The sequence below is a fragment of the Paenibacillus sp. BK720 genome, from assembly GCF_011761545.1.
Taxonomy (GTDB): Bacteria; Bacillota; Bacilli; order Paenibacillales; family Paenibacillaceae; genus Pristimantibacillus.
The window spans coordinates 200483-258153 of the sequence record NZ_JAASRQ010000003.1 but is presented as its reverse complement, the minus strand read 5'-3'; the positions used below and the strand labels follow the sequence as shown (position 1 = coordinate 258153).

The window sequence follows — 57671 nt, the reverse complement described above, 5'->3', positions numbered from 1 at the left end:
TCCGACCCGCCCATTATCTATCTCTGGTCTGTTATTGTAGCAGATTCATGAAGGAAATGGAAATCTATCGCCTTCCCCACGAAAAACAAGACTAAGGTAATGTAAATTTGAGTAAAAAGTCCTATAAACTATTGTTTTCAGTATCCATTCTTTGGTATTATAAATCTAGCGAATGTTAGATTTCTGTTAAGCTCATGCTTACGAAGCATGAACCATCACGAGTGTCCTTGAATAAGGCCATTTGTGTAATCATTCATTTTAGGAGGTTAGAGAATGGCTGGCTATTTGATGTTCTCCGAGATTTGGACACCCTTCAAGGTGGTAGGCATACGAGTATTTAAAGACGAGAACGGCGACTACTGGTACAAATACCGAAACAACAAACGCTCTCGGCTGTTTCGATAATCTCTTACTGCCATACATAAGATCATAGACAATAGAAAAACTCCCCCGATGGCTTCAGTGAAGCCATCGGGGGAGTTTTTGGATTAACCTAACATACCGCCAGCAAGTTTCTTAATGGTGTCCATATCCTCATTAAAACGCTTCGTAATTGCCGCAATCAGTTCATCCGAGCTATAGCCATACTTTGTTAATTCGGCTTTCGTGTTCGTAACGAGAGTATTGAAGTCAGCCTTGCACTGATCAATTGTTTGTCTACCGGTAGCCTCCAGGCTAGCCTTCACCGAGTCATCTGTCGCTGCTTGGTGCTGGAAGTATAAACTGCTCAATGCAGCAGTGCATTTCGATTCGAGCGCTGTAAATTTAGCTTCGGCACTTGCTGCCAACTCGTCATAAGTAGGTTTCACTTCTCCAACCGGATCTGTGCCGCCACCAGTACCTGTTCCAGGATTAGTACCTTCTCCAGCACCATTATTTCCGCCAGCTTGTGCCGCTTTGTATGCCGCGGATTCGCCTGTGATGCTGTTGGTCTTCTGATCCCACTTAATATCCGTTCCTACAGCTTCGGACATGAAGCGAAGCGGAACATAAATGCTGTTATTGATCGAATAGAGAGATTGACCTGCAGGAAGAGCTTTTTCCTGTCCATCGAATACAAGCGTAGCTTGAACCGGCTTAATCGTAATGCTCTTACCGGCAGCAGGCTGTGCAGCGCCAGCAGCTGCACCCGCAAGCAGCTTCGCAAGGGCTTCCTTCTCAGCAGCTGTTGGTTCGGATACCGTCACTTTAGAAGTCTTTTGATCCCACTTTACCGATTTCTGCAGAGCGTAAGAGATGAAGCGAACCGGAATGTAAGTGCGGTCTTGATAGATGAAGGCATATTGTCCGTCCGGCAAAGCAAGCGCTTGTCCATCGAACTTCAGGTTAACCGCTTGCGTCTTAACGGTAACCGAACTGGATGCAGCACCGGCTGTCAATGGCAGAACAGTACATAGAGCTACAATTAACAGCATGAGTGTGTAATGGCGTAAATTTTTCATCATTTGGATTCTCCTCATATTTATTATGATTTAATAGCTTTGGCAATAGCGCTAATCGCGGATGCTCGTACGCTTTGCTTGCTTGCTTCATACTTCGCATTCCAATCCGGCATTGCACCGCTATCAATTCCTGCGTCAGCATAACTAGAGGCCGCTTGACTCACGATGCCCTGGAATTGCGCATCACAAGAGCCCTCGGCCTCCATGACTTTACCTAGATATTTATTTTGCAGATCCTCTACCGTAACTCCGTCCGCACTGCCAACGATCTGCTGCAGAATGGCGTTGCTTTTAGCCTTACAGGTTCCAGACAACGACGCTAACTGCGACTCTGTCTTGGAATCGATGGATTGCTTAACCTGCTTCAAGTCAGTGGTAAGCTCTGGCGTTGGTGTTTTCTCAGGTTCTGTTGGCTTGCTGGTTTCGGTAGGTTTATTATCTGATTGAGCCCCAGTGCCAGCAGTTTTAGTTGAGCCACTGGAATGTTGTTGCATCTTTTTCCAAGCCTCATTATTTTCTTTCATCTTCTGTGGATCTCTCTCGCCCACCCACTCAATTGGATAATCGGGGTTAAGAATATTAAGCCCAATTCCATATTGTTTAGTGATTGATTTCAATAAGGCAATCTCTTCATCGGAGAGTTTGGTTAATAACAAATCTCGGATTTTCTGCTTCTCTTCAACCGGTAAATCCGTTGTAGCATTACCCTGCAGATAAGAAATCTGCTTCAAGCTAAGACCCGAATTCAAGAGAATGGCTGCTACATCAAGGGCATCTGCACTGTCGATCTTTTCACCGCCAATAAGCTTGCTAGCTTTCTCGACTGGTTTCTCGATAATAGCTGGCAGCTTCTTAGGCTCTGACATCACCTCACCAGTACTATCCGCTACATCACTGCTATGACGAGATGCAATATCCTTAATATCGATGGATTTGATGTAATAGTAAGCGACTCCTATAAAGATCAATCCGACAACAACAAAAAATGAAGCGGTACCGATTACCCACTTCATCCAAGGCTTAATTGTTCTTTTCTTATTTTGATTTTTATTTAACATATTCACTGATAGACTCCTGACTTTCCTTGATATTTAGAAGCGCTATCCTTTCCATATTTATCATATTTATTTGCTATTATTACCATCATTGAGTAAATTATCCAACTCAGAATTACGATTCTCATTAATTTTAAGTACAAAAAGTAGTAAAAAGGCTATGCCGTATCCTTTATCTTCTATGGGAACAGATATTACCATACATAATATTACAATAGATATATAACCTATTATAGTAAGTGAGTTCAGGGTATACACCCTACCTTCTGAGGATCTTCGTAAGTAAACATATATATTCCATAACCACACCACGAGAATCAAGTAACCAAGCATACCGTATTTAGCCATTATAGAATATTTTGAATCAAGTGATACATAATTATATTCTACTCCATTGTACTTTTTTACCTTAAATATATAGCCTGGTCCCATACCAACAATAGGTGATTCTTTAAAGGCCAGCAATGTTGCCTCCGTTTGATTAGTACGTTCGATATAGCTATAGTCATTCAATCTGCTTTTTTTATCAAATACACTCCCGATCATACTTATTCTTTCGTAAAATTTTTCCTTTTCAATATTGGTGACACTTAATAGTAATGATACACCAACAAAAAACGATAAAATAAATATTAAACTTACATAGACCCCACGCTGAAACCTTTTAAAATATGAAAGCCCTTTACCGCTTAATAATATCACCAGAGGACCTATGAGAGCCAAAAACGTTGAACGAGTTCCTGTGATTAATAATGCAGCTATAGTAAATGCACTGAGAATGGTCCAGATAAATACTTTGTGCTTCCCTCTTAGAGCAAGTGCACAACAGTAAATAAAGAAAGCAAATGATAACATAAAGCTCGGGAACCCTATACTGGTCATCCCACTATCTGCATCTGTTATTCCTCGCCTAACTATCCAACCATAAGAACAAGAAATCGTAGCATAAATTCCTACCAAAATAAATAATTTAGTTACCACTGATCGTTTAATATGTTTAGAAAAGTCAAAGGCTAATAATGGAGTAATTGAAAATATTAAATATGGTGCTGCATCCCTTATAACAGTTAACTCATTAGCACCTCTTAGAATAGACAGAACGATACAAACAATAACATAGAATCCAAAAACATAACTTGTGAAAAGTACTGGTACAAGAGTCTTATACTGTCTTTCTTTTAATAACGGCCTGGTTTGGTGAAATGAGATTAATGTTACTACTATTATCCCAATAAGAAACGCTACTTTTTGTAGCCCAAAGTTTGATGAACTTTGAAATACTAACAAACTCCCTATTACAATATAAATAAATCTAAGTACTGCGCTTCTAGTAAGTAACCAAATTATTAACGCACCTATGGGTGCTGCCATATATAAGGGATTAATCGCGATTATTACTCCCATAACAGCACTAAAAACCAAAGTTATTGCAGTATGCTTTAAACTAAGATTAAGCATAATTCCTCCTAAACTAGCCAGTTACTCTTTTAGTTGTCCCCAAAAAGAACTTTCTTAAAGGGTAGAACCTTGTAAGTAATAATTGAGCAATTAACCATGGGACAAGAATACCTAGAATAATTGCTAATATTTCAGTATAAATCGATTGATTCTCCATTACTCCTTCGATTAATAATTTTATTGCAATATGGAGATACATTATTACTAATGAATCCCTACCTAGAGATAAAATAAACCCAATTACTTTAGCTCTTATATGAGAGATGAAATTACTCAATGTATATATAAATAAGATAAATATAACTGGTACTACTATATCAAGAATCAAGTTGTTGTAATTTTTCTTATACATATCTAATGAATAGTCAATCATTCCATTTAACTTTAATGTGATTAATAGAATTACAAAAGTACAACTCAGAATTGTTATTAATCTCATGAAGTCTTTATTAATTCTGATAAGTAAATGACTAAAAACAAAACCACAGTAAAAATACGTAACCGCTAATAAGGAAACATCAATATTACCTGGAATGTGCAGGTCCCTCATAAATCGGGACTCAGCGTGTGCTAATAAATATAATATTATTACTATAACAAAAAGATATATCTTATTTTTTACTATTGATTGCATAAATCCGAATAGTAATTGAGTAAAAATCAAGCATGTTATAAACCATATTGTTACATATACAGCATCTGGTATAGATTGACCACCAGCTAATATATGTAAGACATCGCTAAAATACCACTTAATTGTTTTGGGACCAATTATTAAGTAACGAACAAAAGTAATGATTAACACAAAAGAAATATATGGAACTATTAGTTGTTTAACTCGATTTACAGCCCATTTTTTATATTCCGCTAAATTTTGCAATGGCCTAAAAAGAAAACCACTTATAAAAAAGAATAATGGCATATGAAACCAATATAATATAGATTGAAACATCGTTCCGCCTGTAGAATGTCCCACTACAACCGCAATAATCCCTATACCCTTAACAATATCTAACCCTATATTTCGTTCCTTCTCACTCATAATTCTCCCCTTATATTTCAGGTTAGGGCAACTGCTACTACAATATGATTAACCTCACATTAAAAGGTCAATATTGGTTTACCTTCCCTAACACCATTATTCATTTTTGGCCGACCAACAGAGTAGTAAGCAAATGGTGTATTTTCTAGGTCCTCTTCACTATAAATATTTCTTCCATCAATAAGGTTTGGTGTTTTTAGCCACAGCTGAATATCTGAGAGTGGAATATCAATAAACTCTTTCCATTCAGTTAGGATACAAAGCGCATCAGCATTGAGTGCAGCTTCTTCAGCAGAATCACAATATAAAATTTCTTTTCCATGGAAGCTTTTATTAAAGTTATCCGAAGCAATAGGATCATAAGCCTTAACATGAGCTCCTCGCTCTATTAAAGCTTCAATTATTTCAAATGCTGGTGCATCTCTAACATCATCTGTCTCCGGTTTAAAAGCCAATCCCCAAATTCCAATTGTTTTGCCATTAATGTCACCCAGCAAATCTTCGAGCTTGCGGATAACATTAAACCGTTGATCACGATTAACTTCGACTACAGATTTCAAGAGTTTAAAATCGTAATCCATTTGTCCTGCAATTTGGATTAATGCTTGAGTATCTTTTGGGAAACAGGAGCCACCATAACCGATTCCAGCTTTTAAGAATGAGGATCCAATTCGTTTATCCATCCCCATACCTTTAGCAACTTCCTCAACATCCGCCCCTACTTTTTCGCAAATGTTGGCGATTTCATTGATGAATGATATTTTTGTTGCGAGAAAAGCATTAGACGCATACTTTATCATTTCAGAGCTTCGAACGTCTGTAATCGTTATTTGATCAGTTAGAGGTCGATGAAGCTCCGTCAGCATATCGGCTGCTTTATCACTTAAAGTACCAATAATTATTCTATCTGGATTCATAGTATCCCTTACTGCCGTACCTTCTCGCAGGAACTCTGGTACAGAAGCAAAATCAAAAGAGGCAGAAGCATGCTTACTAATAAGTTCAGCAACCCTCTCATTGGTACCGACAGGTACTGTACTTTTTACAACAATTACTTTATAGTCATGAACGGCATGCCCTATTTCTTCTGCGGCCAGCTCAATATAGCTCAAATTCGCTTTACCATTCGGCAAGGAAGGTGTACCTACTGCAATAATAATAATCTCAGAATTATTCACGGCCTCATAAAGGTCTGTTGTAAAAGAGAGTCTCCCTGCTTGGGTATTCTTTGCAATTAGTTCTCTAAGTCCAGGTTCATGAATCGGAACCTCTCCATTGTTCAGTAAGTTAACCTTTTCCTGTACATTATCTACGCATATGACCTGATTCCCTAATTCTGAAAAGCATACTCCGGATACTAATCCTACATATCCTGTTCCGATAACCGCCAGTCTCATTCTCTCTCACTCCTAACGATTTCTTCTATATAAGCAGCAATGTTTACTGCCTCATTAATTCTGTCATGGCCTCGGGTTTCTCCTAAATGTATTCCCTTCATTAATGATTTACTACTGCGGGTTTGCATCTCTTCCCATTTGATAATTCGGTGGTGGTGTACATTACTTAAGGCCTGAATTGTATTTAAATCCTCATTTATAAAATCACGTTGTAGTAAAATGAGAGGTTTATTAAATACATACGCCTCTGCCACTGTACTCCATCCAGGCTTAGTAATAACCAAATCAGCCGCCGCTACGTAATGTTGCGACTCAGTATAGGATTCAGAAATTACTTCAATGTTATCTCCTGTGACCTGCATGTTACTGGAAACAATAAATATTGTTGAGGAGTCATTCCATAGTGGCATCTTCTGGAGTTCTTCTAAATTTATACTCATTCCAATACCAAAATAGACGACTGTCCTTTGTTTGTTGGGATTAAGTCTTTGTTGTATATCCAATACTAATTCCTTATCTATACTTCGACAAAAGAATCCGGAATTATAAGATCCGTCCCTTCCCCAATTTGGCTCTTTTGCACCTGCGAGTTCAACATAATAATTCATAGCAGAGTAAGCCCTATATAAAGGCTGTAATTCCTCTTCACTAAGCATTGCAGAATATGCCGTATACCAAGTGAAATTAGAAACACCGATGGATTTTATATTCGCCCTTACCGCTGCTTTAAAAGCAATTGGAGATATATCCGAAATCACCAGTCCTACCTGGTGTGTGACCAAAAAGTCCACTTCTCTCGTAAGATAACGATCTATGGAATCTATGTAATCATTATATTCTTTTCGAAACTCCAGAATGTCAGCTTCAATACTACCTTTTTGTAAAATGTAACCTAGATCAGGCAAACATTCACGATACTCAATATTATCGTTGAAGAACTTTAGTGAAGCCTTTAAAAAAGTTAATAGATTATTAGAGGAACAAATAATAATCTTGTAGCCCTTACTGTGATCACTTAACATTTCCCTTAAAACTGCAACACTTCGTGTTGCATGTCCATAACCATAACTTGAGATATAGTAAGCAATTGTTATCATCTTAGGAGATACCTATACAATGTTCAGTCATCTCGGACCAACTTGAATATAACTCCATGATGTTATCCTCCTCAGAATAACCACTATGAACAATAATAATTTCCATATCAGAAAGGGCTCTAATACTATGAAGTGTCTTAACCGGTATATGGAGAACATTACCTGCCTTTACCTTCATCGAGATTCCATTTTGAACAAAGTCGCCTTCTCCTTTGACAATTGTCCAAACCTCTTCACGATGTAGATGCATCAAATAACTCAGGTTTCTTCCTTTTTTAATCGCTGTTCGTTTCGTTATAACTCGTCGTCCATCTTCATAATGTTCATCATCTAGAATACGAACCCAACCCCACTCTCTCTCTTCGAACATAGGGCCCTGATTATAATTAATATAATCTTTAATACGAGGACTCGCACTTTTATCCGTAACCAGAATACCATCCGGGCTTACTGCAACAACTACATTAGAGACACCTAAGATAGTGACAGGAATCTCTAATTCGTTTACTAAGTGTGTATTAATACAGTCATCACTAACTGTTCCAAAACCAATCTGATTCTGCTTCATTTCTTCGGTTAGAGTGTTCCAAGTACCCAGGTCTTTCCAATATCCCTGATACGGTACCACAGCAATGTTACTCGTCTTTTCTACAACTTCGTAATCAAAGCTAATTTTAGGTAGTTTATAGTAGTACTGGACAAGCTGTTCATATTGATAAGGGTAATTCTTCTCTTTGAGGATGTTAATTAGATATCCTAATTTAAACGAAAAGACCCCGCAATTCCAAAGCGCATTAAGTTTAATTAATTCAGCAGCTGCTTCCTCAGTAGGCTTTTCTTGAAAATGGCTTACTTTAAAACAATCTTCAATCAACTGTTCTTGCTCAGGGATTATATATCCATATTTCGCAGATGGATATGTCGGTTTAACTCCTATTAATGCAAGGTCCGCACCTGTCGCATGAATGGTATGTTCTAATTGCTTAACGACATTAAAAAAGTGACTTTCTACATAAGGGTCCACTGGCAATATAGCCACGACCTCGTTTAAGTCTACTTTTTCAATGGAATATAAGTATGAGGCAGCTAGTGCAATAGCCGGAAAGGTATCTCTTCGGTCAGGTTCAATTATTAGAGGTACAGATTCGCCTATCTGATTATGCATCATTTCTACCTGTGATTTACCTGTGGCAATATAACTCGATTCACTAAGTCCACAAAGACAAATCTGATCCCATACACGCTGAACCATGGAGACGAGTTCTTCATTTTCATTTTCAAGTACTTTTAAAAATTGTTTTGAACGAGCATCGTTGGATAACGGCCACAATCGCTTACCTGATCCACCGGAAAGTAATACGAGCTTCATACTTACCCCTCCAATATAAGGCTAAAAAAAGCAGCTATTGATTTTTTTCAATAGCTGCCGTTATCTTAATATACTTACTTAAACAGATAACTCTTTACCTGCTCCATTACGTTTCCTCATTAGTATAAGTATCCTTCTAACATGCATAGAACAAACTGTTGCCGGAATTAACAAACAAATTATCTTAGCAATAACAACACCATCTATTCCTAAGTTCTGAATCTTAACCAAATAAAATGTTAAGGGAATATTTATTGATCCTGCAATAACATAAGATATTATTTGCGGCTTTATCAATCCAGTCCCATTTTCAATATTTACCGCTATGCCATTAAACATTTGAATAATAACGCATGCGCTTATCAGATATATCGTGAGATGATTAATATCAATTGATTGTTGTAACCAGATTTTCGTTATTGTATTAAAGAAAATAGATGTAATGATAATGAATATAGAAAACGCAAAAAAAATAGCATGTAATTTCCTCATTATATTACCAATCCAAACGTGATCCTGCCTGTTGTATGCATCACCGGCAGCATTCCAGAGTTGTATAAGTAGTATGGAGAAGAAAGTATTAAAGAGCATAATTAGTTTAGTTGCTATCGAATAAGCTGCAACTTCTTTAACACCTAATAATGTTGAAACAAGAAAGTTATCTATAGAAAACACAAAGATGGTTGCAAGTTGTAGAACAAAAAAGTTAATTCCAACTTTAAACAAACCCTTACCGTAATCCTTATTAACGTTTTTATATTTAGGTCGTTCTACAAACTTTCTAAACACTACCACTGAAATAAGCACATTGATTATTGAAGTAGCAGCTAAAAAGATTAAAGCAACAACGCTTATATGAACATTATTCAAGCCTGTAAGACGAATAGTAACTAACGTCAGAAAGACTAATAATGTAATTAGAAATTGACCAATACTTACAAACGAACTCTTATGTAAACCATATAGAATCGAGTTAACCAATCCTAGTATGAAGTTGATTGTAAAATTTAATACTACGACAACTATAGCTACTTTTATTTCATTTGAAGCAATATCACTATTCTTAAAAACTACACTAGTATCTATAGTTAGAGTAAAAACAATTGCAATGACAGATAAAATAACCGCAACAGTCAATAAAACATAATATGCAGAAGAGATATAAAATTTCAAATCGTGCTGTTTATTATTTGACAGTAGTTCTGTTACTTTATTTCTCAATCCATTGCCGACTCCAAAATTAGCAAGGCTGGCCCAGCCAATAATAGTCAGCATTGTTTGCCATATCCCGAATCTTTCTGTCCCCATAATAGAAAGAAGTAACGGGATACTAAAAAAGTTGACTGCCATATTCCCTAGATTGGCACCATAATTAATAATAGTATTACTTGTGAACTGTTTAGATCTATTCACAGATTAAATCTCCTTGTCCCCTAATAAACGGGCATTATAAGACAAAACGATATATATAAATAATTCAACATCCATTATAAGGGTGCTTTCTCATGTTATTTCAAAAATACTTTCGCAACTTTCAATGGAAGAACTCCACATAAAAGTTGCTTAAAACAAGTATAGAATTTCACATCAGCTGTTCGATGGTGAATTAATATTGTAGGATATAATTGCTTATGCTTTTCAACAACATGCAATCTACCCTCGGCATAATATTTTTCTGGAAGCCTACCATACTGCGAAGGATCAAGATGTCTTTGTATTCTGTACTTTTTAAGCAATAAACTTAGTACAGATTGATCCTCCCTGTGCTGAATAAACAACTCACTATCAGTACCCAAAGAACTTTTTTGCGGGCCCAATATCCTAATATCGCAGCAATAATTTAACCACTGATTAACAAACTCCATAGATTTTTTGCTCTTTCGCAACATTATGAATGTACCCGAAGCTTGATTCGAATTCATATATTCTTCATTCATGCAATCCATGAGAACAAAAGTATCTAATTTTGTATATTGCTTTTCTATGAGTGGTAGCCCGGAAACCCAAATATCAGAATTGTCTAGGCATTTTTCTATATGATTAATATTCCGGATAAAAAATGAACCTGAATCACAATAAAATAAAACATCGCCATCATTTAATTCTAGCAGTGTTTTCTTAATAAGGTATGGCTTCCATAACCACAATCCATTACCACGCTTTATATCAAATATTTGTTGGTTTGTCTTTTTAAAATCTTCATCAATATCGAATGGTGTGTATTCTATAACTTTATCAAACTTGGCGATTAATCTACCCGTAAATGAATTAAAGCGCTGTGTTCGTCTATATTTTTGATCAGCATAGTTTATTAACACCCTCACTTGATCACCTCTCATACATAAACAGAGTATTTCAGTTACTTGCTAAAATACACTTCTTCATAAGACTTTAGAAAATTATCAGGATCAAGACTCATTCGATAATTTTCCGACTTATCATTCCAATTTATTTTATCTTGCAGTATAGATATGATCTTGTTTCGTAGATCCTCAGTATCTTCAGAAATAAAAGTAAGACCTAATTGATTACTTTCAATAATGTCCCCTAGACTTCCGTGATTGGATCCCAGTATAATTTTTCGATTCCACACACCATCGGCTAATGGGCCACTAGCGCCGTCAAATATTTTCCTATATGGCAGTACCACTACATCACAAGCTGACAATGCAAGATTCATCTCTTCTTCAGAAAGAAATTTCAAGACCACAGATACCTTATCTCTGTAAGCAGAGATCTTTTCTTCAATGAATGTCTTAGTAAATGTTTCTTCCTTTCCAGCAATTAATAAATGAAACGGCAGTTTTATATTAGAGAATGCCTCTAACATCAAATCCAAGCCTTTATCAAAACGAGTCCCACCTAATGCTAAAAACATATTTATATCTTGTGGGATAGAGAAGTATTCTCTTGCTCTCATTTTAGAAATTTCAATTAACGCATTAAACTTTGGATATTCAATTTTTGTTACATTTCTAATACCATCTTGTAAATGGAGCGATTGTAACTTATCGGTATGTACCACTCCACAGCTTATTTGTTTAAATATCATCTTTCTACTTAAATCTCTTAAGAAACTTCTTCGAACTTGATGAAAAGTTGCTACTACTGTATATTTTTTTAAGTTATGCAAACCTATCCCAAACCCTTTATACAAGGCGTCTGCATATAAAAAATGAACGAGATCAACTTTATACTCTGCTGCAACTTCAGCTACTTCTCTAATCCATTTTAGATATCCTTTTAAACTGTTTGGATCACTCTTCATGATTTTTTGAGGGCCGGTTAAACCAATAATCTCTTCAGGAAGAAAATAAAAAGCCGTGATCTCTTGGCTTTCACTCAATTTCTTCATATAGGACACATGATGTCCTGTTAACTTATTATCTACAAATAATACCCTCATATATTCCACTCCTGAATTACATCTCAATAGCACGTTTAGCAATTCCCTTATAAAGGAATACCTCTTTACCTTTATCCTCTGCAGCCACTTTCATTTTTTTATATTTTTTTTCATCGCACACAATTTCAATAATTTTATTGGTAATCTCCTCAACTGAATCATTAGAAAGAAACTCAACATTCCCACCTAAATCAACATGGTTTGTTCCTTCCCAATACTTGCATATCATTGGTATACCTTGACCTGCAACTTGCTCCCAAAAAACCGAATGTCTACCTGGGAAGACAACCAAGTCTGCTGCTGCAAAATACTTATACGATTCTTCGGAGTTTATCCAGCCAACGTATTGAACTTTCTTATTATCACAAAGTGTAAATAGCTCTTCTTTAAGACTATCAGCAACTGAACCGAATACAATCAGTTTAATCTTTGCATTCTTTATATTTAAAATTGACTCCATTAATAATAAAGTCTGTCTTTTAAACTCATCTATCTTGCCGCCAGTAACAATTAAAAAATCATTCTCTGTAATATCGTACTTTTCACGAATAAGCTTTATACTCTCTGAACCGGAGGCTTCAACAACTATATCATCATCTGCTCCCATCTCAAGGAGCTCAACTTTTTCTGGACTAATACGGTAAACCTCTTTAATAAACTGAACCCTTGAGGGAAGAACACCATAAAACTTTTTTGTATAGGGTTCGATCCTTTTGGCAAAATAGCTCCACACAGTTTTATAGAATACTTTCGCCATAAACGATCTAGCACTATTGGAGAAATCAGCATGGTTATCTACATAAACTATTACTGAATTCTTCTTTGCATACTTAACAACTTTAAGAATATCTCTAAATTGAACATTATGTACAAAGATAATATCTGGTACTGCTTTTTTAATAGATTCATAAAATCCTGTATATTTTTTATAGCGATAATTAATATCCTTATTACCTTGAATTGGTAAGCGAATCATTCTTACACCATCATTGTTTATATATTCCGTTTTTTTACACTCTACAATTTTCCCGTTATTTCCCCAGGCCCACTGAGGGGCAAGCATCGTAACATCATTACCTAATTTAACGTGATATTTAGTAAGCATATTCTCTTGATAGTTCCAACCGTCTGATACAGGACCACACATACAAATATGCAATACTTTCATTTATTTCCCTCATTCTATCTTGATTATTATCGTTCAGAAGATCCTGATAACTTTCCTATTGCATATTAAACAGATATTTTATTTTTTCAACATACTGCTTCTCTCTAAACCCGGATTTAACTTTTTCTCTATTTGTTAACATCATCTTTTGAAGGCTTGGTTTATCCTGTTTATTAACTAGATCATATATGTCTTGCGTGGTCATTTCTTTGCTACAAACGATTCCATTTAATTGATTCTCAACGATATCCGGAATGCCGGCATGGTCAGTTGTAATAACCATCATTCCATTCCCCATAGCTTCTAAAATAGATATTGGCTGCCCTTCATTGGGATATCGTGTAAGCAAGATAAATATATCATTACTACTTAATAGATTAATTTTCTCCTCACCGCTGACAACACCATGATATGTAATAAACTCTTCAAGACCATGCTTGTTAATAGTCTCGAAAAAATGCTCTTTCTCGCTATCTTCAAAAAACTTTCCTGCGAAATTGAAATGGAGTCTTTGTTCTCCACCATTATGGCATCTAGTTTTCTCTAAGTGGGCTAATTCCAACACTTCAGCATATCCTTTACTTCTAATGAAATTACTTAAATAGAGCATATGAAGAACTTTCTTATGAGTGACTTGCTGAATTTTTTCATCAAATTTTTCGTCAGGCATTAGGTATTCGTCTTCTACACAGTTAGGAACAACATGAATTTTATTTTCATGCATCATTCCCTTGAAAATACACTTTAGTGATTCACTCAGGACAATTGCACCCTGAACATTCCCAATTTCGTTGAAATTTAATTTCTTCTGCAATGACCCCATATCGTTATCTACTAGTTGTCTATAGTACCCCCCGTGTAGATGAACAATACACTTCTTCTTGAAGATTCGGAGAAGCTTTAAAAGAATTAAGTCACGTATATTCCCTGGTTTTGTTTGACTAATTGTAAAATAAAATAGATCTGCTTTACTTCTAATCAACGCTACTATACTTTGTAAAATCCTTTTATTATTGGTGATATCTATCTTTTCTAAATCAAATTCATTCATTAGATCGGAATGATATAGTGTATCAACTGCTTTTGATAAACCATGAAGGGGTGGCGGGAACTGCGCTATAAAACAAACTTTTTTCTTCTTCATAGCGTTACCTTCACTTCATTCATCTCTAAATGACGAATCACTCTAACAGGGTTACCAGCAGCTACACAGTTAGCTGGGATCTCTCCGCTAACTACACTTCCTGCACCAATTACAGCGTTATCGCCTATTTTTGTACCTTTTAGGATTAGGCAGTTGCAGCCAATAAATACGTTCTCTCCGATTTCGATCGGCCGAACACCCATATGATCATTAGGAGTAATCCTTCTCACAATCGGGTCAATCGGATGAAAGTCATTGTCGATAATCTTTGTATTACCACCAATTAATGTGTTATCACCTATTTGAATACTTTTACGTGCGTATATCGTAGCCCCGGAAATTCCAACATTATTACCTATTCTTATCTTTGCATCTGCTGTGCGTGTTACAATTATCGTTCGCTGATACAAGCCAACCAGGTTAGATAGGAATGACGAATTAATCGTTACATTATCGCCGATTATAAGCTCCGCCCCAGACTTGTTGAAGATTACCGGCATGCCCTTCAACAATAAGTTTTTCCCGTATCTAACCTTAGTTGCTTTCATTAAAATCTTAAACCAATTACTATTCATATGAATAACCTCAGCTTCGTTAAATACTGATTTCTTGAATATATTTGCTAATCGATACATCCTTCGTCAGATTCTTAACCAAGAAGGCCCTTCCGCGCTTGCTCATTTCAGCAGGAATATTGGTGTCTTTCTCGCTTATGAACTTCTCAATAATAGCCTCAACTTCACCATAGTTTGCTGGTTCCGTTACATAGCCGCACTTCGTTTCTTCAATAATAAGTCGAGCTTCGGAGCCTTGTTCGAGGACACCCAATATCGGCTTCCCAGCTGCCATAATCCCGTACAACTTGCTTGGAACGGACACTCCCTTAATACCCTTGGCATTAATACACCAGTGTACATCGCCGGCATTAAGACTATAGATAAGATCCGACTTTTTCTGATAAGGAATAAAAGTTACATTGTTAAGCTCATGCTCTTCTTTATAAGCAACCAAGTCCTTCAGAACAGAACCTTCACCGATGAAGGCAAATACGACATCGTCTCTATCCTTGAATTTCTCGATGACAGGCATCATGTTCTCAAGGTCATAGTAGAGACCGATATTTCCGGAATACATGATGACAAACTTATTCTCTAAACCATACTTTCTCTTAAAGGCAACCACTTGTTCATGGTCAGACGGCAAAGGATAAATTTCCTTCTCGTCGATCCAGTTATTAATGAAGGAATGATTCGGAATCTTCTTACCCTTAAATCGGTGTTTCATGGTCTCGACCATATCTCGGCCAACTACAATGACTTTATCCGAGCATTTGCAGCTGAATTTATCGAACCACAACATGGCATTGAGAATAAGCTTGTTCTTGCTGTATCCAACTGCCATGGTCTGCTCCGGATTAAAATCTTGGATGTTGTAGATATATTTGGCCCGCTTCATCCACTTGCCCCATACCCCAATAAGTCCGCCAAGGACAGGCGGCTGCGAGATGGAATATACATAATCCATCTTCCCTACCTTGAAGGTAGCCAGCATGGCCCCAACAAAATAAGCCAGAATGTTCTTGATTCGGCTCATCTTATTGTTCTTGCTGAATTCCGGCACGCGGATTCGCAGCACCTTCACACCGTTAATCTCTTCATAGTAGAACATCTTGGTCTTATACTCTGGAGCTACGCTGCCTGTATACGAAGGAACCACGCAAATAACCGTTATATCAAAGGAATCAAGCATCCCTTCGGCCAGTTCCTTCAGGATCTGGCCGGTGGATGCGACGTCCGGGTGATAATAGTGAGCATAGATAAGCAGCTTCTTATTTGAATTCGGTTCGGTTGTCATGCCCTACACTAGCACCCCATCGAACATTTTTCTGCTGCCTTCTTCTGAGCTTACTTTGGCCATGTCGTATTTCACCATGACGCTTACAAGCTCTTCGAAGGAAGTCTTTGTAGGATTCCAACCCAACAGCGTTCTAGCTTTTGTTGGATCGCCAAGCAATTGATCCACTTCTGCCGGTCTGAAGAAGGTAGGATCTACTTCAACAATGACTTCACCTGTCTTCTTGTTAATGCCCTTCTCTTCTACGCCGTTGCCTTGCCACTCAATTTGAATACCCACATGCTTAAAGGCCAGCTCCACAAATTCACGAACCGAGTGCATTTCGCCTGTAGCGATAACAAAATCCTCTGGTTTATCATGCTGAAGGATCAGCCACATGCATTCTACGTAATCCTTCGCATACCCCCAGTCACGAAGAGAGTCCAGGTTGCCAAGCATCAGCTTCTGCTGTTTACCTTGTGCGATACGCGCTGCAGCAAGCGTAATTTTCCGGGTAACAAACGTTTCACCGCGGCGTTCGGACTCATGATTGAACAGAATGCCGTTAACCGCAAACATATTATAGGATTCGCGATAGTTTTTCGTAATCCAGAAGCCATAAATCTTCGCAACGCCGTATGGAGAGCGAGGATAAAATGGAGTTGTCTCTTTCTGAGGGACCTCTTGAACTTTGCCGTAAAGCTCGGAAGTGGAGGCTTGGTATACGCGAGTCTTCTCCGTAAGGCCAAGGAATTTGACTGCTTCAAGAATGTTCAGTGTTCCTTTCCCGTCAACATCAAGCGTATAGCCAGGCATATCGAAGGATACGCGTACATGCGATTGCGCAGCGAGGTTATAAATCTCATCCGGCTGGATCTCACCGATTAAGCGTGTAATGTTAAGAGCATCGGTAACATCGCCGTAATGAAGATGGAAGTTCTGGTTGTTAAGAATGGATCTCGCCTCTTCTTCTGTAAGAAGATCTTCCAGACGTTCTTGGTTATAGGAGGAGCTGCGGCGGATCACACCGTGAACCTCGTAACCCTTCTCCAATAAAAGCTCTGCCAAATAGGAACCGTCTTGTCCTGTTACACCTGTAATTAATGCGCGCTTCGCCATCGTTTCCACTCCCTATAATCTCTCTCTTCAATATTATTGCCGTACCAGATATTCCTTCTGAAAGGTTTCGTAAACAGCCTTGATCCCCTCTTCAAGAGGAATCGTTGCTTTCCAGCCAAGACCGTTAATCTTCGTAACGTCTACTAGCTTACGCGGAGTGCCGTCCGGTGCAGAAGTATTGAATACAACTTCGCCTTCATATCCAACTACATCTTTTATCAAATAAGCCAGTTCCTTAATGCTAATATCTTCACCAACACCGATATTTACGATCTCGTTCTCTTCATAGGTATTCATCAAGAAGAGACAAGCATCGGCCAGATCGTCGGAGTGGAGGAATTCTCTGCGTGGCGTTCCCGTTCCCCATACTTCCACCTCGGAAGAGCGATTCAGCTTCGCTTCATGGAACTTGCGAATAAGGGCAGGAAGGACATGAGAAGTCTTCAGATCAAAGTTATCGTTAGGTCCATACATATTGGTCGGCATAACGGATATGTATTTCGTTCCGTATTGGCGGTTGTAGGATTGGCACATCGTAATGCCGGCAATCTTCGCGATGGCATAAGGCTCATTCGTAGGCTCAAGTACACCTGTCAGCAAGTATTCTTCCTTCATCGGCTGAGGCGCGAACTTCGGATAGATGCAAGTTGAACCCAGGAACAACAGCTTCTTCACGTTGTTGCGGTATGCGGCATCGATGACATTCGTCTGAATCATAATATTGTCTCGGATGAAGTCCGCCGGATACTCATTGTTAGCGACAATACCGCCAACCTTGGCTGCCGCCAGGAATACATACTCAATGCCTTCTTCCTCGAAGAAAGAAAGAACCCGATCTCTGTCGAGCAGATCGAGTTCAGCACGGGTGCGATAGACCAGATTGGTATAACCTTTCTCTTCGAGAGCTCTTAGAATTGCCGAGCCTACCAGCCCTCTGTGTCCTGCTACAAAAATTTTCGAATTCAGTTCCACTCTCTATCCACTCCTTCTCCTAGTACGCATCATCCGATCCCACCATCGCTTTAGCTGTCTTTGCGATAATCCGTAGATCAAATAACACAGTTCGTTTCTCTATATACTCAAGATCCAGCTCCACCATTTCCTTGAAGCTCAGCTCATTCCGGCCGCTTACCTGCCACAGTCCGGTACAGCCTGGCTTCACGCGAAGGCGGAGTTTATCATAGCTGCTGTATTCGGTAACCTCTCTTGGAAGAGGAGGACGCGGGCCAACAAGCGACATCTCGCCGCGAACGACGTTCCACAGTTGAGGAAGCTCGTCAATGCTGGTCCGTCGAATAAATCTTCCAACGGTTGTAATTCTCGGGTCATGTTTCATCTTGAACATGGCACCTTCTATCTCATTCTTATGTAAGAGGTCCTTCAATAAGTCCTCGGCGTTCGGGACCATGGACCGAAATTTGTACATCCGGAATTTCTTCTCATTAATGCCCACCCGCGTCTGATAGAAGAACACCGGTGCTTTCGGATTCTCCAGCTTAATCAGCAGGGTAATTACCAGCAGCAACGGGGATAATAATAGGATCCCGCATGCCGCGCCAACCAAATCCATCATGCGCTTGATCATCAGATAAGTGCGTTTCGTGCTTCTTGTCTTGGCTTGAACACGTTGAGCAATAGATAAATGGCTGTCTATAGTCATCTCGGATTCTTTCCGAAGAGGCGATAACGCCATGCTGTTGTCTCCCCCTGTTTACTTGAATTTATGGATAAGCTCCCGCTCTAAAATTCCCTTCATAGCCTCCAGCAGCGGTCCCTTAAGGGACTCATTACGCAAGGCATAGTCAAGCGTTGTCGTAATAAAACCTAGCTTCTCGCCTACATCGTATCGTCTGCCTTCGAACTCATAGGCGTACACGCCTTGTGACTCATTGAGCTTCTGGATGGCGTCCGTCAATTGAATCTCGCCGCCGGCACCCTTCTCTTGCTTGGACAGGAACTTGAAAATATCCGGAGTGAGAACATAACGGCCCATAATCGCAAGATTCGATTCCGTTGTTCCCGGTGCCGGCTTTTCGATAAAACGATCTACCAAGCTTAACAGCCCGTTCTTCTCGCTGTATTCCACAATGCCATAACGTTCGGTCTCATTCATGGGAACCGGCTTCACGCCAATAACCGACTTGCCCGTCTGTTCGAACTGGTCCATCAGCTGCTTCGTGCATGGAACCTTGGAATCCACAATGTCATCTCCAAGAAGCACGGCAAACGGCTCGTCTCCGATAAAGTTGCGCGCACACCATACGGCATGCCCAAGACCCTTCGCTTCCTTCTGGCGGATATAATGAATATCGACTCTCGAGGACTTCTGCACTTCGTCGAGCAGCTTAAGCTTGCCCTTCTCCATCAGATTGTGCTCCAGTTCAAAGGCGCTGTCGAAGTGATCTTCGATTGCTCGTTTGCCCTTGCCGGTCACAATAATAATGTCCTCGATTCCCGATGAGACTGCCTCTTCCACGATGTACTGAATCGTGGGCTTGTCTACAATCGGCAGCATTTCCTTGGGCATCGCTTTGGTCGCGGGCAGGAACCGGGTTCCAAGGCCTGCGGCCGGGATAATGGCCTTTTTCACTTTCGTCATGTTTTGTTCCCTCTCTTTTCTTTCTTTTTCTCTCTCTATTTTTTGTCTATGTATGTGGTGGATATTGGATAACTATTGCGTATAAATATACGAGCTATGTCTTTCTTCGGCAGAAAAACATAGCTCGAACATTTAGTTATAAATTAGGGGCATTTAACCCCTCCTCACATCACACCCCTGGCAATAATGCCTAAGGTTTGCTTGTAAAACCCACAGCGTGACCGAGTGCCTGCAGTGATAAAGGTGCAGCAGACTTTACCTTGAGCGGTGGTTGTAGCCGCTCTCCCTACTTCACATCAGCACTATAGTAGTAGTAATAAGCCTCTTCATTCGACCGGCGCTTCACGTTATTGAGTACGACGCCAAGAATGCGGGCATTGACGTTCTGCAGATTCTGAATCGCCTTCTGCGCGAACTGGCGCTTCACCCGGCCTTGATCGACAACAAGAACAACCCCGTCGCTCTTCGTTGCCGCAATCTGCGCATCCGTTACGGCCAAGAGTGGCGGCGTATCCACCAGAACGATGTCGTACATCGTACGAAGCTCATCCAACAGGGCCGTCATCCGCTTCGATGCCAGCATCTCTGCCGGATTCGGAGGAATCGGTCCCGCTGTAATAACGTCCAGATTCGGAACATCCGTCGTTTGGATAACCTCTTGCAGGGTGCTTTGCTGGGAGATGACGGACGACAAGCCGAACCGGTTCGAGATCTGGAACGTCTTATGAGCCGTTGGCTTGCGCATATCGGCATCAATCAGAACAACCTTGCGGTCGGACTGGCTAAAGGCTACGGACAGATTGGCAATGGTTGTAGACTTGCCTTCGCCTGGTCCTGCAGAAGATACCATAATGACCTGCATGGCGGAATCAATCGCAGCGAACTCGATATTCGTCCGAAGCGTACGGTATGTCTCCGATACCGGCGAACGCGGGTTGGCGACGGTAATCAGGCGGCGTTTATTCTCCGATTGTGACATTCTCCAGCCCTCCTGCCTTTTGTCTGTTCTCTGCTCGTGAAGATCCCGTCTGGAATTCGCTTGCTTCCACCCTCGCAACCATGGCCAGAGTTGGCTGACCCAGATAACGCTCGACATCGGCTTCCGTCTTAATCGTGTCGTCCATGTATTCCAGCAGGAACGCAATACCAACCGCAATCATAAGGGACACGACAAAAGCGATGATAATGTTCAGCGTGACATTCGGCGATACCGGTGCAGGCTGGTCATCCAATATCGCTTCGTTCAGGATGGATACGTTCTGAACTTGAAAAATATTAGGAATTTCCTGTTGAAAGACAATCGAGATGGCATTAACGATCTCAGCGGCCTGGCGATAGGAGACGTCCTGTACAGCCAGAGTCATAACCTGCGTGTCGTTTACAGAGCTAACCTTGATCTTCTTGGCCAGTTCCTTGGCGGATAAGCCCAGCTGCGGATACTTCTCAGCAACCTTTCCAAGAATCGCCGGCGTCTTAATGACTTCTTTATAGGTTTCGATCATCTTGATGTTGGAGTTGATTGCGTTGATGTCCAATGCTCCCACGGCTAAGGACTCATTCGTGCGGTTCACGACGATCTTGGTAGATGCCTCGTAGATGGGGTCCTTGAATATCTTGGTGTACACACCCGATGCAACGGTACATACAAGTACAAAAATAACAATAAGCAGCAATCTCTTCCTCACGATAAGGAAGTACTCTCTTAAGTCTAGTTCCTCGGACACTATTAGCCCCCTCCTGAATGCCTAGTTGCCTATGATGATTGTATTACGTTAGACCTAATATTTGTAGACAAATTTTGTAAATAAACCAACTTTTGTTATAAATTAGCGAAAAAATACCTTCCTCCCAACTGCTGCATCTGAGAGGAAGGTCATAAGCCCTATTCATTACTTAAAGTTTACTGCACGGTAGATCATAACCGCAGCTTCAGCGCGAGTTGCGGAAGCATTCGGCGAGAATTTGCCGTTGTTGCCGATTACGATGCCGTTCTTCGAAGCGAAGGCTACGCCGGCTTTCAGGGAAGCGCTGATCGAACCAGCATCTTTGAAGCCTGCCAGTGCTGCAGTCACGTCCGTTACGTCTTGAGCACCTTTCGTTACTTTCAATGCGCGAGCAATCATAGTCGCCATCTCTGCGCGAGTGATTTGCGCGTTAGGATCGAACTTCGAAGCCGAACGGCCTTGGATAATGCCAAGCTTAGCCGCTGCGCCGATATAAGGTGCGGACCAGTCCGTATCCTTCACGTCCGCAAAGCTTTCTTTCGCGGAGCTGTTATCGATATCAAGAGCACGAGTCAGCATTTTCGCGAACTCTGCACGGGTTACGTTATCTTTCGGAGCAAATACGCCGGCTTTCTTGCCTTCGATGGCGCCTTTCGCAGCGATTACTTCAATTGCACGGCCAGCCCACGACTCTACGGAAGCGATGTCCGTGAAGCTTACTTTGTTCTCAACAACAACGTATTGGGAGAACGTATCGCGATGCTCCACAATCAGGTTGCCTTCTACCGTACCGCCTTGGAATACAAGCTTGCCGTCAACGATCTTCGCGAGCGACAGAAGCTCTTTGTCCACGCCGTCTACGTTACCGAGAGGAATGGAAACCTTAACCGGCTGTTCGAAGGAAGTTACCGTTTTGCCGCCAATCGTCAGGCCGAAGCTATATACGTCGGAAGCTGCTTTCCGTTCGCCGGTTGTCGAGGAATCAGCTTTCGATTTGTTGATGTTGAAGTCAACCGGACCGTTGAATTGACCGCCAACCGGAAGCGTTGCGCTCAGGCCGTTAACCGTCAGGTTAATGCCGCCAAGACCCGCTTTGATTGCTTCTTGGATAACGGCATCGTTCAGTCCGATCTTCACATCGTCTTGCGCAACATTGCCCAGGTTAAGGTTCAGAACAGGTGCCGGAACCGTAACGCCAGGAGCCAGTGCTTTCACGTTCTTCAGGATCTCGCCGATACCCGCGATAGCGGACAATACGGACGAGCTGCTTACTTGCACGGAAGCTTGACCGTTCGATACTTTCACGTCGCTAGACAGATCAAATGTCGACAGCTTCGTTACGAGCGCAGTTGCTTTTTGAACCGCTTCTGCAAGGATTGCCGCTTTCTCAGCGTCCGTTGCATTTGCAAGCTTTTTCTTGATGTCGTCGATGAGATCCGTAACAGCTTTCGGAATCTCAACCGTACCTGTATCTCCGCCGCCGATAACGCCGCCACCGCCAGGGGTAGTCGTTTCGTTCATTTTCAGGTAAGCGCCATAAAGTGCTGTAGCTGCTTTAAGAACCACTGTGCTCTCTACTTTTCCTTGAGCGTTTGCTACAACGCTTTTCAGGTCGGCCGTCGTAATGCCGTAAGCATCAAAGATATCTTGAACAACCAGCTTCTCATCGGACAAAGCTACCAGAGCTTGTTGGATCAGAGCATCTCTCTTAACAGGATCATTCAGCGCCGCGATAAGCTGCTCAGTAGGGATATTTTTCAGAATACCGGCTAATTTTTCTTGCAGAGTGAAGAAATATTGTGCCACTTGATCGACCGTTACGTCATCTACTTGCTCTGGAGTAAAACCAGCACCTACCCCAAGTTGAGCCAGAACCGCACGGTATTTATCGGTATTACGGATTCTTTCTAATTCGGTCAGGTTCGGATCGTAAGTAATCGAAATCACATCGGAAACGAGATCAGCAAGAGCATTCTCATCGAAGGATTCGCCAAGCTTCGTTGTCACTTTGCTTGTAATCGGGCTTGCAATAGATTTCAGTTCGCTTGTGTCCAGCGATTGAAGCGCCGTGCGAAGAGCTTGCACTTCATCCAGGCCGCCAGTTGCTGCAAGCGCCGCGCGAAGCTTGTTCGCATAATCTACGATTCCCGTGCTTGGGAATGCCGCTGCCGCGTAAGCCGTATTATTAAATCCCAGCTTTTCTGCCAATCCCTTGCTGCTCAACGGAATACCTGCGAATGCGGTTGCCGCCATGCTTGCTGCGATTGTGGATACGATAAGCTTCTTTTTGATCGTCATTTCGTAAGTTCACCTCATAGTTTGATAGTTGTGACAGTATGTAACTCTTGTAATCCTATACCAGATACTGGTATATATAGACACTAATAACGCGACAAAGCGACTAGCGCGAGCGCCAAGCCCTCTAGTTGATTTGCCAATTCGTTATCCATTTCTGTTAATTGGATTCCAGTAATGGTCCATTCCGCCATAGGGATCCTTGGGAAATCTGTGCCTATCTGTTGCCTATTGTTAAAATGTACCTAGGAAAATACTTGATGCCCATTATAGCAGAATAGAACTGGCGAATCAGCACTTTCGCAATATTTCCTAGTTTTCGACAAAAAATGATCGGTTTGTACTAGTTTTACGGGATATTCTCCCAGTTTGGTAGCGTTTTCAGTCGATATTTAACGCTGGAAATTAAATTTCCTTCTCCCAATCGACAAAATAAAAACCGTGCCATCCGCCGATAGAGGTCCTATTCTGTCACAAATAAGAGACTCTGGTCGATCGTCAGCACGGTTATACCAATAAATGTAAAATTTTACTTGCGATGCATCTTAAATTCTAGAAATAATTCATTATAGTGCACGAGCATTTTTTTGCCGAGATTCTTGTAAACCTCAAGCTTTTCGGTCAGCTCTTTGTCCGGGTAGAAACGTTTGTCGCCCGAGATTTCCTCCGGCAAATATTCAAGCGCCTTGGCGTTAGGCGTAGAGTAACCGACATACTCGGCATTCTGCGCCGCATTCTCCGGATCGAGCATGAAGTTTATGAACTTGTGCGCGCCTTCAATGTTCTTCGCCGTCTTCGGAATGACCATGTTATCGAACCACAGGTTCGAGCCTTCCTCCGGCACGACGTAATCAAGCTTCTCGTTCTCGCTCATAATCTCCGACGCGTCGCCGGACCATACAAGGCCCACCGCCGCCTCTTCGTTCGCGAGCAGCAGCTTGATCTCGTCGCCCACGATCGCCTTCACGTTCGGAGTCAGCGTGCCAAGCTTCGCCTTGGCCGCCTGCAGATGCTCTTCATTCGTATCGTTCAGCGAATAATGAAGGCTGTTCAGCCCCATTCCGATGACCTCGCGAGCACCGTCGAGCAGCAGAATCTGATTCTTCAGGCTTGGATCCCAGAGGTCATCCCAGCTATGGAACTTAAGGTCGGTCAGATCGGGATTGTAGACAATTCCAACCGTTCCCCAGAAGTAAGGAATCGAGTACTTGTTATCCGGATCAAAGCTCAGGTTAAGGAAGCTTGGATCGATATACTTCAGATTCGGCAGCTTGCTCTTGTCGAGCGGAATGAGAAGATTTTCCTCTTTCATTTTGTCAATAGCATATTCCGAAGGAATACTGACGTCGAACGTCGTGCCCCCTTGCTCGATCTTGGTCATCATGGCTTCGTTGGAATCGAAAGTCTGGTAAATCACCTTGATGCCCGTCTCCTTCTGGAATTCATCCAGCAGCTCCGGATCGATGTAATCGCCCCAGTTGTAGATCGTCAGCGTATCCTTGCCCGTATAGCCCGCGCTCGAATTGAGGTAGGAGGTCAGGTACATGAGCCCGAAGGAAACGATCAGCACGGCGATAAACGTCTGAACTAAAGATTTCATCCCCGTCCCTCCGATCGCGCCGAAGTCCGGTTATTCCGCTGGTTGATGAAGTAGTAGCCGATCACCAGCAGAATGGTGAACAGGAAGATCAGAGTCGACAGCGCATTGATGGAGAGCGCAATCCCTTGGCGGGCCCGCGAGTAGATCTCGACCGATAAGGTGGAGAAGCCGTTGCCCGTCACGAAGAAGGTCACCGCGAAATCGTCCAGCGAATACGTTAACGCCATAAAGAATCCGGCGAAGATGCCAGGCTTGATAAACGGAATAATAACGCGCGTCAGCACATGCCAGCTGCTTGCCCCAAGGTCGCGGGCCGCGTCGATCAGCGTTGGGCTCATCTCCTGCAGCTTCGGCAGAATCATAATGACGACGATCGGCACGCTGAAGGCGATATGCGACAGCAGCACGGACACGAAGCCAAGCTTAATGCCGATAATGGTAAACATGATTAAGAACGAAGCGCCGATAATGACGTCCGGGCTGACGATCAGCACGTTGTTGAGCGACAGCAGCGCGTTTTTCGGCTGGCGTCTTCTTACGTAATGTATGGCTAAAGCGCCCGCAATGCCGAAAATAACCGAGATAGCCGACGACAAGAGCGCGATAACAAACGTGTTCAGCACGATAATGAGCAGCCGCGTATCCGCGAAGACCTCCTGGTACCACTCGAACGTAAAGCCTTCGAAGTCGCGCATCGCACCCCCGCTGTTGAACGAATAGAAGATCAGATAGAAGATCGGCGCGTACAGAATGATAAATACGGCGATCAGGTACACATTAGACAGCTTTGCGGTTTTCATTCTGCAGCCCTCTCTTTCTGCTGCCCGTGAGCAGCATAATAACCGCCATCACGATAATGAGAAACACCGCGATCGTAGCGCCCATGCCCCAGTCCTGGGTCACGAGAAAATGCTGCTCAATCGCCGTACCGAGCGTAATCACCCGATTGCCCGCGATAAGGCGCGTAATCATAAAGAGCGACAGCGCGGGGATAAAGACCGCCTGGCAGCCGGACTTCACGCCGCTCAGCGTCAGCGGGAAGATAACCCGGCGGAACGCCGTCCACGGCGATGCCCCAAGATCCCGTGCCGCGAACACCAGCGAAGGATTCATCTCCTCCAGCGAGTTGAAGATCGGCAGGATCATAAACGGGATAAAGATATAGACCGATACGAAGATAAAGCTGAAATCGGTGAACAGGATCTGCTGCGTACCGATGCCGATGAATTTGAGCATGCCGTTTACCGCGCCGTATGTGCCGAAGAGGCCAAGGAAAGCATAAGCCTTGAGAAGCAGATTGATCCAGCTTGGCAGGATGATCAGTAGCAGCCATAGCTGCTTATGCTTGGTTCGCGTCAGCAGGTAGGCTGCCGGATAAGCGACCAAGAGCGAGAACGCGGTAATCAGAAAAGCGTACCAGAACGAGCTGAGCGTCATCTTCATATAGACCGGCGTGAAAAACTTCTCGTAGTTGCCGAACGTGAAGTTCCCCTCTACGTCGAAGAAGGAGTAGTACACGACCAGCACGATTGGCGTAATAACGAACAGCGCGATCCACAGGAGATACGGAATGAGATAAAAGTTGCGCGTATTAGTTCTCATCTTGACCCTCGCTGTACGCGTCCAGACGCTTATCGAATTCTTCCTCCGTCTCGCCGAAGCGCATGACGTGAATCGCTTCCGGATCAAAGTACAGGCCGATCTGCTCGCCTACGGCTGCTTTTTTCGTGGAGTGGACAAGCCATTCATTGCCCGCTTCATCGTAGCAGGAGATCTCGTAGTGAACGCCGCGGAACAGCTGAGAGTCGACGCGCACTTGCAGCTTGCCTTGCTCCAGTGTCGTAATTTCGAGGTCCTCCGGACGGATGACGATCTCCACCGGCTCGTTCGGGTTAAGGCCTTGGTCGACGCATTCAAACGCACGGCCCGCGAATTCAACCTCGAAGTCCTGCTTCATGCGGCCGGGCACGATATTGGATTCCCCGATAAAATCGGCCACGAACCGGTTAATCGGCTCATCGTAAATATCGTTTGGCGTGCCTGACTGCTCGATCTTGCCTTGGTTCAGGACAAAGATCTCGTCGGACATCGCGAGGGCCTCTTCCTGGTCATGGGTGACGAAAATAAACGTAATGCCAAGACGGCGCTGCAGCTCGCGAAGCTCGTATTGCATCTCGGTGCGGAGCTTCAGGTCCAGCGCGGAGAGAGGCTCGTCCAGCAGGATCACTTCCGGCTCGTTCACGATGGCGCGGGCAATTGCGACGCGCTGGCGCTGGCCGCCGGACATTTCGCTGATATTGCGCGTCTCGTAGCCTTCCAGGTTGACGAAGCGAAGCGCTTCTTTTACCTTAGCCGTGATCGCCGCGTTCTTCAGCTTCTTGATGCGAAGGCCAAAGGCGACATTTTCGAACACGTTAAGATGAGGGAACAGCGCGTAGTCCTGGAAGACGGTGTTCACTTGGCGTTCGTTCGGCGGAATCCGGTTAATCACCTTGCCGTTGAAATAGATCTGACCCTTGGACGGTTCGATGAACCCGGCGATCAGCCGAAGAATCGTGGTTTTGCCGCAGCCCGACGGGCCAAGCAGCGTATAGAATTTGCCTCTTTCAATCTCGAAGCTGACTTCGCTCAAGACGGTCGTCTGATCGTCGTATAGCTTCGTCACTTGCTCGAATCGGATGATCGTTTGATCCGACATGATGGCTGCACTCCTTCATACCCGGAGGTAAACATAGTTAATGGTTTAGGTTCCTAACGCTTGCTTTCAGCATTTGATTATACATGAAGCTTGCTTGTGCGCGCATGACTTTTTGCGTGTCCGGGGGTATAATACAGAAATAAGTATCTAATAAAAACCTATTTACAATAAAAAGGAGTGTATAATCCTATGGCACAATATCGCGAGATTGATTCTATGGAAGGCTGGAACGAAACGTTCGAGGCTTCGAGCGACCGTCCAACCGTTATTTTCAAACACAGCACAACTTGCCCGGTAAGCGCCAACGCGTACCGCGAGTTCAACGAATATTTGAACGGCAGCCCGCGCGAAGACGCTGATTATGTACTCGTTAAAGTAATCGAGTCCCGCCCTGTATCGCTGCAAATCGCGGAGGACACTTCGGTGAAGCACGAATCGCCGCAAATCATCTTCCTTGAGAAGAAAGCAAAAGTATGGTCCGCGTCCCACTGGGCGATTACCAAAGAGCATATTACGGCGGTATTGGACTAAGCCTCGTTGTATGCGTGAGCCGGCAGCAGTGTTGATTCCCTCCTTGAGGGAATCGCACTGCTGTTTTTATTAGGTTGGCTATCACTGCCTCCTTCTAGTCACTGCACCTCGCACGCCTCCCGCTGCACGGCGCCATGGCGGCAATTGGCGCTCAGGGCTCGGTGACACTTCTCGGCGGCGGTGCCGCCGTCCGCCCATACGGCGGGTCACCGCCCAGTAGCTAAGGTGAGTTGAGTGCTGCTACCGCCCTCCGCCTACGTTGCACGAAATGCACGATAAAGGTGCTAGGCAGCCCAGTAACTCGGAATATCCTGCACGAAATGCAGGATATCAGGGAAATGCAGCCCCGATCCGTGCAAATTAGGGCTACATCCTGCATTCTGTGCAGGATAAGTTGCCCCGCATGCCCGAAATGGACCTATATTGCTGCATTTTGGGCAGTATATCGTTAAGAGGCCGGCTATTGGGGATGAGTTGGAATGGTTGAAGTACTGATATCCTCCTATGGTTGCACGTTGTGCATCACCATGATGGGTCACCGTCCAGTAGCCAGTTAGTTGATGACCTCGTCGTCCGCCTACGTTGTACGAAATGCACCATAAAGGTGTTAGGCAGCCTAATAGCCCGGAATATCCTGCATGAAATGCAGGATATCAGGGAAATGCAGCCCCGATACGTGCAAATTAGGGCTATATCCTGCATTCTGTGCAGGATAAGTTGCCCCGCATGCGCGAAATGGGCTTATATGCTGCATTTTGGGCATTATATCGTTAAGAGGCCGGCTATTGGGGATGAGTTGGAGTGGTTGAAGTGCAGATATCCGCCTACGGTTGCACGTTGTGCATCATCATGATGGGTCACCGTCCAGTAGCCAGTTAGTTGATGACCTCGTCGCCCGCCTACGTTGCACGAAATGCAATATAAAGGTGCTAGGCAGCCCAGTAATCCGGAATATCCTGCACGAAATGCAGGATATCAGGGAAATGCAGCCCCGATACGTGCAAATTAGGGCTATATCCTGCATTCTGTGCAGGATAAGTTGCTCTGCATGCGCGAAATGGGCTTATATGCTGCATTTTGGGCAGTATATCCAGTAAGCCATAGGATGAGACTGTTATTACCAAAAAAGCTATGCTACACTAAGCTTCAGACGAAGAACGTCCCAAGCCATTATTGGCAGCATTGGGGCGTTTTTTTTATTTTCGGGGAGGTTGGTTCTATGACGGTTAACGATGAGTATGAAGAAGCGCATCGGCGGTTTATGGAGACTCATATGGAAGGAAGAACGGGGGAACGGAGGGGGAGGTTGGCCAGAGGGCATAACTTCGCCGAGAAGCTGTTCCTCCAGAACGTGTGGTGGCCGCTATTCGGCAGCTTCGAGCATTTGCATCCCGAATATGAGGTTTACGATTGGAATCGCAAATCGCAATTCGTAGACTTCGCTTATTTACCCCCACAAGGCATGTTTGCTATCGAGTGCGACGGCTTCCAAAGCCATGTGAAAGATATGGACCGCGAGAAATTCAGCTACTCCTTGAATCGAGATACATTCCTCACGGGCATGGGGTGGAAGATGATTCACTTCTCCTTCGACGATGTGCAGAACCGTCCGGAAATATGCATCATGCTGCTAAAGCATGTTCTCGGTACGCATATGATTCGAGGCCGGCACAACGCCGGGAGCCTATTAATCCCATCGGCCGAGAGAGACATTCTTCGGTTTGCTTTTCACACGGGAGGACGTGTCGGCCCCAAGAATTTATCCGATCATTTCCGAATCAGCTTTCGCACCGCGCGCAAAAGACTGCAGTCGCTATCTGCAAAAGGAATGCTGAAGCCGATCGAGCGCGGCGTCCAGATTCGATATTACGAGCTGAACGACCGGGCTATTGAGCATCTGTAACCTCACCGATTCCTTGTCCACCTGAAGCAGATATGGATTGAGGCTGCTTCAACTAACTAGCTACTTGGCGGAGACGCGCCATTTCAATCTCTCCCCTTCTCTCTCACCCATAGCTGGCCTATTAATTTATGCTGCACGAAATGCAGCATATTGGTCCATCTAGGGCTGGCTGTGCGAGTTATCCTGCATAGAATGCAGGATATAGCCCCGATTCGAGCTTATCGGGGCAGATTTTCTCGTATATCCTGCATTTCGTGCAGGATATTTCGGTTACTGGGTCGCGTTGCGCCTTTATGATGCATTTCGTGCAACGTAGGCGGACGGCGGCGGTAGTACTCAACTAACTAGCTGCTTGGTGGACAAGCACTACTCCAGTGCACAACGTGCTATATTGGCGGATGGCGGTACTTCAACTAATTGACTACTTACCTGGTGGACCCGGACTACTCCAGTGCACAACGTGCTATATTGGCGGATGGCGGTACTTCAACTAACTAGCTACTTACCTGATGGACCCGCACTACTCCAGTGCACAATGTGCTATATTGGCGGATGGCGGTACTTCAACTAACTAGCTACTTACCTGGTGGACCCGCACTACCCCAGTGCACAACATGCTACTTAGGCGGATGGCGGTCTTCGACTAACTAGCTGCTTGGTGGACACGCACTACTCCAGTGCACAACGTGCTACTTAGGCGGATGGCGGTCTTCGACTAACTAGCTATTGAACGAGAAAAAGGCCACGGGACTAGCCCGTGGCCTAATCTTTAACCCAAGCTGGCGGGGCTTAGCCCAGCGTCAGCTCGAACAGGCGCGCGGTGCGCGGGCTTGGCAGCGTCACGCGCAGCTCGCCTGCAGCGGCGTCCCAGCTGCAGCCGGTGTCGCCCGCGGCTGCCGGGTACGCGCAGCGCGCAGCAAGCGGCTTGCCGCTGAGCTCCGGCAGCGGCAGAGCGAGCTCGCTCGACTCGCCGCCGATGCGCCATACGGCGAGGTACAGCTTGTCGCCGCGGCGCAAGCCCAGCGACAGCCAGTCGTCGCCATGCGCCGGCAGGCCAAGCGGCCATACCGGCAGCGCTTCGCGGATATCGCCGCGAATGGTTTTATAATAATCTAGCGCTTCCTTCACCAGCTCGCGGCGGCGCGGGCTCAGCTCGGCCAGATGACCGGACTGGTGAACGCGAAGCAGCAGAGCGTTAACCATGTTAAAGATCACTTCCTCGTCGTCGCCCTCGCGAAGCGGATACGACCATACGGCCGCCTGCTCCGGCGTCAGTACGGCAGGCGCACCCGCCGCGATCGACGCGTATTTCACGTAATCCTCCTGATCGCTTGTCGACTGAATGCTGTAGCGGCTCAGCATCGCATAGTCCATTCGCATGCCGCCGCTGGAGCAGTTCTCGATCACTAGCTCAGGATAACGCGCAAACACGCCGTCCAGCCAAGCCAGATAAGCACGGTTATGCTGGAGCAGACCGTCGCCAACGCTGTCCGCATCCGTCTCGGTACCGATACCCGCGTTAATGTTGTAGTCCATCTTGATGTAGCCTACGCCATAGTCCTCGACCAAGCGGCGGATGACCTCATCCGCATGCGCGATAACGGCCGGATTGCGGTAATCCAGCTGGTAGCGGCTGCGGTCCTTCACCCGCTTCCCGTGACGCATGAAGAACCAGCTGTCATCGGTATCCGCCAACTTCGGCGAGTTGATGCCCATGACTTCAAGCTCAAGCCACAAGCCGGGAATCATTCCTTTGCTGCGGATATAATCGAGCACGTATTTGATCCCTTCCGGAAAACGCTCCTCCGAAGGCAGCCACTGGCCTACGCCATCCCACCATTCGCCCGGTGCGTACCAGCCTGCATCGATACAGAAGTATTCGCAGCCTACGTCAGCTGCCGCATCTATGAGCGGAAGCAGTTTTTCGGTCGTTGGCGAACCCCACAAGCAGTTCATATAGTCATTAAAAATAACGCGAAGAAGCTTGTTATCGTCATTCTCGCGGCGGATGCGCCGGCGGTATACGGTCAGCTGTTCGGCCGCTTCCTCGACTCCGCCCTCTACCGCGCCAATCGCAACCGGTACGGATACGAAATTCTCGCCCGGAGCCAGCTTCAGCCACCAGTGGTTGTCATGCTCGGTTGGTCCGCTGATCAGCAGCGTCAAACGGTCGACCTGATCGGTCAGCTCCCAATGCCAAGAGCCGTTATGCTCGATCTGCCAGAATAGGCTTTCACCCGAAGCCGTGTTCGACATAATGGCCATCGGAATAAGCTCAGCCGCCGACCAAGAACCGGTGTTGCTGAACGAGAGACGTTTCGAGCCGCGGTCGATCAGATGCGACATGCCAAGCTCCGGCAGCGTATACGTCCGCCATTGCAGCTCGCTTTGCCATGCGTTATGCGCGAGAGTTACCGTTACCTTGTCATCGCGGTCCCCTTCGCCGTCTTTATCAAAGCCGGTCAACGCGAAGGAAGATACGTACTCTATGCCTACTTCCTTACCGCCGCCATTCACAATCTCCGTCCAGCAGCGCGCAACCTGAGCGCCGTCATAGAACTGAACGTTCCACAAGGCCGTTACGCCGGTAACCGGATCCTTGAGCCCAAGCACCAGCTTCCGTCCGAACTCATTGCGGGTATCAGATAATCCGTCATACACCATCCGCAGCCCCGGCTGCGAAGCACGGTGCGTACGGCCGTGATATTCCGCCCGGTCCTCGCCGGTTAATTGCAGCTCCAGCAGGCGGAAGCCTTCTTTTTGTTTAGCCGCAACCGACTCCTCCACCCAAGGCAACGCGCCGAAGTGAAGCAGCAGCACATCGCCATTCTCCCGCACCTCATATACCAAATGCAGGCCATTCTCTTCGATCTTGTTAATCCCCGCCGCCGTAGCCAATTTCTCCATCTCCTATTCCCGCCTTTCCGTTTCTAACGAAACCTCATATTCTTATTTCGTTGCATTCGCAGTCGCAGCTTTTTCAAATCTAAGAAAGACACGCTATTCACCATCAAGCCATGCTCAATCTGCAAAAATAGGCCAAATAACGTTACCTAGTTTCGTTACGTCCCACAGGTGGCGCATGCCCCAAATGGGCATCGCAAGACTCATCAATACGCTAACCACGCATGGCGCATGCCCGGCATCGCATGCCTCGTCAACACGCTAGCTCCACAGGTGGCGCATGCCCCAATGGGCAATGCATGCCTCGTCAACCCGCTAGCCCCACAGGTGGCGCGCCCGAATGGGCATCGCATGACTCATCAACCATCAAGCCCCTCAGGTAACGGATGCCCCCGACCGGCTCCTCCAACCGAACAAAAGAGGCTGTCCCATCAGCCATTGGCTTCTGGGACAGCCCCTCGTTAAAGTAGCTTATTCGGCCGACCCGAATTGCTGCCATGCAGTCTGGATTTCGTTGATGGCTTGATCTTTCTTCTTGCTGCCGCCGATGTAAGCCTGCATGATTTCGCCGAATTTCTGATGGAACGTATCGAGCGAGTAGTTAACCGACAGGTCGCCGGATTTTTGCGTTTTCAGGATCTCTTCCATTTGCTTAGGCATATCCAGGTCAGGAAGCGGAGCGTCCTTGATTGGCGGAATGACCTTCGCTACGTTGGAGAACCATTGCTTGCCGTAGTCCGAAGTGTACAGCCAGTTGAAGAAGTCGATCGCTTCACGGGCTACTTTGGAATCTTTGTTGATGCGAAGCGCTTGGTCGGCGCCTGTAACGATTTGCGCTTGCTCAGGCTTGTCGCTTACAGGGTAGCCGGCGATGCCGATTTGGATGTCCGGGCTGATTTTCTTGATCGCTTCCTCATCCCATGCGCCTTTACCCGTCATGAACGCTGCTTTGCCTTGCGCAAAGTCGCTGACTTCCGCGTTGCTGTCGCGCTCAAGCGGCTTGTCCGTACCGTGTTTAACGGTCAGATCGATGAAGTTGAAGAAGTTGTCCTTCAATACCGGATGATCGTTGAACGTTGTTTTGCCGTCGATGAATTGCTGTACCAGCTCTTTAGGCGCGATACCCGCATCTTCAGCAGCTGCGTTTACATAGTGTTGGAAGATGTGCTTCCATACCCACCACTCTTTATAAGCGTTGGCGAATGGCGTGATTTTCTTCGCTTCAAGCTTCGCGATATCATCGTTAAGCTCTGCGATCGTTTTAGGAGGCTCGGCGATGCCTGCATCCGACAGAAGCTTCTTGTTGTAGATCAGCGTCATCAGGTTGCCTTTAACAGGCAGACCCAGTACTTTACCGTCCGAAGAAGTCATGTTGGCTTTAACGCCGTCCGTCATCGCAGCCGCAAGAGGCTCGTTGGTCAGATCCGCGCTGTATTCAGCGAAAGTATCGATGTCACCGCCAGCCGTTGTCTGGAACACGTCAGGCGTGCTGCCCGAAGCGATCTTGGATTTCAACACTGTATTGTAATCGGCTTGCATGATTTCAAGGTTAATCGTTACGTTTGGCTTCACTTTCTTGTACTCGGCGATGTACGCATTGAACGCATCCGTGTACTCCGGAGAAGCTGTGAACATGTTAATCGTTACCGGTTTGTCGGAAGCCGCGCCATTACCCGCCGCACCACCGTTATTAGCTGTATCATTGCCATTGTTGCCGCCGCAAGCAGCGAGCATACCGCCGACCAGCGCAAGGCTGAGCGACACCGAAGCTATTCTTTTGAACATTGTAACGCCCCCGTTTCTCATAGTTGCCAGCATTTCTGACTTCCCGTCCACGATTGGCGGGCTGTTATTGTAGCTGACCTTATGCACACGTTTATCATAATGAATAAGGATCGGGATAAAAATGCACATAAGTGACTAGTTAAGGGTAAAAAAGCGGAGTGTTGCCCTAGTTCACTTTTTATCCTTCCTTGCGAGCGGTTCGATACTCCGTCGGCGAAATGGAGAAATAATTCCGGAATGCTTTGCTGAAATAATTCTTGTCCTTGTAGCCAAGCATCTCGGAAATATCCTGGATCTTCAGGCTTGGATCGTCGAGAAGCTCCTTCGCCTTGTCCATTCGAATACGCTGCACGTACTCATGGATCCCGCATCCGAACTGCTGCTTGAACAGCTTCATTATATATTCCCGGCTTAGAAAATATTTATCAGCGAACATCGAAATTTTGATGTCTTCGTAATACCGGTTATCGATGTACGCTTTAATATCTCCAATCTCGAAGGGACGATTCGCGGACTGCGTCAGGCGGATCTGCTCTAAGTAGAAGTGAAGCGCATCCTCCAGCAGCCGGCTGAACTGCTCATAGCTCGCAAAGTCGTCGGACAAGCCCATGAAGCGAACCGGATGCTCCTCCATTAAAGGCAGCTTGTCCCTGGGCACGCCAAGCTCCAGCGAGATATCGTTGAGCAAAATAATGAACCGGGCCAGCGACTGATCCGCTTCCCCTATCGTAAACAATTCGGCGCCGCCCCATTTTCTCAGCTCTTCGGACAGAATCGATTTCGCCCCAGCCGTATTGCCGGACTCCAGCGCCGCCCGGAACAACTGAATTCGACCTGTTACAGGATAGCTTTCGTTAACGGACTTCATGACGGTATTGGCCACAAAGTACCCCTTCAGCTTCAGCAGATCAATTCCGTTGATCGCCGCCTTGGCCGTCTCGTAAGAGGAGGCAATTTCCATAATGCTCTCGCAGGGGGTGCCAATTCCCGCAACGGCCACGATGCCAAGCAGATCTTGAAGCGCCGCCAGCGCTTTGTTCATCTGGTGCAGCGAGCGGTACGCGATATCCTCCTGGTAAGCGCCCTTCATCGTCAAGATGACGATAAGCTCGCGGTCCAGCTTGGGACTGGCGAAGCTAAACGCCTGGAAGTACTCGCCCGCAATCTCGTTCAGCATATTCCCCACGGCAAAATGAAGCAGGTCCACGTCCGAATGGAAACGGGCTTTCCGCACCTTCTCCATATTCAGCATTCTCAGCACGACCGCGGCGAACCGGTTGTCCGGATCATCCGCCCCGATCAGCGGAAGGAAAGCCTCGTTCGTCTGGCTGCGGAAGCTGCGGTCGATAATGGACAGATACATTTTCTCTTTCAGCTTGGGCAGGGACATATTGAGGGTAATATTGCGGTTAATGAACTCGCTCTCCCGAACGCGGCGCGCTTCCAGCAGATCGACCGCCTTGCGCAGCGCGGCATTCAGGTCCTGCCGGTTAATCGGCTTGAGCAGATAGTCGACAACCTTCGAGCGAATAGCCTGCCGGGTATATTCGAAATCGTTATACCCGCTAATCACGATGGCCGGCAGATCCGGGTAGTCCTGCTCCAGCACCTGCAGCAGCTCCGCGCCGCTCATGCCCGGCATCTTCATATCCACCATCACAAGATCCACCGAATGGCTGGCCATCATCTCAAGCCCCATCTTGCCGTCGGTAGCTTCCAGCACCTCGCCCACGCCAAGGCCTTTCCAGTCGCCCAGAATCCGTATGGCCTCGCGAAGCGGTTCCTCGTCGTCGATAATAAGAACTTTATACATATTGCCCGCCTCCCCGCGGTATTAGCATTTCCATTTCCGTGCCGGTCGGACTTGTCCGGATCACCAGCTGCGAGCTTGTTCCGTACAGCAGCTTGAGCCGCGTATTCAGGTTAACCAGACCTACGCTTCCTTCTTCCTCCGTCCGTTCATTCCAGTCGCCCTCGAACGATTCGAGCACGTCCTTCAGCCTGCCCGGCGCAAAGCCGGGTCCGTTGTCGCTGACGATAATGAAGGCATGACCGCCCGACGCCCTTGCGCTGATCCGGATGGTGACGGGACTGGAGACCATCTCGACCCCATGCTTGATCGCATTTTCCACCAAGGTCTGAAGCGACAGCTTAGGTAGCTCCAGCTCCTTGAGGTCCCGGTCCCAGTCGATGACCAGCTGCAGCCTGCCTCCGAACCGCGCCTTCTGCAGCGACATGTAGCGTTCGATATGCAGCAACTCCTCGCTCGCGCGGACGATATCCTTGCCGCTGATGCAATACCTGAGCGTAAGCGCCAGCGCGTCCACCATGTCCGCGATATCGAAGCGCTCCGCCTTCAGCGCCTTGGTCGAGATCGCTTGCAGCGCGTTATAGAGGAAATGCGGATTAATCTCCGCCTCGAGCGCCTTCAAGATGGCGTTCTTCTCCACCAGCTTCATCTTGTAGCGCTCGTTGATAAGCTCATTCGTCTGGCTGACCATCTGATTGAATTGGCGGGACAGATAAGCCAGCTCATCCCGGCCGACAACCTCTGTGGAAGCCTCGAAATCCCCTGTACTAAAGCGCTTCATCTGCTGCGAGAGCAGCTTGAGCGGCTTGGTGACCGCATTGGAGAAATACGTAATCAGCACAACCGCCAGCAGCAGGAACAAGAGACCGATCATAAAGTTCAAGTTACGGGTTGTCTTCGCGGCCGCATAAAGCTCTTTGTAAGGTATCGGCTTCACTAACTTCCACCCGTCCTGCGCGCCTACGTTATAGACGACCAGATATTTGTTATTTTCCGGTGAATTCCAGGTTAGGCCGTTGGCTTCCGTTCCGTCCGTCTTAATCCCTTTCATCAAGCCGCTGCCCTCCATCGACTCATAGAACGTTCTGTCATCCAGCGCGAACGGCACATTGTCAGGACTTAGGAAGAACAGATGCTGGCCTCTGTCCTCGGGTATGTCCTGCATGATTTTATTCAGCGTGCTCTTGTTGTAATAAAAGGACACTACCGCCTGAGGAGCGCGGGTCGAGATTGAACGAAGCACCCGGTGATACGCCATAAAGCTGCGGCTCGGGTCCATATCGTAGCCCCGTTCCTCGTTCGACAGAAGGAAGGACTGATACGCCTGATTCGTCCCGCTGTCCATCGCCTGCTTGTACCAGGACATCGTTGGTATATTGTCCGCTTGGCCCGACCGGATCTTGATATCGAAGTTCTCCTTGGCAATCGTGTAGTACGTGCCGCTCCTGACGAAATACAAATAAATCGCTTCGAGATCCTCGTTGCTGCGGGAGAAATACATGTTTCGCAGGTAATCCTCCACGTACATTTTGGATGCATAATCCGTGGACGCATGCGTAATGGCAAAAGCCAGCTCGTCGTAATTCACCTGCGGGAGCGACAGCTGCTCCATCCCGTCAAGGTAATCCTCCAGATTCTTGTTGACGAGGAGCAAATTGTTCGACGTGCTGGCAATGCTGTTATTTAGCGCTTCCCGCTGCAGCATCTTGTACGAGATGAATGTCAAGGACCCCACAACCAGAATAATGATCGTCGTAAAAAGCAAAATAAGCTTGTTCACCAATCGGCTGGACACGCGCTCGGTCAAGACGCTCCAGCTTTTTGCGATATGATTTGCGATAACCATCCACTCCCCCATGCTCAAAGGTGCCTGCCGTACAGTTCACCTTTTTACCCCTAACAGATTTCATATATCCATTTTGGCTGCCTTAAGGCGCAATTATAATACACAGTATATCGAATAAGGTACTGATGTATAGTCGGCCAACGACATCCGGACATAAGAGGCGACAACTGACGACATCGAGAAGAGGTGCAAATATGTTTAAGAAAATGGGGAGAAAAGTAAGCGAGAAAATCGAGTTCGGGCTGTTCACGCTGCCGGTTCTCATCTGTATCGCGATCGCCTTCTACATTCCGTTCGCGATGACGATCCGCTATTCCCTGACCAAATGGAACGGGATCTCCAAGCATCCTAAATTTATCGGACTTGATAACTTCAAGCAAATTTTCCTGCATGACACGAACTTTACCCAATCGGCATGGTTCACGATTAAATACGCGGTTCTTTACATTGTGCTCATTAACGTGTTCGCGATTCTGCTGGCACTGGTGCTCGACATGAAGCTCAAATCAACGTCTTGGCTGCGTGCGGCATTCTTCATCCCGTACATCCTGAGCCTTGTTATCGTCGGCTTCATCTGGAAATTCATCTTCATGCAAGGCTTCGAATCGCTTGGCGCTAGCACGGGCTGGGGCATCTTCAAGCTCAGCTGGCTGGGTGAACCGGGACTAGCCTTTATCTCCGTCCTGTTCGTATCCATCTGGCAATCGATCGGCTTCTATCTCGTGATTTACATCGCCGGCCTGCAGTCGGTGCCGGATGATCTGAAGGAAGCGGCCACCGTTGACGGGGCTGGCCCAGTCCGCCGCTTCTTCAGCGTAATCCTGCCGCTTCTGGCTCCATCGATTACGATCTCGGTCTTTATGGCCCTGACGAACTCGATCAAAGTATTCGACGTCATCCTGTCGCTCACCGGCGGCGGTCCCGGCGGCACGACTTACAGTATCGCTTACGATATTTACCGCGATACCTTCCAGAACAATCTGTACGGCTACGGTACGGCCAAAGCGCTGATCCTGTTCGTTGCCGTGCTCATCATTACCGTTATTCAATTGACGATCTTCAAACGCAGGGAGGTTGAGGCATAATGAACCGTCAATCCAAAGCCGGACGCATCACGCTCGAAGTGGTGATGGTCCTCCTGTCTCTGTTGTTCCTGTATCCGCTGTTCCTGGCGATCATCAACTCGTTCAAGAGCTTTGGCGAGGTCATGAGAGACGTCATTGCTCTTCCGACCAAGCTGTCGTTCGGCAACTACGAGCATGTGTGGAATGTCATCAACTACCCGAAGCTGTTCCTGAACAACTTCGTCATCACCGGGCTTGGTCTCGTGGGGATTATCCTCGTTTCCTCGATCGCGGCTTATAAGCTGGCCCGCACGAAATCGAAATGGAGCGGCCTGATCTACATGCTCTGCATTATGCCGATGCTGATTCCGTTCCAGTCGATTATGCTTACCGTTCTTAAGCTGTCCCAAAAGCTTTACATTACCGAAAGCACTTGGGGACTTGGCCTTCTGTACTGGGGCTTCGGCGCACCGTTGGCCGTGTTCATCTACCATGGCTTCGTTAAAGGCATTCCGAAAGAAATCGACGAGAGCGCAACGATTGACGGCGCTTCCGGCTTCCGCCTCTTCTTCAGCGTGATCTTCCCGCTGCTGAAGTCCGTAACCACAACGATCGTCATTATCGACGTGATGTGGATCTGGAACGACTTCCTGCTGCCGCTCCTTATGGTCAACGGCTCGCCGGATACGAAGACGCTGACGCTTGCGGCTTACACCTTCGTTGGCCAATATACGTCGGACTGGCAGTTTGCGATGACGGCCATGGTCATGGCCGTTCTGCCTTCGATCGTCGTATTTATCTTCCTGCAAAAATATATCGTTAAAGGCGTTGTAGCCGGCGCCGTTAAAGGTTAATGGCGTTAATGCCCGTCCGCTCCTTCCGCATCCCTTGCATGCGGCGGGCCGGATGGGCATTTTTGTCGTTCCCGGCCTATATCAGCTGATCGTCATTAACCGGGAACATTCCGTTTTACCGCAGCTAAAGCTGCGATTCGACAGATTCACTGTTTTTTAGAATGATTATCGTAACATTCGACAAAAAATGATACACTATCGTTTAGTAAGAATTAGGAAGGAGCATCGCCTGCCATCCATGGTCTATAAGATACGGCCGCGCAAAGGCTTTAAGCTGTCCTCTATTATTTCATTTGTCGTCATCCTATCTGTTCTGATTACCATCTTCATCAGTACCATTATCGGATATAACACCGAGCGAAAGTCGCTCTTCAACAATACAATCGAAATGAACGGCATTGCGGCGCTGAACCTAAGCAAAACGACGCAGTCGCTTGTTATATCCATGCAGAAGAGTCTCGAGGTGACTGCGGATTATTTCTCGGACATCGAGCTAAGCGATCGGAATGTCTTGTCCCAGCTGGATTTCTTTATGGGGACAAGCCCGTATTTCAACTCGCTTACGATTGTGAACAAGAACGGCGTTATTGTCTCTACTTCGCCCAACAACCTGAATCTCATAGGCAGCAAGCCGACTTCGGAAGCGACAACGGAATCGCTCCGGTTGAAGAAGCCGTATATATCGAAGCCGTTCCATGCCATAACCAACCGGCTGATCGTTATGGTAAGCTCGCCGATCTTCGACCATAACGGCAATTACAAAGGCTTTGTCGGCGGATCGATCTACCTGCAGCAAGCGAATATTTTCCGCGATATTCTAGGCGTTCAGGCGAGCACCACAAACGGTTCCTACTTCTATGTGGTGGATTCCGCCGGCAACCTGATCTATCACCCGGACAAAGACCGCATCTCGGAAAATGTGAGCAGCAATCCGGTTGTCCGGAAGCTGATGAAGGGAATGTCCGGCGCGCAGCGCATCATCAACTCGCAGGGGCAAAATTTCCTTGCGGGCTTTGCGCCGGTACCGGCTGCGGGCTGGGGGATCGTCTCGCAGACGCCGCAGGACTATATTACGAAAATTTCGGAAAACGTCATCCGCGAGATGACGAAGTTCTCCGCACCGTTCGTTCTGCTGCTCGTTCTTCTCTCGTTCTGGCTGTCCCGCAAGCTGGCGCATCCGCTTAACCGGCTGGCTACCTACGCCTCCCGCCTCTCCGGCGGGGATGAAACGCTGAAGCCGCTGCAGGCGGATGTCAGCTGGAACTATGAAGCGAATCAGCTTGTCGATACGGTCGCCGTTGCCTTCAATAAGCTGCGCGCGCAGAAGGAAGAGCTGCATGCCGAAGCGAATACCGATGCGCTCACCGGCCTGACGAACCGCCGGACCATGGGGGCGATCACTACCTTATGGTTGCAGCAGGGCACGCCGTTCTCGGTTATTATTATGGACCTTGACCATTTCAAGAACGTAAATGACCGGCATGGCCATCAGATGGGCGATGAAGTGCTGAAATTTGTGGCAGGCGTCATGGTAAGCGAGAAGGGACCGGACGATTATTGCTGCCGGTACGGCGGCGAGGAGTTTACGATGCTGCTGCCTCATGCCACAGAGGCGGAAGCTGTGCAGGTCGCGGAGCGGATCCGGCGGCGGATCGAGCAGTCCGTCACCCCGATCGGCGAATCGGTGACGATGTCGCTTGGAGTCGCGACCTTCCCCGATGCGGCGGAGGAAGTTGTCGAGTTGTTCAAATTCGCCGATCAGGCGCTCTACCAGGCCAAGCGCGACGGCCGCAACCGCACGGTTGCCTACAGCAGCCTGATGAATATGGCGCGTATCTAAGTTGAGGCTGTCCACCTTCAGGTGGACGGCTTTTTTTTTCGCGGCTGCGGCAGCACCGGAGACCCCGATCACAGCTTTTGCCTTCTATTCGAATCTCCGAGCACATCGGCTTGACCGCTTTCTTCTAACGTAGCGGAACGGCTCATACCTTTACTACAAAGAACGATTCCGCTTTAGGAGAAGGAGACGAAAGCCTTGAACTATTATATTGATGTGGAGCCGGGCGTCAGTCTGTACGTGGAGGACACGGGCGCAGGGCAGCCAATCCTGTTCGTGCACGGCTATCCGCTGGATCACCGTATGTATGAATACCAGATTAACGAGCTGCCCAAATACGGCTATCGCTGCATCCGGATGGACCTCCGGGGCTTTGGGAAATCGGACTCCCCATGGGAGAGCTACAGCCTGGATCGGATGGCCGATGATGTGCGCTGCATGATCGATACGTTAGGCTTCAAAGAGCTTACCCTTGCCGCCTTCTCGATGGGTGGTGCGGTAGCTGTCCGTTACATGGGACGGCATGCCGGGCATGGCGTCGGCAAGCTGCTCCTGTTCGCCGCGGCCGCCCCCTATATTACGAAGCAGCCCGGCTTTCCGCAGGGCATGCCGCCCGAGGGACTGGATGCCCTCATCGGTCTCGCGTACCGAGACCGCCCGCTTATGCTGCAGGAATTCGGCAAGCTGTTCTTCCATAACGAACCGTCGCCGCCGTTCCGGCAATGGTTCGACTCCGTCCAGCTTGACCAGTCGCCACGCGCCATCATCGCCTGCGGATATACTTTGCGAGACGAGAATGTAAAGGCGGATCTGGCACGGATCAAGGTGCCGACGTACATTTTCCACGGGGTATACGACCGCGTCTGTCCCTTCGAGCTGGCTATCATCATGAAGGAAACGATTCCAAACTCCATCCTGCTCAGGTTCGATAACAGCGGGCACGCCATTTTTTACGAGGAGCTGGAGCTGTTTAACGCCTGCCTGCTGGAAGCCTTGCGGCATTAATCTCATAGCGCCCATTAAGCTTCCGCCAGCTTTACATAACGGAGGCTTTTCTCATGGGCCGCAAGGACAAAAGTACGGTTTTTTCCGCCGAACATGGAGATTCGGTAAAAATAGGTTTACAATAAAAGAAAAATCGTACTCTGACGTACTCTTTAGGATGTGACTGACATGACCCAGCCTTACTCGTGGAAACGCAATTTGATCGTTTTATGGATTGGTGTTTTCTTTTGCAGCACGGCCTATTCGGTTTCAATTCCGTTCATCCCGCTGTTCCTGCATAATGATCTCGGAGTGAATAGCCATCTGGAAATGTGGTCGGGATTCGCGTTTGGCATTACGTTTCTAGCCAGTGCGCTTATCGCGCCTTATTGGGGATCGCTAGCTGACAAATACGGCCGCAAGCCGATGCTCATTCGTTCGGGCTTCAGCTTAGCGGCACTTTATTTCATTACGTTCTTTATCAAAGATCCGTATGTGTTCCTTATACTCCGGGTGTTCCAGGGCCTGCTCGCCGGCTACGTGCCGGCGGCCATCGCCCTCGTCGCAACGAATACCCCGGAGGAGAAATCCGGCTATGCCCTTGGCATCATGGCAACCTCCGGCGCGACGGGCGGCATTATGGGACCGCTCATTGGCGGTACGGTCAGCCATTACATCGGGAACCGGGAATCGTTTGTTTTCTCCGGCTGTATCGTGCTGGTGGCAGCGTTAATCGCAACCTTCTTCGCTACCGAGCATAAATTCAACCGCTCCGGCGTGCGCTCCTCCGTTCTGGACGACCTGAAGCATGCCTCGCATAACAAAGCCTTCCTGACGCTCCTTGGCATGTCCGGACTTGCGATGTTCTCGGTTATGATTCTCGAGCCGCTGCTTACCGTCTACGTGCTGCAGCTAGGGACAAACGAGCATGATGCTTCCTTGCAATCCGGGATTGTGTTCTCGGCCGTCGGGATTGCGACCTTGATCGCCGCTCCGCAGTGGGGTAAATTCGGGTCGAAAATCGGCTTCTCCAAGGTGCTCTTTATCGGCCTGCTTGGCGGAGGGATCGGCAACTGCCTGCAGTTCTTCGTCGGGCATATTGCCGAATTCGGCATTCTGCGCTTCGTGTACGGCCTGTTCTTCGCCGGGGTAACTCCCGCTATTAATGCGATGATCGTGAAGTCGACGGAGACAAGCTTCCGCGGCCGGGCCTTCAGCTTGAACCAGTCGGCTACCCAGTTCGCTACCATGCTTGGACCTGTTATCGGGGGCGTGCTAGGCGGCATTATCCCGATTAAATGGGTGTTTATTATTAACGGCGTTATGCTGGTGATTGCCGCCGTTCTGGTGAAGAGACAGCACATGGAGGAAAAAATGGCCGCCTCCAAAGCCGCCGCCGAGCGGTCATAAGCCGCGTTTAGGATCATCTAGAATAATCCCCCATTCCGCATATATAATGGTAGAGTGATTCAATCTACATAGGGAGAGGAATGGTAAGATTGTTCGGAAAAGTAGCTGCCGACATACTCGGCCTCAGCGATATCGGGTCGGTTATCCGGCCGGAGAATTATGATAAGGTGGATTCCGATGACTACGTGATGCACGAAGACGGGGAAAAAATTTATTTTCTGATCAAGTCGAAAACCGACGAGTACTGCTTCACCAACTTGGCCCTTATTCATCTGGACGGCACCAGCGCGGTCAGCAAGAAACGCGTGCTGCACCGTTACCCTTACGCAACGAACAAGATCGGCAACGTAGCCCTGGAGACGGCCGGCACGGTCGACCTGGACGTCGAGATCAAATTCGTGATTGGCTCCGTACCGTTCTCCATCGACGTGAATAAGAAGCATATCGAGCAAGTGAAGGACTTGTACAAATCGCTTATCAAAATTTCCGAGATCCACCACGAGAACGAAATCAGCCTCAGCTTTGCCCGCCAAAGCCTGGAGCTCGCTTCCTCGACGCTTAGCCATGCCCATAAAGGCGACTACGATGTAGCCGATGCGTTCAACAAGCTGAACCAATCCGCATTCAACTGGCTCGAGGGCGCGCAAAAGCAGTACAAAGTAAAAGATTTCGGCGCAATCTTTGACCGTTATATCAATCTTTAATATGCTAAAATAAAACGCCGCCCCATGAAGGGCGGCGTTCTTGCGTTTGGCGGGGCATGTTCAGGCTTGGTCTTGATAAGAATCTACGGGCTATGCCTATGTAAATCGCTATACCTCCCCAGCCGAACGGCTTGCTGAAATTACACTGCACGATATGCAGGATATACGCACATTTGCAGGCCCATAGAGAAATTACGCTGCACAGAATGCAGGATATTACGTCAATTCGAACCGATTAGAGCTACAAATCACGAATATAGTGCATTCCGTGCAGTATCGTTCAGGTTACTGGGGCAATGCGCATCTTTATCCTGCATTTCATGCAACGTGGGCGGACGGCAGTACTTCCACTTCTGCACAGAGCAGCTTCAACGCTCATACCGCTGCACAATAGCCATTGCACATTGCTTGCTGCGCTAACCGCTGCACCTTCGAGCTGCCGCTAGACCAGCAGCTCCATATGCCGGATGCGCGAGCTTTCCACTTGAATCGTGGAATGCTGAATGCCAAAGCGTTCCTCGACCAGCGCGATCGCCGCCTGCAGCACCCCTTGGCAGTCCGTTCCTTCCGCGACCTGCAGGTGGCAGCTCAAGGAGTCCAGACCGGACGTAATCGTCCAGATGTGAAGGTCATGCACGTCAACGACGCCTTCGATCTCTCCAAGCGCCGCGCGAATCTCCTTCTCGTCCACGTTCACCGGAGTCCCTTCCATCAGAATGTGGACGGTATGCTTCAGCACGCTCCACGCGCTTCTTACAATCAGAACGGCAACGACAATCGAAATAATCGGATCGGCGATATTCCAATCGAAGAGGTAGATCAGCAGCCCCGCAAGCACGGCCCCTACCGAGCCAAGCGCATCGCCCAGCACGTGAAGGTAAGCGCTTCGGACGTTGAGGTTGTTATGGACATCCCCTTTGCGCAGCAGCGCCCAGGCGCTCGCCAGGTTGGCAAGCAGGCCAACTGCCGCAATCAGCATCATCGAGCCGCTTGCCACAGTCGGCGGATCAAACAATCGGCCGATGGCCTCCCAAATAATAAAGACCGAAATAACTACAAGCGTAATGCCGTTAAATAAAGCCGCCAATATCTCGAACCGGTGAAAACCGTACGTGCGAACCGCCGAAGCCGGGCGCGCCGCGAACCATACCGCCACAAGGCTGAGCACCAAGGCGCTCACGTCGCTCAGCATATGCCCCGAATCCGACAACAGCGCCAGGCTGTTGGTCGCCAGTCCCCCGACAAACTCCAATACCATAATGCCCGCCGTAATAATTAACGCGATAAATAGTCCGGTCTTGTTGCCCGACATATCAAAGTGATGATGATGCCCGTGATGTCCATGGTCATGACCATGTGTCCCGTGACCGTGGCCGTGGCCATGGTGATGTCCGCCGCTGCAGCTATCCGCATGCCCCTTGCCGGAATGCGAATGCTTATGCTCCCCTTCTTGCTCGTTATGGTTATGTTCATGACTCATAAGACTGGCACCTCACTTTATATATATGAACAACTATTCATATGTTTATGATGCCGCAACCGCCTTCTTTTGTCAATCCATGGATAAGCCTTTTCCGCTAATCGCACAATCCGCCCGGCCTTGGGATGTGACCAAGGCTCCGGGCGGAACGGATCTTCAAGTTATGGATTGTTCGTATGCTGCACGTTTTGCAGCTTTTGGGAAGCCTTGCCTTTGCCGTAACGGACCTGGTTTTTCTTCTGCTTGGCTTGCGTGGCATGAACCTTTGCCACAAATTCGCTAGTGGATTCCATCGCTTCAATCCCCTCCTTTGCCACTAGTAGGGTTTCCGCGGAGATTTCACCTTATGCGCTTCGTAAGCCGGTTGCTACAGTACCTTGGATAAAAAAGCTTTCGTCCGCTCCTGCCGCGGCTCGTCGAACAGCTGCTGCGGAGTTCCTTCCTCCACGATCATCCCTTGCTCCATGAACAGCACCCGATGCCCGACCTCCCGGGCAAAGCCCATCTCATGCGTAACGATGACCATCGTCATCCCTTCCGCCGCAAGCTCCTTCATGACGGCGAGCACCTCGCCCACCATCTCGGGATCAAGCGCCGAAGTAGGCTCGTCGAACAGCATAATGCGAGGCTCCATAGCGAGCGCCCGTGCGATCGCAACCCGCTGCGCCTGTCCGCCGGAGAGCGATGCCGGGAACTGTCCCGCTTTCTCGCTGAGACCTACCTTGCCAAGCAGCGACAAAGCAAGCTTCTCCGCATTAGCCGGTTCCAGCTTGCGTACCCGCACGGGTGCGAGCGTAATATTTCCAAGCACGCTAAGATGAGGAAACAGGTTAAACTGCTGGAATACCATCCCCATTCGCGATCGGATCCCGGTAATGCTTGACCCGGCCTCGAGCAAGGAGCGGTCTTCAATGCGGATCTCGCCTCCCTCCGGCTTCTCCAGTCCATTCAGGCAGCGGAGCAGCGTTGACTTCCCCGAGCCGGAAGGGCCGATAATGACAACAACCTCCCCAGGCGCTACCTGCATGGACACATCCTTCAGAACGGTATTCGCTCCAAACGACTTATGGACTCCAGTTACAGCAATAATCGGTCCCGCCGTCATCCCGCCACCCCCTTCTTCTCCATCCAGCCCAGCAGCTTGCTAAGCGAGTAGGTCAGAATCAGATAAATAAAGGCTGCCGCCAGATAAGGCTCCCATACGCGCAGATACTGGCCCCGCATCACATTGCTCCAGTACATTAATTCCGGGGCGGCAATCAGGGCAACTAGCGAGGAGTCCTTGATGAGGACGACAAATTCATTGCCGAAAGCCGGGATCATCCGTCTCACCGCCTGCGGCAGGATAATAAACCTCATCGTCTGTCCGCCGGTCATTCCAAGGGATTGCGCGGCTTCCGTCTGCCCTTTATCAATCGACTGGATGCCCGCCCGGTAAATTTCCGCCGTATAGGCCGCCGAGTTCAAAGCAAGAGCGGTAATCGCCGCAACAATGGCATCGGTGTGTCCAATACAAGCGGGCACAAGCCCAAAATGCACGATCAGAATTTGAACGTATAACGGCGTACCGCGAAAAAAATGAATATACCCGCTCGTCGGCCAGCTGAGATACCATCTGGACGACATTTTGCCAAAGCTGACGGCCAGCCCCAGCATGGAGCCCAGCGTAATCGCAAGCGCAGAGATCCCAATCGTCAGCGCGGCCCCTTTGAGCAATAACGGAATATAGTCGACGATAATATCGAATCGAAAATGCATGCGCTCGTCCTCCCCGGTCAAGAAAAAAGCATGCGCAACTTGATCCCATTACGCATGCCTTATGCTGCTTACTTCGCGTTTAGCACATTGTCGACGTTCGGCTCTTCCCCGAACCATTCTTTATAAATTTCCGTATACTTGCCGTTCTCAAGCACCGTCTTGATCGCTGGATCCAGCTTCGCCTTCAGCTCGCTGCCCGCCGGAAGCAAAATGCCGTAAAACTCCGAACCAAAGCTCGCCGTGTCCATGATCGCCTTCAGCTTGCGCTCCGGATTATTCTTCATATATTCGCGGACAATCGCGATATCGGCCACAACGGCATCCACCCCGCCCGAATCAAGCTCGAGCATCGCCACCGCATTGCTGTCGAACCGCTTCAGGTCGGTATTGTCGTTGCCCATAATGCCGGACATCAACGTATCCGCCGTCGTGGAGCCCTGAACCGCTACCTTCTTGTCTTTCAGATCAGCCGCGCTGGCAACCGTACTGTCTTCCTTCACCATAATCATATTGGTGGATTCAAAGTAAGGAATGGAGTAGTCATAAGACTCTTCCCTCTCCGGCGTAACGGATACGCTCGATATTCCCGCATCATAGCTTTTGCCGGATTGCACCTCCGTCAGCATCGCGTCCCAGCCGGTATTCGTGATGGAATACTTCAGTCCCGCTTCCTCCATAACCGCCTTCAGAAAATCAACGTCAAAGCCCGAAATTTTATCCTTATCCATGAATTCCATTGGCGCATAAGCCGCGTCGGTCGCGAACTTGTACACCTTCTCGCTGGCAGTGCTGCTTGGTTGATCGCCGCTTGCCGTGTTGCTGCTGCCGTTTTCCTTGTTGGCCCCGCATGCTGCCATCGTCATGACGAGAATTCCCGCTGCCAGAAGTACCGATAACCGCTTCCCCATGGTCCACTCCACCTCTCTCAACATTGGCCTAGCACAAATTGAGCTGCTCGTGCAATCTATCAATCAGCTAGCAATTCATCAAGATTTTAGCAGGTAGAAACGTTCTGCGCAATGATTTATGTTAGTTATTATAACATTTAAATAACATGGCGCTTAAAAATCCAAATGGGTCAGTGCGGTGTTAACGCTCATCGCCGCCTTACTCCCTCCGGCAGCCGCAACCACAAGCTGGGCGGGCGAAATCGTGGCCGCATCGCCTGCGGAGTAGACATGCTCCACCGTCGTTTTTCCGTAATCGTCTATCGCCAGACCGCCGCTTTCGTTTAATCTGCAGCCTAATTTCTCGGCACCCCGGATAGGGAGATACCAGTTCGACGTTACAAAACCTCCCGTACGGGCCACTTCCGTCCCGTCGGCAAAGACGATCTTCTGCAGGCGGCCGCTTTTTCCTCTCAGAGAAGCAATTCGCTGCTCGAAGATCCGTACCCCCCGGCTCAGAAGCTTCGCCCGCTGCTGCGGCTCAATCGATCCGACCCCATTGGTGCACACAATCAGATCTTTGCTCCAGTTATAGACCGTGGATACCATCGAGAAGCGGTGGGACTCATTCTCCGAGATGACGGCAAGCGGCTGGTCTCTCATCTCCCATCCGTCGCAATACGGACAGCTGAACAAGGACGAGCCGTAATAATCGGCGACGCCGGATATATCGGGCAGCTTTTCCTTTAGTCCTAGCGCCAGAATAATCGTCCGCGCCTGATACACCTCTCCGGTGCTTGCCTGCACGAGAAACAGGGCATGCCCCCGCTTTACCATATCCACGGCCTTGGTCCGAACCACCTTGACGGAAGGATATTTGCTTATATCCAGATGGGCAAGCCGCCGGAATTCATCGGGCTTTACGCCGTCTCTTGTAATAAATCCATGCGATTCGCGCGTCACCGCATTCCGCGGCTTGTTATCGTCAAACAGCACAACGTGCCGTCTAGCCCTGCCCAGCACAAGCGCTGCGTTAAGCCCAGCCGGTCCGCCTCCGATAATGGCGCAGTCGTACAGCTTCATCTGCTATCACTCCTTAAAAACCTGTATCCTTACTCGCTATTCGTTCAGTATGGCATCTTTGCGCAAAAACAAAACGCCTACGAAGGAACAAAAAAACCGCTATGCTTAGGAAGTCTTGCTTCACTAAGTACGCGGTTTGCTCGGGTTTTATGCTTGGTTAGGGAGAATTGCGGAAAAAAGTTTATCCTCGAACCGGGTGGAGAGTACGACTAGAGTCGAAGAAAATCCATAGGTATGGCATTTTTCAAGGAAGCTCTCCAAGGTTTCGCTTGTTTCCGTCACGACCTTCAATAAATAATTGTACTCCCCGCTCGTTCGGTAGAAATCCACGATCTCAGGGGCGGCCTCGCTAAAGGCTTCGAATTCCTTGCAGTGGCTCGACTTAAACAATACAAACGCCGTTGTATACTTGCCAAGCTTGGATAAGGACAGCTCTGCCCGATAGCCCGTTATGACTCCCTGCTCCTCCAGCTTACGGAGTCTCTCGGTGACGGCCGGCTGCGACATGGCAATGATGCGGCTCATCTCCGAGATCGTAATCCTGGCGTTATCATGAAGAATCGACAGTATTTTATGATCAATTTGGTCCATGAAATAGATCACCTCTAATTTTAAAGGTTTGGGACAGCTACTAACGTAATCATTAAGTTTTCGAGCGCCAAATTCCTTAATCCTCTTATGTGAATTGTAAGCCGATTCCAATAAACTGTCACTAATAACCAATGAAGGAGATGGATGATGATGACAATGACCTTTAATGAAACAAATAGAACGAATGGCTTAAGCTTTTTCACCACCGGAGACGGCGTTCGAATAGCGTATCGAGTCGATGGGGCAGCCGATAAGCCGGTACTTATGCTGGCGAACTCCATTGCTACTTCCATGAATATGTGGGAAGGACAGATCGAAGCATTCGGGGAGCATTTCCGCGTGCTGCGCTATGATTACCGCGGTCATGGCGACTCGGATACGCCAGCCGGGCCTTATTCCTTCGACCGATTGGGGAGAGATGTCATCGAGCTGCTCGATTCGCTTCGGATCGACCGCGTCCATTTTCTCGGATTGTCGCTTGGCGGTGCCGTCGGGCAATGGCTTGGCATCCACGCTCCCGAACGGATCAGCCGGCTGATCTTAAGCAATACCTCGTCCTATCTGGGACCTGCCGAGCAGTGGGATGGATTGATTGCTTCCGTCCTGCAAGCAGAGAACTTGAACGGTTTCGCCGATACGTTTATCAAAAACTGGTTCCCTTCGAATATGATCGATTCGAAGAGCGGGATTGTCGCTGCCTTCCACCGGATGGTCCTCGCCACCCGCGCGGAAGGAATCGGAGGCAGCTGGGCCGCAATCCGCGACATGGATATGCGCCGGACCGCTGCTCTTATCAGCAGCCCGACACTAGTCATCGCAGGTCAGAATGATACGGTGACGCTGCCAAGTCACGGCGAATTACTTGCCGAGACGGTGCCGCACGCAAGGCTTCTTATGCTGCCCGCCGTCCATCTCCCTAATGTGGAGTTTCCGGATGCGTTCGAGAGCGCTGTTCTCGACTTTCTGTTGTCGGAGTAAAGAAGTAAGGCTGCCGTTTAATCCGGCAGCCTTACTTCTTTATTTCTATCCTGATACTTAAAAGCCTCCATGCAAATACTTACTTTACAGGATTAGAATGAGATCAGGAGGAATCGCATGCTATACATGTTAGGTCTAGCCTTTTTATTCGCCGCGGTCAGCATCATTCTTCTTCGTCTTGCCGGGCGTAAATCGATTTCGCAAATGACCATGCCCCAGCTGGGGATCTTGCTGACGATAGGCGCAATTATGGGCTCGGAGGTAAGCGGAAAAGGAGCCTTAAAGACGATAGCAGCAGCCGCGGTGTTTGTTCTCGTTCTTGTAGGGGTCGAATGGCTAACGCTAAAATCCAACACTGCCGAGCGATTGCTAAAGGGATTTGCCGTACCCGTTATCGAGAATGGAGAGGTTATAACAAACAATTTGAGAAAGCTGCGCATATCCGTAGACGATCTGGAGAAGAGATTGCGCATGCACGAAATCTCGGCTTTCCAGGACGTAAAATCGGCGACAATCGAGGTCAACGGAGAGCTTGGCTATGAGCTTTATCCGCATGCGAAGCCTGCCACGATAAGAGATATCGAAAGCCTGTTACGATCCTATTTCCCGCAAGCCGTTGCACCCCCGGCAGTAAATTCCGGCAGCCGCAATCTATTCGCTGAAGTCAGTACGCCGCATAAGGATGAAGTTCCGGATCAACTTCAATAGAAGATCATTCGTGCAAGTAAGGGCTGCCGATGACGGCAGCCCTTACTTGTCGATTGCATTTTATTTAATTTGGATATCAATGTCCCCGTGAATCCGAGTCGGATAATCCTGAATATGAAGCGTAAGCGGACTCTGGTATTTCTCCTTCAGAATATAGAATTGGTACTCGGTATCTGCCCCATTGCCCGAGGTACCCGTCATATGCGATTCGAAAGAGTGGCCTGCAGCGTCCTTAAACGCGCCTTCAAATAGACTATACATGCGATCCTGATCAAGCGGATTGTTGTTCTTCAGTTCGAAAACAAGAATGTCCTGCCCATCCTCGCTACTAGTGCCTATGTCTTTCAGAGTAAGCTGGCTGTCCGGTCTGGCAAGCAGCTGCTTGCGTTCGAGGTCAACCTTCACCTCCAGTTTATCTTTGTCCAGCGCCCGAATACTGCTCGCCCGCAAATAGAGATGCTTGGGCTTCTTGAAGTAATTGCTCTGGAAGTACAGTACTTGGCTGTTCTCGTTTATAGTAGACCCGGATATGCCATTCATTATCGAACTGAACGCTTCACCTCTTTCATCTACAAGCCGAAGATCATCGAGGTAGAACAGCTTCTTCGTATTGGCCGGATCATAATTTACTTCAACCCCGATTCTTGTTGGGTAGACTGTCATCTTCCCGAAAGTGATTTTCTGGCCTTCAACCGCGACAGTCTGGTTCAAATCGTAAGTTTCCTTCATTCCTTCAAACTTCGCTTTATCTACAGGAACAGAAAAATGCCATTCTATATCCGTTGTTGCAGCTTCGCTGACTTTATTGAGCTTCAGTTCCAGCTCCAACGTATCCGGCAAGCGAGTTCCGTCTTCCGGCTGGAATTCTATTGTATCTTGCCTTATCTTCCAGTCCTCTTCAAACGCACCGGAACCGTACGAGCTAGATATATGCTCAACATTAGATATTCTAGCTCCATTGAAATTAACAACACTCTTCCGTCCATCTACATTCTCTAGCGTATAGAACACAATGATTCTCGATTCGTCGGCGATCATACCGTCAATCGTTACCTTAATCCCGTCCTGTTCTTCCGAGAGACCTACTGGCTGCATAAAGTCATTGTCTATGGCCAGTTCAAGGCCCTTATCGTAATGAATGAGCTCGACAAACGGCTTAAGGCCTGGTATCTCCCCCACGTACGCGGCTACCTCGGGAGAGAACCGGACGGACGCAACCGATACGAGAAGCAAAAGACATGCGGTATAAGCAGCCACTCTGGAAAATACTCTTCGTCTTCTGCGCTGCCGGCCGGCCCTTATGCCGCTCCATATCCTCGCGTCAATCTCGGAAGGTATAGGAATGTCCTCCATGTATTCCTTCATCGCCTCCAGCTCCGGAAGCTCCCGCACTTGTTCATCCCGATACTCATCCATTCGGCTCCCCCTCCTTCCCCAGCCGCTGCCGCAGCCCGCCTAGCGCTTTATGCAGCCAAGTCTTGATCGTCCCTTCCGGCTTCTGCAGCGTTCTCGCAATCTCCGTAATGGTCAGATCGTGATAATACTTCAGCTGAATCACTTTCTGATAGTTCGCATCCAGCTGCTCCACCGCCGACTCGAGCATCACCCGCTCCAGCAAGGACGATTCGCCATTTGCCGCATGCGGATCAAGAGCAGCAGCCACTGCTTGCTGTCCGTACGCTCTTCGCGTTTTCCGCTTGGCTTCGTCAGCGCAGTAATTCATCAGAATCCGGATCAGCCAGCTGCCGAAATATTCCGGCTCCTTCAGCTTGCGAATCTGCATATACGCGCGGCAGGTCGCTTCCTGCACGGCCTCAAGGGCATCGGTTTCGTTTTTCAAATACGAATAAGCAATCCGGTACATCTTCTCCTTGTGCTGCGTAATGAGACTATAAAAGGCAGCATCGTCGCCCCGTCTCGCTGCGGCCACCAGTAATTCGTTTCCCACACGCTTCCTCCCCTGCCATTTCCGCATCTACTTATTAGACTTCCGGGAGGAGCAAACGGTTTTGGCCTAAATAAAATAAGCAGACGAATTCGCCTGCTTAATCAACCAGCTTCATGAAAGACTGAACATGCTTCTCTAATTGCTCGAGCTCTTCACCGGACAATTGATCTCCCCGGAAGCTCTCGGCGTCTTCGTCGGGGATCAGAATCGTTGACGGTTCGTGAAGCTCTTCCGTTCGATGAAATCCATCCTTGGTATCCAGTACGTTCGACTTATAACCCTGTTCGTGCGTAATGACGGTTTTGACGTACTTGCCTCCCGTATCGTAGAAGTCTTCAACCGACTTCAGCTCCACCCTCGTATAATTCTTGTCTGCCTTTGTCGTCATGATGGAATTCACTTTCTTAAACCCCGCTGGTTCATACAGTCCTTCCGCATTCTGCTCCATGACTTCAATGCCAAAAGCTTCGATATGCCGAACCTCTTCCGCCTGGCCGCATGCGCTTAGCAGGAAGATCATGCCCAAGAACAGACTATATACTAACCTCCGCAAATCCCCACCTCCTATAAATAGGACGTTCACCGCATCTAAAAGTTTCCAAATAAAAACAAAAAAGCAGACGGTTTCCGCCTGCTCACTTATAAAGCCTTCTCATAGCAATCAACCTCTATGCCGATGTTGGCCAATTTGGTCGCATAATATTGAAATCCCAAGGAGCTCCAAAACCGTTTGGCGAGTTCATTTTCGGGAATAACGCCGATGCGTACGGACTGTTTCCCTTCCTGCTTAAGCCGCTGCTCATAGGCAGCGTAAGCAGCCTTGCCGTAGCCTTTCCCTTTCAGCCTGTCGTGAATCATGAGAAGGCCAAGCCATGGGTAACCATCCTTCGGATTCTCGTCCAAGTATTGCAACAGCCCAATAGCACGGCCATCCAGCCGAATCAGCAGACTGTGCTGGTCTGGAGAAAGCTGCTCAAGAAGCTCCTCGCGAGAGCGCTCGGGGCGACCGTTCTCCATGAGATTATAGGCGGTATTCGAATTCACAATATCCTGAACGGTGTCGAGATCGGCTGGTTCAACGGGGACGAACCGAATGTTGAGACGCATCGTTTAAACATCCTCCAGACCTTTAATATACCAGGCATCGCAGGCAAAATGCTCCGACCCGGCTAGCGGCGCAGACAGCGACTCGAAGCCGTGCTTGGCGTAAAAGCGGTTAGCGGCATGCATATTTTGCAGCGTTTCCAGATAGCACTGTTTATAATGAAGCCGGGCAAAGGTTAACGCCGTATCGAGCAGCCTTGCCGCCATGCCCGTACCGCGTACCGCCGGGAAAAGATACATTTTCTGCAGCTCGCAAACTTCCTCCGAGTCGGCAAAAGGCGCAATTCCGCAGCCGCCCACAACCTCTCCGTCCTGCTCAATGACCCAATAAGCCCTGCCTTCGCGATTATAATAGTCGGACAAGCGGCTCAGGCTCTCGTCGGCCCAGGCCAACCCCTCCCGATTGCCTCCGAACTCGATCAGGCATTCTCTGATGACGCGTTCAATGGCTGCGTTGTCCTTCTCCTGAAGCTCTCTGATGATCATGCTGACAACCTCCGTTTCCGTACCTATTATAATCCGAAATGAGAATAGAAAAAACCGCGCAATAGAGGATCTCCTCGATTGCGCGGTTCTTCTTGTTAGGCGAATAAAATTATTTGCCTACGATAGCGTTAAGCTGTGCACGGCCTGCGATGATCTCTTGTTGATAACGATCTTGCATCGGTTCAAGGATCGAAGGCTCGCCGCCAAGAGCAACGATTTTTGCAGCTGCGTCGTCCATGATCACTTTGTACTGACTAGTGCAGCTATTGAACGCAGCGGTACCCGTCTTGTACAATTCCGTCTTCTCATGCGTCGACGTTAACGTCGTGAACTCAACCGCGATGTCCGTCAGGCCAGCCTGGCACTGGTTGCGCAGCTGGAACAGCTTCGCGGAAGTGTCATTGTACACCTGTTGGATTTTTTTCTCGTTATTGCCATTGTTGCCATTGTTGCCGTGGTTACCATTGTTGCCGTTGTTGCCGTTGTTGCCGTTGTTGCCGTTGTTGCCGTTGTTGCCGTTGTTGCCGTTGTTGCCGTTGTTGCCGTTGTTGCCGTTGTTGCCGTTGTTGC

53 protein-coding genes are annotated in these 57671 nt (G+C 47.7%); 11 read left to right on the top strand and 42 right to left on the bottom strand.

The features are described 5' to 3' along the window. Nucleotides 1-273: 273 nt before the first annotated feature. Nucleotides 274-405, top strand: a complete 132-nt coding sequence (locus FHT67_RS30345; protein ID WP_268960397.1) for a hypothetical protein — start codon at nt 274-276, stop codon at nt 403-405. Between the two features lie 83 nt (nt 406-488). Here the strand turns inward: FHT67_RS30345 and FHT67_RS13205 are convergent, their stop codons facing one another. The 25 genes from FHT67_RS13205 to FHT67_RS13085 all read right to left on the bottom strand — a co-directional run bounded on the left by FHT67_RS13205 (nt 489) and on the right by FHT67_RS13085 (nt 28446). Beyond that, a complete protein-coding gene (locus tag FHT67_RS13205) occupies nt 489-1445 on the bottom strand; it encodes a stalk domain-containing protein (protein ID WP_167198812.1) in 957 nt (318 codons plus the stop codon). A 20-nt stretch (nt 1446-1465) separates the two neighbouring features. Next, nucleotides 1466-2506 (bottom strand): hypothetical protein, encoded by a 1041-nt coding sequence (locus FHT67_RS13200; protein WP_167198809.1) that lies wholly within the window; start codon nt 2504-2506, stop codon nt 1466-1468. Between the two features lie 60 nt (nt 2507-2566). Next, on the bottom strand, nt 2567-3955 hold the full coding sequence (locus tag FHT67_RS13195; RefSeq protein WP_167198807.1) for an O-antigen ligase family protein: 1389 nt from the start codon (nt 3953-3955) through the stop codon (nt 2567-2569). A gap of 13 nt (nt 3956-3968) precedes the next feature. After that, a complete protein-coding gene (locus FHT67_RS13190) occupies nt 3969-4997 on the bottom strand; it encodes an acyltransferase family protein (protein WP_167198804.1) in 1029 nt (342 codons plus the stop codon). 59 nt (nt 4998-5056) lie between these two features. Then, complete coding sequence (locus tag FHT67_RS13185; protein WP_167198802.1) at nt 5057-6394, bottom strand: UDP-glucose dehydrogenase family protein; 1338 nt, start codon at nt 6392-6394, stop codon at nt 5057-5059. Further along, nucleotides 6391-7491: a glycosyltransferase gene (locus FHT67_RS13180; RefSeq protein WP_167198799.1), complete on the bottom strand. Its 1101-nt coding sequence runs from the start codon at nt 7489-7491 to the stop codon at nt 6391-6393. The genes FHT67_RS13185 and FHT67_RS13180 overlap by 4 nt, the downstream gene beginning before the upstream one ends. 1 nt (nt 7492) lies before the next feature. Beyond that, a complete protein-coding gene (locus tag FHT67_RS13175) occupies nt 7493-8860 on the bottom strand; it encodes a sugar phosphate nucleotidyltransferase (protein ID WP_167198796.1) in 1368 nt (455 codons plus the stop codon). A gap of 78 nt (nt 8861-8938) precedes the next feature. Next, nucleotides 8939-10273: an oligosaccharide flippase family protein gene (locus tag FHT67_RS13170; RefSeq protein ID WP_167198793.1), complete on the bottom strand. Its 1335-nt coding sequence runs from the start codon at nt 10271-10273 to the stop codon at nt 8939-8941. 95 nt (nt 10274-10368) lie between these two features. Next, nucleotides 10369-11199: a hypothetical protein gene (locus FHT67_RS13165; RefSeq protein WP_208403280.1), complete on the bottom strand. Its 831-nt coding sequence runs from the start codon at nt 11197-11199 to the stop codon at nt 10369-10371. A gap of 20 nt (nt 11200-11219) precedes the next feature. After that, the gene (locus FHT67_RS13160; RefSeq protein WP_167198787.1) at nt 11220-12266 is read right to left on the bottom strand and encodes a glycosyltransferase family 4 protein; all 1047 of its coding nucleotides are present in this window, start codon (nt 12264-12266) and stop codon (nt 11220-11222) included. A 16-nt stretch (nt 12267-12282) separates the two neighbouring features. Further along, nucleotides 12283-13434: a glycosyltransferase family 4 protein gene (locus FHT67_RS13155; RefSeq protein ID WP_167198784.1), complete on the bottom strand. Its 1152-nt coding sequence runs from the start codon at nt 13432-13434 to the stop codon at nt 12283-12285. A gap of 55 nt (nt 13435-13489) precedes the next feature. Then, the gene (locus FHT67_RS13150; RefSeq protein WP_167198781.1) at nt 13490-14578 is read right to left on the bottom strand and encodes a glycosyltransferase family 4 protein; all 1089 of its coding nucleotides are present in this window, start codon (nt 14576-14578) and stop codon (nt 13490-13492) included. Continuing rightward, on the bottom strand, nt 14575-15213 hold the full coding sequence (locus FHT67_RS13145; RefSeq protein ID WP_243867143.1) for an acyltransferase: 639 nt from the start codon (nt 15211-15213) through the stop codon (nt 14575-14577). Before FHT67_RS13145 ends, FHT67_RS13150 begins: the two co-directional genes overlap by 4 nt. Beyond that, entirely contained in the window at nt 15173-16432 is a 1260-nt protein-coding gene (locus tag FHT67_RS13140) for a glycosyltransferase family 4 protein (protein ID WP_167198776.1), read from the bottom strand. Before FHT67_RS13140 ends, FHT67_RS13145 begins: the two co-directional genes overlap by 41 nt. A gap of 3 nt (nt 16433-16435) precedes the next feature. Further along, complete coding sequence (gene gmd, locus FHT67_RS13135; RefSeq protein ID WP_167198773.1) at nt 16436-17530, bottom strand: GDP-mannose 4,6-dehydratase; 1095 nt, start codon at nt 17528-17530, stop codon at nt 16436-16438. Between the two features lie 33 nt (nt 17531-17563). Continuing rightward, nucleotides 17564-18502: a GDP-L-fucose synthase gene (fcl, locus tag FHT67_RS13130; protein ID WP_167198770.1), complete on the bottom strand. Its 939-nt coding sequence runs from the start codon at nt 18500-18502 to the stop codon at nt 17564-17566. A 19-nt stretch (nt 18503-18521) separates the two neighbouring features. After that, nucleotides 18522-19223: a sugar transferase gene (locus tag FHT67_RS13125; protein WP_167198767.1), complete on the bottom strand. Its 702-nt coding sequence runs from the start codon at nt 19221-19223 to the stop codon at nt 18522-18524. Nucleotides 19224-19241: 18 nt separating this feature from the next. Continuing rightward, nucleotides 19242-20129 carry a UTP--glucose-1-phosphate uridylyltransferase GalU gene (gene galU, locus FHT67_RS13120; protein WP_132311319.1) on the bottom strand — a complete coding sequence of 296 codons (888 nt, stop codon included), beginning with the start codon at nt 20127-20129 and terminating at the stop codon, nt 19242-19244. A 286-nt stretch (nt 20130-20415) separates the two neighbouring features. Continuing rightward, nucleotides 20416-21108, bottom strand: a complete 693-nt coding sequence (locus FHT67_RS13115) for a CpsD/CapB family tyrosine-protein kinase (protein ID WP_132311321.1) — start codon at nt 21106-21108, stop codon at nt 20416-20418. Beyond that, nucleotides 21089-21853, bottom strand: a complete 765-nt coding sequence (locus FHT67_RS13110; protein ID WP_132311323.1) for a YveK family protein — start codon at nt 21851-21853, stop codon at nt 21089-21091. Before FHT67_RS13110 ends, FHT67_RS13115 begins: the two co-directional genes overlap by 20 nt. A 165-nt stretch (nt 21854-22018) precedes the next feature. Further along, nucleotides 22019-24151 carry an S-layer homology domain-containing protein gene (locus FHT67_RS13105; RefSeq protein ID WP_167198765.1) on the bottom strand — a complete coding sequence of 711 codons (2133 nt, stop codon included), beginning with the start codon at nt 24149-24151 and terminating at the stop codon, nt 22019-22021. Nucleotides 24152-24677: 526 nt separating this feature from the next. Further along, entirely contained in the window at nt 24678-25748 is a 1071-nt protein-coding gene (locus FHT67_RS13100) for an ABC transporter substrate-binding protein (protein ID WP_167198762.1), read from the bottom strand. After that, nucleotides 25745-26548: an ABC transporter permease gene (locus FHT67_RS13095; RefSeq protein ID WP_132311329.1), complete on the bottom strand. Its 804-nt coding sequence runs from the start codon at nt 26546-26548 to the stop codon at nt 25745-25747. The genes FHT67_RS13100 and FHT67_RS13095 overlap by 4 nt, the downstream gene beginning before the upstream one ends. After that, a complete protein-coding gene (locus FHT67_RS13090; protein ID WP_167198759.1) occupies nt 26526-27350 on the bottom strand; it encodes an ABC transporter permease in 825 nt (274 codons plus the stop codon). Before FHT67_RS13090 ends, FHT67_RS13095 begins: the two co-directional genes overlap by 23 nt. Beyond that, nucleotides 27340-28446 (bottom strand): ABC transporter ATP-binding protein, encoded by a 1107-nt coding sequence (locus FHT67_RS13085; RefSeq protein WP_132311333.1) that lies wholly within the window; start codon nt 28444-28446, stop codon nt 27340-27342. Before FHT67_RS13085 ends, FHT67_RS13090 begins: the two co-directional genes overlap by 11 nt. A gap of 189 nt (nt 28447-28635) precedes the next feature. Here FHT67_RS13085 and ytxJ point away from each other — a divergent pair, with 189 nt between their 5' ends. Further along, the gene (gene ytxJ, locus FHT67_RS13080; RefSeq protein ID WP_167198756.1) at nt 28636-28977 is read left to right on the top strand and encodes a bacillithiol system redox-active protein YtxJ; all 342 of its coding nucleotides are present in this window, start codon (nt 28636-28638) and stop codon (nt 28975-28977) included. A 1219-nt stretch (nt 28978-30196) separates the two neighbouring features. After that, nucleotides 30197-30880 carry a PDDEXK family nuclease gene (locus FHT67_RS13075; RefSeq protein ID WP_167198753.1) on the top strand — a complete coding sequence of 228 codons (684 nt, stop codon included), beginning with the start codon at nt 30197-30199 and terminating at the stop codon, nt 30878-30880. A 789-nt stretch (nt 30881-31669) separates the two neighbouring features. On the opposite strand, the gene FHT67_RS13070 is transcribed toward FHT67_RS13075, so the two are convergent. The 4 genes from FHT67_RS13070 to FHT67_RS13055 all read right to left on the bottom strand — a co-directional run bounded on the left by FHT67_RS13070 (nt 31670) and on the right by FHT67_RS13055 (nt 39237). Next, on the bottom strand, nt 31670-33787 hold the full coding sequence (locus FHT67_RS13070; protein WP_167198750.1) for a glycoside hydrolase family 36 protein: 2118 nt from the start codon (nt 33785-33787) through the stop codon (nt 31670-31672). 468 nt (nt 33788-34255) lie between these two features. Next, nucleotides 34256-35569, bottom strand: a complete 1314-nt coding sequence (locus FHT67_RS13065) for an ABC transporter substrate-binding protein (RefSeq protein WP_167198747.1) — start codon at nt 35567-35569, stop codon at nt 34256-34258. Nucleotides 35570-35747: 178 nt separating this feature from the next. Continuing rightward, nucleotides 35748-37382 (bottom strand): response regulator, encoded by a 1635-nt coding sequence (locus tag FHT67_RS13060; protein ID WP_132311343.1) that lies wholly within the window; start codon nt 37380-37382, stop codon nt 35748-35750. After that, a complete protein-coding gene (locus FHT67_RS13055; protein ID WP_243867141.1) occupies nt 37375-39237 on the bottom strand; it encodes a sensor histidine kinase in 1863 nt (620 codons plus the stop codon). Before FHT67_RS13055 ends, FHT67_RS13060 begins: the two co-directional genes overlap by 8 nt. Nucleotides 39238-39419: 182 nt before the next feature. On the opposite strand from FHT67_RS13055, the gene FHT67_RS13050 reads away from it, so the two are divergent. The 6 genes from FHT67_RS13050 to FHT67_RS13025 all read left to right on the top strand — a co-directional run bounded on the left by FHT67_RS13050 (nt 39420) and on the right by FHT67_RS13025 (nt 46078). Beyond that, entirely contained in the window at nt 39420-40310 is an 891-nt protein-coding gene (locus FHT67_RS13050) for a carbohydrate ABC transporter permease (RefSeq protein ID WP_132311345.1), read from the top strand. Beyond that, nucleotides 40310-41143 carry a carbohydrate ABC transporter permease gene (locus tag FHT67_RS13045; RefSeq protein WP_132311347.1) on the top strand — a complete coding sequence of 278 codons (834 nt, stop codon included), beginning with the start codon at nt 40310-40312 and terminating at the stop codon, nt 41141-41143. The genes FHT67_RS13050 and FHT67_RS13045 overlap by 1 nt, the downstream gene beginning before the upstream one ends. Before the next feature lie 238 nt (nt 41144-41381). Further along, on the top strand, nt 41382-42983 hold the full coding sequence (locus FHT67_RS13040) for a sensor domain-containing diguanylate cyclase (RefSeq protein ID WP_167198744.1): 1602 nt from the start codon (nt 41382-41384) through the stop codon (nt 42981-42983). 195 nt (nt 42984-43178) lie between these two features. After that, the gene (locus FHT67_RS13035; RefSeq protein ID WP_167198741.1) at nt 43179-43985 is read left to right on the top strand and encodes an alpha/beta fold hydrolase; all 807 of its coding nucleotides are present in this window, start codon (nt 43179-43181) and stop codon (nt 43983-43985) included. Nucleotides 43986-44153: 168 nt separating this feature from the next. Continuing rightward, on the top strand, nt 44154-45374 hold the full coding sequence (locus FHT67_RS13030; protein ID WP_132311353.1) for an MFS transporter: 1221 nt from the start codon (nt 44154-44156) through the stop codon (nt 45372-45374). Between the two features lie 89 nt (nt 45375-45463). Next, the gene (locus tag FHT67_RS13025) at nt 45464-46078 is read left to right on the top strand and encodes a PH domain-containing protein (RefSeq protein WP_167198739.1); all 615 of its coding nucleotides are present in this window, start codon (nt 45464-45466) and stop codon (nt 46076-46078) included. A gap of 442 nt (nt 46079-46520) precedes the next feature. On the opposite strand, the gene FHT67_RS13020 is transcribed toward FHT67_RS13025, so the two are convergent. The 7 genes from FHT67_RS13020 to FHT67_RS12990 form a co-directional block, all read right to left on the bottom strand. Beyond that, nucleotides 46521-47558: a cation diffusion facilitator family transporter gene (locus FHT67_RS13020; protein WP_167198736.1), complete on the bottom strand. Its 1038-nt coding sequence runs from the start codon at nt 47556-47558 to the stop codon at nt 46521-46523. A 161-nt stretch (nt 47559-47719) separates the two neighbouring features. Further along, entirely contained in the window at nt 47720-47851 is a 132-nt protein-coding gene (locus FHT67_RS13015) for a DUF4023 domain-containing protein (protein ID WP_127499156.1), read from the bottom strand. A gap of 74 nt (nt 47852-47925) precedes the next feature. Continuing rightward, on the bottom strand, nt 47926-48648 hold the full coding sequence (locus FHT67_RS13010; protein ID WP_167199683.1) for an ATP-binding cassette domain-containing protein: 723 nt from the start codon (nt 48646-48648) through the stop codon (nt 47926-47928). 11 nt (nt 48649-48659) lie between these two features. Then, nucleotides 48660-49316, bottom strand: coding sequence for an amino acid ABC transporter permease (locus FHT67_RS13005; RefSeq protein ID WP_167198734.1), 657 nt, complete (start codon nt 49314-49316; stop codon nt 48660-48662). 68 nt (nt 49317-49384) lie between these two features. After that, nucleotides 49385-50224, bottom strand: coding sequence for a basic amino acid ABC transporter substrate-binding protein (locus FHT67_RS13000; protein WP_167198731.1), 840 nt, complete (start codon nt 50222-50224; stop codon nt 49385-49387). A gap of 153 nt (nt 50225-50377) precedes the next feature. Continuing rightward, nucleotides 50378-51286 (bottom strand): NAD(P)/FAD-dependent oxidoreductase, encoded by a 909-nt coding sequence (locus FHT67_RS12995; RefSeq protein ID WP_132311363.1) that lies wholly within the window; start codon nt 51284-51286, stop codon nt 50378-50380. 147 nt (nt 51287-51433) lie between these two features. Beyond that, a complete protein-coding gene (locus FHT67_RS12990; protein ID WP_132311365.1) occupies nt 51434-51877 on the bottom strand; it encodes an Lrp/AsnC family transcriptional regulator in 444 nt (147 codons plus the stop codon). A 156-nt stretch (nt 51878-52033) separates the two neighbouring features. Here FHT67_RS12990 and FHT67_RS12985 point away from each other — a divergent pair, with 156 nt between their 5' ends. Then, nucleotides 52034-52855: an alpha/beta fold hydrolase gene (locus FHT67_RS12985; RefSeq protein WP_243867139.1), complete on the top strand. Its 822-nt coding sequence runs from the start codon at nt 52034-52036 to the stop codon at nt 52853-52855. 117 nt (nt 52856-52972) lie between these two features. Further along, nucleotides 52973-53563: a DUF421 domain-containing protein gene (locus tag FHT67_RS12980; RefSeq protein ID WP_132311369.1), complete on the top strand. Its 591-nt coding sequence runs from the start codon at nt 52973-52975 to the stop codon at nt 53561-53563. 60 nt (nt 53564-53623) lie between these two features. Here FHT67_RS12980 and FHT67_RS12975 read toward each other — a convergent pair whose 3' ends face one another. From FHT67_RS12975 to FHT67_RS29690, 6 genes are all read right to left on the bottom strand, one after another. Beyond that, on the bottom strand, nt 53624-54979 hold the full coding sequence (locus tag FHT67_RS12975) for a DUF4179 domain-containing protein (RefSeq protein ID WP_167198725.1): 1356 nt from the start codon (nt 54977-54979) through the stop codon (nt 53624-53626). After that, nucleotides 54972-55511: a sigma-70 family RNA polymerase sigma factor gene (locus FHT67_RS12970; protein ID WP_347880092.1), complete on the bottom strand. Its 540-nt coding sequence runs from the start codon at nt 55509-55511 to the stop codon at nt 54972-54974. Before FHT67_RS12970 ends, FHT67_RS12975 begins: the two co-directional genes overlap by 8 nt. Nucleotides 55512-55608: 97 nt before the next feature. After that, nucleotides 55609-56064: a hypothetical protein gene (locus FHT67_RS12965; protein WP_243711772.1), complete on the bottom strand. Its 456-nt coding sequence runs from the start codon at nt 56062-56064 to the stop codon at nt 55609-55611. Between the two features lie 86 nt (nt 56065-56150). Continuing rightward, nucleotides 56151-56618, bottom strand: a complete 468-nt coding sequence (locus FHT67_RS12960) for a GNAT family N-acetyltransferase (protein ID WP_167198719.1) — start codon at nt 56616-56618, stop codon at nt 56151-56153. A gap of 3 nt (nt 56619-56621) precedes the next feature. Continuing rightward, on the bottom strand, nt 56622-57101 hold the full coding sequence (locus FHT67_RS12955; protein ID WP_167198717.1) for a GNAT family N-acetyltransferase: 480 nt from the start codon (nt 57099-57101) through the stop codon (nt 56622-56624). 109 nt (nt 57102-57210) lie between these two features. After that, nucleotides 57211-57671: hypothetical protein (locus FHT67_RS29690; protein ID WP_481856704.1), on the bottom strand; the 461-nt coding region annotated here is incomplete at its 5' end.

Coding starts and splice junctions, on each gene's coding strand:
- FHT67_RS13085 (WP_132311333.1), bottom strand. CDS start 28,446: ATGTCGGATCAAACGATCATCCGATTCGAGCAAGTGACGAAGCTATAC.
- galU (WP_132311319.1), bottom strand. CDS start 20,129: ATGACGAAAGTGAAAAAGGCCATTATCCCGGCCGCAGGCCTTGGAACC.
- FHT67_RS13145 (WP_243867143.1), bottom strand. CDS start 15,213: ATGTATCGATTAGCAAATATATTCAAGAAATCAGTATTTAACGAAGCT.
- FHT67_RS13155 (WP_167198784.1), bottom strand. CDS start 13,434: ATGAAAGTATTGCATATTTGTATGTGTGGTCCTGTATCAGACGGTTGG.
- FHT67_RS13045 (WP_132311347.1), top strand. CDS start 40,310: ATGAACCGTCAATCCAAAGCCGGACGCATCACGCTCGAAGTGGTGATG.
- FHT67_RS13100 (WP_167198762.1), bottom strand. CDS start 25,748: ATGAAATCTTTAGTTCAGACGTTTATCGCCGTGCTGATCGTTTCCTTC.
- FHT67_RS12975 (WP_167198725.1), bottom strand. CDS start 54,979: ATGGATGAGTATCGGGATGAACAAGTGCGGGAGCTTCCGGAGCTGGAG.
- FHT67_RS13185 (WP_167198802.1), bottom strand. CDS start 6,394: ATGAGACTGGCGGTTATCGGAACAGGATATGTAGGATTAGTATCCGGA.
- FHT67_RS12990 (WP_132311365.1), bottom strand. CDS start 51,877: ATGGACCAAATTGATCATAAAATACTGTCGATTCTTCATGATAACGCC.
- FHT67_RS13205 (WP_167198812.1), bottom strand. CDS start 1,445: ATGATGAAAAATTTACGCCATTACACACTCATGCTGTTAATTGTAGCT.
- FHT67_RS13150 (WP_167198781.1), bottom strand. CDS start 14,578: ATGAAGAAGAAAAAAGTTTGTTTTATAGCGCAGTTCCCGCCACCCCTT.
- FHT67_RS13070 (WP_167198750.1), bottom strand. CDS start 33,787: ATGGAGAAATTGGCTACGGCGGCGGGGATTAACAAGATCGAAGAGAAT.
- FHT67_RS13105 (WP_167198765.1), bottom strand. CDS start 24,151: ATGACGATCAAAAAGAAGCTTATCGTATCCACAATCGCAGCAAGCATG.
- FHT67_RS13195 (WP_167198807.1), bottom strand. CDS start 3,955: ATGCTTAATCTTAGTTTAAAGCATACTGCAATAACTTTGGTTTTTAGT.
- FHT67_RS13075 (WP_167198753.1), top strand. CDS start 30,197: ATGACGGTTAACGATGAGTATGAAGAAGCGCATCGGCGGTTTATGGAG.
- FHT67_RS13175 (WP_167198796.1), bottom strand. CDS start 8,860: ATGAAGCTCGTATTACTTTCCGGTGGATCAGGTAAGCGATTGTGGCCG.
- FHT67_RS13125 (WP_167198767.1), bottom strand. CDS start 19,223: ATGGCGTTATCGCCTCTTCGGAAAGAATCCGAGATGACTATAGACAGC.
- FHT67_RS13090 (WP_167198759.1), bottom strand. CDS start 27,350: ATGAGAACTAATACGCGCAACTTTTATCTCATTCCGTATCTCCTGTGG.
- FHT67_RS13005 (WP_167198734.1), bottom strand. CDS start 49,316: ATGCATTTTCGATTCGATATTATCGTCGACTATATTCCGTTATTGCTC.
- ytxJ (WP_167198756.1), top strand. CDS start 28,636: ATGGCACAATATCGCGAGATTGATTCTATGGAAGGCTGGAACGAAACG.
- FHT67_RS13180 (WP_167198799.1), bottom strand. CDS start 7,491: ATGATAACAATTGCTTACTATATCTCAAGTTATGGTTATGGACATGCA.
- FHT67_RS13015 (WP_127499156.1), bottom strand. CDS start 47,851: ATGGAATCCACTAGCGAATTTGTGGCAAAGGTTCATGCCACGCAAGCC.
- FHT67_RS13190 (WP_167198804.1), bottom strand. CDS start 4,997: ATGAGTGAGAAGGAACGAAATATAGGGTTAGATATTGTTAAGGGTATA.
- FHT67_RS13065 (WP_167198747.1), bottom strand. CDS start 35,569: ATGTTCAAAAGAATAGCTTCGGTGTCGCTCAGCCTTGCGCTGGTCGGC.
- gmd (WP_167198773.1), bottom strand. CDS start 17,530: ATGGCGAAGCGCGCATTAATTACAGGTGTAACAGGACAAGACGGTTCC.
- FHT67_RS30345 (WP_268960397.1), top strand. CDS start 274: ATGGCTGGCTATTTGATGTTCTCCGAGATTTGGACACCCTTCAAGGTG.
- FHT67_RS13140 (WP_167198776.1), bottom strand. CDS start 16,432: ATGACAACCGAACCGAATTCAAATAAGAAGCTGCTTATCTATGCTCAC.
- FHT67_RS13060 (WP_132311343.1), bottom strand. CDS start 37,382: ATGTATAAAGTTCTTATTATCGACGACGAGGAACCGCTTCGCGAGGCC.
- FHT67_RS12985 (WP_243867139.1), top strand. CDS start 52,034: ATGACCTTTAATGAAACAAATAGAACGAATGGCTTAAGCTTTTTCACC.
- FHT67_RS12980 (WP_132311369.1), top strand. CDS start 52,973: ATGCTATACATGTTAGGTCTAGCCTTTTTATTCGCCGCGGTCAGCATC.
- FHT67_RS12960 (WP_167198719.1), bottom strand. CDS start 56,618: ATGCGTCTCAACATTCGGTTCGTCCCCGTTGAACCAGCCGATCTCGAC.
- FHT67_RS13000 (WP_167198731.1), bottom strand. CDS start 50,224: ATGGGGAAGCGGTTATCGGTACTTCTGGCAGCGGGAATTCTCGTCATG.
- FHT67_RS13020 (WP_167198736.1), bottom strand. CDS start 47,558: ATGAGTCATGAACATAACCATAACGAGCAAGAAGGGGAGCATAAGCAT.
- FHT67_RS13055 (WP_243867141.1), bottom strand. CDS start 39,237: ATGGGGGAGTGGATGGTTATCGCAAATCATATCGCAAAAAGCTGGAGC.
- FHT67_RS13050 (WP_132311345.1), top strand. CDS start 39,420: ATGTTTAAGAAAATGGGGAGAAAAGTAAGCGAGAAAATCGAGTTCGGG.
- FHT67_RS12995 (WP_132311363.1), bottom strand. CDS start 51,286: ATGAAGCTGTACGACTGCGCCATTATCGGAGGCGGACCGGCTGGGCTT.
- FHT67_RS13115 (WP_132311321.1), bottom strand. CDS start 21,108: ATGTCACAATCGGAGAATAAACGCCGCCTGATTACCGTCGCCAACCCG.
- FHT67_RS13040 (WP_167198744.1), top strand. CDS start 41,382: ATGGTCTATAAGATACGGCCGCGCAAAGGCTTTAAGCTGTCCTCTATT.
- FHT67_RS13095 (WP_132311329.1), bottom strand. CDS start 26,548: ATGAAAACCGCAAAGCTGTCTAATGTGTACCTGATCGCCGTATTTATC.
- FHT67_RS13160 (WP_167198787.1), bottom strand. CDS start 12,266: ATGAGGGTATTATTTGTAGATAATAAGTTAACAGGACATCATGTGTCC.
- FHT67_RS12955 (WP_167198717.1), bottom strand. CDS start 57,101: ATGATCATCAGAGAGCTTCAGGAGAAGGACAACGCAGCCATTGAACGC.
- FHT67_RS13165 (WP_208403280.1), bottom strand. CDS start 11,199: ATGAGAGGTGATCAAGTGAGGGTGTTAATAAACTATGCTGATCAAAAA.
- FHT67_RS13030 (WP_132311353.1), top strand. CDS start 44,154: ATGACCCAGCCTTACTCGTGGAAACGCAATTTGATCGTTTTATGGATT.